At 72.7% G+C, this 57,671-nt stretch carries 45 protein-coding genes and 1 tRNA gene (1 of these 46 only partly in view); 26 read left to right on the top strand and 20 right to left on the bottom strand.

What is annotated here, in order from left to right; genetic code table 11:
* Positions 1-440, top strand: partial view of a S1 family peptidase gene (locus ACGFNF_RS11025; RefSeq protein ID WP_357577515.1) — the 3' portion only. 427 nt of this gene lie to the left of the window's left edge; only the last 440 of its 867 coding nucleotides appear in the window; its start codon lies off the left edge, out of view; the stop codon is at positions 438-440.
* Between the two features lie 106 nt (positions 441-546).
* Here ACGFNF_RS11025 and ACGFNF_RS11030 read toward each other — a convergent pair whose 3' ends face one another.
* Positions 547-1,629: a PIN domain-containing protein gene (locus ACGFNF_RS11030; protein WP_357577516.1), complete on the bottom strand. Its 1,083-nt coding sequence runs from the start codon at positions 1,627-1,629 to the stop codon at positions 547-549.
* Positions 1,630-1,791: 162 nt separating this feature from the next.
* On the opposite strand from ACGFNF_RS11030, the gene ACGFNF_RS11035 reads away from it, so the two are divergent.
* From ACGFNF_RS11035 to ACGFNF_RS11045, 3 genes are all read left to right on the top strand, one after another.
* A complete protein-coding gene (locus tag ACGFNF_RS11035) occupies positions 1,792-3,081 on the top strand; it encodes a histidine kinase (protein ID WP_393167256.1) in 1,290 nt (429 codons plus the stop codon).
* A complete protein-coding gene (locus ACGFNF_RS11040) occupies positions 3,069-3,737 on the top strand; it encodes a response regulator (protein WP_393167258.1) in 669 nt (222 codons plus the stop codon). The genes ACGFNF_RS11035 and ACGFNF_RS11040 overlap by 13 nt, the downstream gene beginning before the upstream one ends.
* Before the next feature lie 193 nt (positions 3,738-3,930).
* On the top strand, positions 3,931-5,079 hold the full coding sequence (locus ACGFNF_RS11045; RefSeq protein ID WP_393167260.1) for an endonuclease: 1,149 nt from the start codon (positions 3,931-3,933) through the stop codon (positions 5,077-5,079).
* Between the two features lie 203 nt (positions 5,080-5,282).
* On the opposite strand, the gene ACGFNF_RS11050 is transcribed toward ACGFNF_RS11045, so the two are convergent.
* Positions 5,283-6,446, bottom strand: coding sequence for an LLM class flavin-dependent oxidoreductase (locus ACGFNF_RS11050; protein ID WP_393167262.1), 1,164 nt, complete (start codon positions 6,444-6,446; stop codon positions 5,283-5,285).
* 192 nt (positions 6,447-6,638) lie between these two features.
* Between ACGFNF_RS11050 and ACGFNF_RS11055 the strand changes: the two genes are divergently transcribed.
* The 3 genes from ACGFNF_RS11055 to ACGFNF_RS11065 are packed head-to-tail and all read left to right on the top strand — an operon-like array spanning position 6,639 to position 9,144.
* The gene (locus tag ACGFNF_RS11055; RefSeq protein ID WP_393167264.1) at positions 6,639-7,619 is read left to right on the top strand and encodes an aliphatic sulfonate ABC transporter substrate-binding protein; all 981 of its coding nucleotides are present in this window, start codon (positions 6,639-6,641) and stop codon (positions 7,617-7,619) included.
* Positions 7,616-8,440 carry an ABC transporter permease subunit gene (locus ACGFNF_RS11060; RefSeq protein ID WP_393167266.1) on the top strand — a complete coding sequence of 275 codons (825 nt, stop codon included), beginning with the start codon at positions 7,616-7,618 and terminating at the stop codon, positions 8,438-8,440. Before ACGFNF_RS11055 ends, ACGFNF_RS11060 begins: the two co-directional genes overlap by 4 nt.
* Positions 8,413-9,144 carry an ABC transporter ATP-binding protein gene (locus ACGFNF_RS11065; protein WP_393167268.1) on the top strand — a complete coding sequence of 244 codons (732 nt, stop codon included), beginning with the start codon at positions 8,413-8,415 and terminating at the stop codon, positions 9,142-9,144. The genes ACGFNF_RS11060 and ACGFNF_RS11065 overlap by 28 nt, the downstream gene beginning before the upstream one ends.
* A gap of 129 nt (positions 9,145-9,273) precedes the next feature.
* On the opposite strand, the gene ACGFNF_RS11070 is transcribed toward ACGFNF_RS11065, so the two are convergent.
* The 5 genes from ACGFNF_RS11070 to ACGFNF_RS11090 all read right to left on the bottom strand — a co-directional run bounded on the left by ACGFNF_RS11070 (position 9,274) and on the right by ACGFNF_RS11090 (position 24,570).
* Positions 9,274-9,840: a flavin reductase family protein gene (locus ACGFNF_RS11070; protein ID WP_393167270.1), complete on the bottom strand. Its 567-nt coding sequence runs from the start codon at positions 9,838-9,840 to the stop codon at positions 9,274-9,276.
* Between the two features lie 454 nt (positions 9,841-10,294).
* Complete coding sequence (locus ACGFNF_RS11075; RefSeq protein WP_393167272.1) at positions 10,295-10,927, bottom strand: hypothetical protein; 633 nt, start codon at positions 10,925-10,927, stop codon at positions 10,295-10,297.
* An 82-nt stretch (positions 10,928-11,009) separates the two neighbouring features.
* Positions 11,010-12,041, bottom strand: coding sequence for an MBL fold metallo-hydrolase (locus ACGFNF_RS11080; protein ID WP_393167274.1), 1,032 nt, complete (start codon positions 12,039-12,041; stop codon positions 11,010-11,012).
* On the bottom strand, positions 12,038-23,323 hold the full coding sequence (locus tag ACGFNF_RS11085) for a MupA/Atu3671 family FMN-dependent luciferase-like monooxygenase (RefSeq protein ID WP_393167276.1): 11,286 nt from the start codon (positions 23,321-23,323) through the stop codon (positions 12,038-12,040). Before ACGFNF_RS11085 ends, ACGFNF_RS11080 begins: the two co-directional genes overlap by 4 nt.
* A complete protein-coding gene (locus ACGFNF_RS11090; protein WP_393167278.1) occupies positions 23,320-24,570 on the bottom strand; it encodes an MFS transporter in 1,251 nt (416 codons plus the stop codon). Before ACGFNF_RS11090 ends, ACGFNF_RS11085 begins: the two co-directional genes overlap by 4 nt.
* Positions 24,571-24,791: 221 nt before the next feature.
* On the opposite strand from ACGFNF_RS11090, the gene ACGFNF_RS11095 reads away from it, so the two are divergent.
* Positions 24,792-25,592: a crotonase/enoyl-CoA hydratase family protein gene (locus ACGFNF_RS11095; protein WP_393167280.1), complete on the top strand. Its 801-nt coding sequence runs from the start codon at positions 24,792-24,794 to the stop codon at positions 25,590-25,592.
* Positions 25,593-25,718: 126 nt separating this feature from the next.
* Here the strand turns inward: ACGFNF_RS11095 and ACGFNF_RS11100 are convergent, their stop codons facing one another.
* Both ACGFNF_RS11100 and eda read right to left on the bottom strand, forming a co-directional pair.
* Positions 25,719-26,813 carry a sugar kinase gene (locus ACGFNF_RS11100; RefSeq protein WP_393167282.1) on the bottom strand — a complete coding sequence of 365 codons (1,095 nt, stop codon included), beginning with the start codon at positions 26,811-26,813 and terminating at the stop codon, positions 25,719-25,721.
* A 3-nt stretch (positions 26,814-26,816) separates the two neighbouring features.
* A complete protein-coding gene (gene eda, locus ACGFNF_RS11105; protein ID WP_393167284.1) occupies positions 26,817-27,482 on the bottom strand; it encodes a bifunctional 4-hydroxy-2-oxoglutarate aldolase/2-dehydro-3-deoxy-phosphogluconate aldolase in 666 nt (221 codons plus the stop codon).
* Between the two features lie 54 nt (positions 27,483-27,536).
* Here eda and ACGFNF_RS11110 point away from each other — a divergent pair, with 54 nt between their 5' ends.
* The 3 genes from ACGFNF_RS11110 to ACGFNF_RS11120 all read left to right on the top strand — a co-directional run bounded on the left by ACGFNF_RS11110 (position 27,537) and on the right by ACGFNF_RS11120 (position 31,413).
* Positions 27,537-28,313: an IclR family transcriptional regulator gene (locus ACGFNF_RS11110; RefSeq protein ID WP_393167286.1), complete on the top strand. Its 777-nt coding sequence runs from the start codon at positions 27,537-27,539 to the stop codon at positions 28,311-28,313.
* Positions 28,314-28,498: 185 nt separating this feature from the next.
* On the top strand, positions 28,499-30,052 hold the full coding sequence (locus ACGFNF_RS11115; RefSeq protein ID WP_393167288.1) for a ricin-type beta-trefoil lectin domain protein: 1,554 nt from the start codon (positions 28,499-28,501) through the stop codon (positions 30,050-30,052).
* A gap of 98 nt (positions 30,053-30,150) precedes the next feature.
* Positions 30,151-31,413 carry a ricin-type beta-trefoil lectin domain protein gene (locus ACGFNF_RS11120; protein ID WP_393167290.1) on the top strand — a complete coding sequence of 421 codons (1,263 nt, stop codon included), beginning with the start codon at positions 30,151-30,153 and terminating at the stop codon, positions 31,411-31,413.
* Between the two features lie 128 nt (positions 31,414-31,541).
* Here ACGFNF_RS11120 and ACGFNF_RS11125 read toward each other — a convergent pair whose 3' ends face one another.
* Positions 31,542-32,483, bottom strand: a complete 942-nt coding sequence (locus ACGFNF_RS11125; RefSeq protein WP_393167292.1) for a phosphotransferase — start codon at positions 32,481-32,483, stop codon at positions 31,542-31,544.
* A gap of 244 nt (positions 32,484-32,727) precedes the next feature.
* Here ACGFNF_RS11125 and ACGFNF_RS11130 point away from each other — a divergent pair, with 244 nt between their 5' ends.
* From ACGFNF_RS11130 to ACGFNF_RS11150, 5 genes are all read left to right on the top strand, one after another.
* Positions 32,728-33,204, top strand: coding sequence for a hypothetical protein (locus tag ACGFNF_RS11130; RefSeq protein ID WP_393167294.1), 477 nt, complete (start codon positions 32,728-32,730; stop codon positions 33,202-33,204).
* Between the two features lie 34 nt (positions 33,205-33,238).
* Positions 33,239-33,321: transfer RNA gene (locus ACGFNF_RS11135), tRNA-Ser, on the top strand.
* Between the two features lie 553 nt (positions 33,322-33,874).
* A complete protein-coding gene (locus ACGFNF_RS11140; protein WP_393167296.1) occupies positions 33,875-35,401 on the top strand; it encodes a TROVE domain-containing protein in 1,527 nt (508 codons plus the stop codon).
* A gap of 165 nt (positions 35,402-35,566) precedes the next feature.
* Entirely contained in the window at positions 35,567-36,466 is a 900-nt protein-coding gene (locus ACGFNF_RS11145; protein ID WP_357577531.1) for a bile acid:sodium symporter family protein, read from the top strand.
* A 320-nt stretch (positions 36,467-36,786) separates the two neighbouring features.
* Positions 36,787-38,655 (top strand): ATP-binding cassette domain-containing protein, encoded by a 1,869-nt coding sequence (locus ACGFNF_RS11150; protein ID WP_357577576.1) that lies wholly within the window; start codon positions 36,787-36,789, stop codon positions 38,653-38,655.
* A gap of 51 nt (positions 38,656-38,706) precedes the next feature.
* Here the strand turns inward: ACGFNF_RS11150 and ACGFNF_RS11155 are convergent, their stop codons facing one another.
* From ACGFNF_RS11155 to ACGFNF_RS11190, 8 genes are all read right to left on the bottom strand, one after another.
* Positions 38,707-40,290, bottom strand: coding sequence for a DHA2 family efflux MFS transporter permease subunit (locus ACGFNF_RS11155; protein ID WP_393167298.1), 1,584 nt, complete (start codon positions 40,288-40,290; stop codon positions 38,707-38,709).
* 209 nt (positions 40,291-40,499) lie between these two features.
* The gene (locus ACGFNF_RS11160) at positions 40,500-42,128 is read right to left on the bottom strand and encodes an isovaleryl-CoA dehydrogenase (protein ID WP_357577533.1); all 1,629 of its coding nucleotides are present in this window, start codon (positions 42,126-42,128) and stop codon (positions 40,500-40,502) included.
* The gene (locus ACGFNF_RS11165) at positions 42,125-42,724 is read right to left on the bottom strand and encodes a TetR/AcrR family transcriptional regulator (RefSeq protein ID WP_393167300.1); all 600 of its coding nucleotides are present in this window, start codon (positions 42,722-42,724) and stop codon (positions 42,125-42,127) included. Before ACGFNF_RS11165 ends, ACGFNF_RS11160 begins: the two co-directional genes overlap by 4 nt.
* 137 nt (positions 42,725-42,861) lie before the next feature.
* Positions 42,862-43,302 carry a hypothetical protein gene (locus ACGFNF_RS11170; RefSeq protein ID WP_393167354.1) on the bottom strand — a complete coding sequence of 147 codons (441 nt, stop codon included), beginning with the start codon at positions 43,300-43,302 and terminating at the stop codon, positions 42,862-42,864.
* Positions 43,303-43,452: 150 nt separating this feature from the next.
* Entirely contained in the window at positions 43,453-44,379 is a 927-nt protein-coding gene (locus ACGFNF_RS11175) for a hypothetical protein (RefSeq protein WP_393167302.1), read from the bottom strand.
* Positions 44,380-44,510: 131 nt separating this feature from the next.
* Complete coding sequence (gene rox / locus ACGFNF_RS11180; RefSeq protein ID WP_393167304.1) at positions 44,511-45,959, bottom strand: rifampin monooxygenase; 1,449 nt, start codon at positions 45,957-45,959, stop codon at positions 44,511-44,513.
* A 213-nt stretch (positions 45,960-46,172) separates the two neighbouring features.
* Entirely contained in the window at positions 46,173-46,820 is a 648-nt protein-coding gene (locus tag ACGFNF_RS11185) for a DNA alkylation repair protein (RefSeq protein WP_357577577.1), read from the bottom strand.
* 179 nt (positions 46,821-46,999) lie between these two features.
* A complete protein-coding gene (locus tag ACGFNF_RS11190) occupies positions 47,000-48,280 on the bottom strand; it encodes an MFS transporter (protein ID WP_393167306.1) in 1,281 nt (426 codons plus the stop codon).
* A gap of 287 nt (positions 48,281-48,567) precedes the next feature.
* Here ACGFNF_RS11190 and ACGFNF_RS11195 point away from each other — a divergent pair, with 287 nt between their 5' ends.
* Positions 48,568-49,683 (top strand): MerR family transcriptional regulator, encoded by a 1,116-nt coding sequence (locus tag ACGFNF_RS11195; RefSeq protein WP_357577539.1) that lies wholly within the window; start codon positions 48,568-48,570, stop codon positions 49,681-49,683.
* Between the two features lie 205 nt (positions 49,684-49,888).
* On the opposite strand, the gene ACGFNF_RS11200 is transcribed toward ACGFNF_RS11195, so the two are convergent.
* Positions 49,889-50,632 carry an SDR family oxidoreductase gene (locus tag ACGFNF_RS11200; protein WP_357577540.1) on the bottom strand — a complete coding sequence of 248 codons (744 nt, stop codon included), beginning with the start codon at positions 50,630-50,632 and terminating at the stop codon, positions 49,889-49,891.
* Positions 50,633-50,718: 86 nt separating this feature from the next.
* Here ACGFNF_RS11200 and ACGFNF_RS11205 point away from each other — a divergent pair, with 86 nt between their 5' ends.
* The 5 genes from ACGFNF_RS11205 (at position 50,719) to ACGFNF_RS11225 (ending at position 53,336) form a co-directional block, all read left to right on the top strand.
* Positions 50,719-51,354 carry a HEAT repeat domain-containing protein gene (locus tag ACGFNF_RS11205; protein WP_393167309.1) on the top strand — a complete coding sequence of 212 codons (636 nt, stop codon included), beginning with the start codon at positions 50,719-50,721 and terminating at the stop codon, positions 51,352-51,354.
* A 403-nt stretch (positions 51,355-51,757) separates the two neighbouring features.
* On the top strand, positions 51,758-52,285 hold the full coding sequence (locus tag ACGFNF_RS11210; protein WP_393167311.1) for a hypothetical protein: 528 nt from the start codon (positions 51,758-51,760) through the stop codon (positions 52,283-52,285).
* An 82-nt stretch (positions 52,286-52,367) separates the two neighbouring features.
* A complete protein-coding gene (locus ACGFNF_RS11215) occupies positions 52,368-52,505 on the top strand; it encodes a hypothetical protein (RefSeq protein WP_393167313.1) in 138 nt (45 codons plus the stop codon).
* A complete protein-coding gene (locus tag ACGFNF_RS11220; RefSeq protein ID WP_393167315.1) occupies positions 52,502-53,017 on the top strand; it encodes an HAD domain-containing protein in 516 nt (171 codons plus the stop codon). The genes ACGFNF_RS11215 and ACGFNF_RS11220 overlap by 4 nt, the downstream gene beginning before the upstream one ends.
* Before the next feature lie 10 nt (positions 53,018-53,027).
* On the top strand, positions 53,028-53,336 hold the full coding sequence (locus ACGFNF_RS11225) for a hypothetical protein (RefSeq protein WP_393167317.1): 309 nt from the start codon (positions 53,028-53,030) through the stop codon (positions 53,334-53,336).
* A gap of 424 nt (positions 53,337-53,760) precedes the next feature.
* Here the strand turns inward: ACGFNF_RS11225 and ACGFNF_RS11230 are convergent, their stop codons facing one another.
* Positions 53,761-54,726: a hypothetical protein gene (locus ACGFNF_RS11230; protein ID WP_393167319.1), complete on the bottom strand. Its 966-nt coding sequence runs from the start codon at positions 54,724-54,726 to the stop codon at positions 53,761-53,763.
* 175 nt (positions 54,727-54,901) lie between these two features.
* On the opposite strand from ACGFNF_RS11230, the gene ACGFNF_RS11235 reads away from it, so the two are divergent.
* From ACGFNF_RS11235 to ACGFNF_RS11250, 4 genes are all read left to right on the top strand, one after another.
* Positions 54,902-55,450 carry an aspartyl/asparaginyl beta-hydroxylase domain-containing protein gene (locus ACGFNF_RS11235; RefSeq protein WP_393167321.1) on the top strand — a complete coding sequence of 183 codons (549 nt, stop codon included), beginning with the start codon at positions 54,902-54,904 and terminating at the stop codon, positions 55,448-55,450.
* A gap of 500 nt (positions 55,451-55,950) precedes the next feature.
* Entirely contained in the window at positions 55,951-56,505 is a 555-nt protein-coding gene (locus ACGFNF_RS11240) for a GrpB family protein (protein WP_393167323.1), read from the top strand.
* Positions 56,506-56,679: 174 nt separating this feature from the next.
* The gene (locus tag ACGFNF_RS11245; protein WP_357577543.1) at positions 56,680-57,015 is read left to right on the top strand and encodes a DUF6204 family protein; all 336 of its coding nucleotides are present in this window, start codon (positions 56,680-56,682) and stop codon (positions 57,013-57,015) included.
* Between the two features lie 156 nt (positions 57,016-57,171).
* Positions 57,172-57,516 carry a hypothetical protein gene (locus tag ACGFNF_RS11250; protein WP_357577544.1) on the top strand — a complete coding sequence of 115 codons (345 nt, stop codon included), beginning with the start codon at positions 57,172-57,174 and terminating at the stop codon, positions 57,514-57,516.
* The last annotated feature ends 155 nt before the right edge of the window (positions 57,517-57,671 follow it).

Genomic DNA, 57,671 nt, shown 5'->3' on the forward strand with positions numbered 1-57,671 from the left:
ACAGCGCGCAGACCACCGTCCTCGGCAGCCGGGCGGGCAGCAGCTTCCCCGGCAACGACTACGGGCTGGTCCGCTACACGAGCCTGGTCGCCCACCCCAGCGCCGTCTACACGTACCCCGGCCTGCTCACCATCAACGGCGCCGGCAACGCCTACATCGGGCAGGCGGTCTGTCGCAGCGGCTCCACGACGGGGGTGCGCTGCGGCACGGTCACCGGGCTCAACGCGACCGTCAACTACGCCGAGGGCAGCGTCGCCGGCCTGATCCGCACCAACATCTGCGCCGAGCCGGGCGACAGCGGCGGGCCGCTCTACGCCGCCGGCACCGGCACGATCCTCGGCATCCTCTCCGGTGGCAGCGGCAACTGCACCAGCGGCGGCACCACCTACTACCAGCCGATCATGGAGATCCTGGCCGCGTACGGCGTGACCGTCCCCTGACCCGTCGAGGCCCGGCCCGGCCCGCGCGACGGGCCGGGCCGGGCGCGGCGGTCAGCCCGCAGGTCGAAAGGGAGCGCCCGCCACGACGCCGCCGGGCGGCAGCAGCTCAGGCGGCCCGGGGGGTGAGCAGGTAGTCGTCGGCCTCGGGACTCCACCGCAGGTCGACGACGCCGCTGGTGGCGGCCGCCTTGCAGAACTGGAGGAAGCTGCGGTAACCCAGCTTCTTCTCGCTGAAGTCCGGCCGCGCCCGGCGCAGCTGGTTCTTCAACCCGGAGAGGGCCACCGCGCCCTCGTCTCCGGCGAGGTCCGACACCACCGAGCCGAGCAGCCCGAACGCCACCTCCCGGTCGCCGTGCTCGGGCAGGGAGACCTCGGGGTCGCCCTTGGCGGGTCCCTCCGCCAGCTCGACCACGTTGTGCTGGGCGAGGTGCCGCATGAGCTCGCCGAACGTGCGGAACCCGTAGTCGGACTCGCTGAACGTCGGGTCCTTGCGCAGCAGGGTGCGCTTCAACGTCGAGGCCGTCACCTCGCCGCTCGAACTGCCCTGGAGGCCGGCGACGGTCTGTGCCACGAACACGGCGAGCGTGTCGACGTCCCGGCCGGGCTCCTCGGCCGCCGGCTGCGGCTCGGGCTCGGGCTCCTGCTCCACCCGCGGCACGTCGGGGCTGGGCAGGCGGGCCGGGCGGCCCCGTCGGACCCGGGCGGGAGGGATGTCGACGCCCTCCAACCGGTCGTAGTAGAGGAACTCGTCGCACGCGGGCGGCAGCAGCGCCGAGGTCGAGTTCTCCACGCCCACCCCGATGACGCGCTTGTTCAGCTCGCGGAGCTTGTGGACCAACGGGGTGAAGTCGCTGTCGCCGGTGCAGATCACGAAGGTCGAGATGTACCCGCGCTCGAAGGCCAGCTCCACCGCGTCCACGGCCATCTTGATGTCGGCGGCGTTCTTGCGCGAGGCCCCCATCCGCTGGGGAATCTCGATCAGCTCGACGTGCGACCGCGTGAGCATCCGCCGGTCCTCGTCGAAGTACGACCAGTCCGCGTACGCCCGGCGCACCACCACCCGGCCGCGCTCGGCGAGGGCGTCGGCGATGGGACGGAAGTCGAAGGCCACGCCGCCGAGGTGGTCGCGGGCCCCCAGCGCGAGGTTCTCGTAGTCGAGGAAGAGGGCGATGCGGTCTTCGTGATCCACGCAGGTCAGCCTACCCCCGTCGGGGTGCCGCACCGTCGCGTCCGCCGCTGGCCCGGCGCGCTGCCCGCCGGGGTCGTCCGGCCACCGGGTAGTGCTGGCCCTACCCGGGAACTACCTCCAGACGGCTGGGTCGGCGCGTCACCCGCCGTTAGCGTCAGCGGCATGACGACAGCCCGTCCCCTGTGCCTGGCCGAGGCGCTGCGCCGGCCCGGATACCTGCTCTCCCCGTGGCCGTGGCGCGCGCTGGCCTACCTGCTCACCACCGTCCCGGTCGCCGGGGTGCTCGCCGTCGGGCTGCTCGTCGTCGGGGCGCCCCTGCTGGCGGCGGTCAACGCCGCCCGGCAGGGCCGCCCGGTCGAGCTGCCCCTCGTGCTGTTCCTGGCCGTCGGCGCGCTGACGGTGCTGGCGTCGGCCCCGGTCGTGAGCATCGCGGTGACCGCCGTGGAACGGCAGCGGCTCGGCCTCGTGGACGGGCGGCCGTTGCCGGCGTACCGGTGGCGGGGCCTGGCCGCGCGCTACACCGGCGCCGACGCGTGGCGGGAGGTCGCTCACACCTTCTGGCTGGGCGGCGTCGTGCCGCTCGGCTACACCGTGTCCACCCTGCTCGTGCTGCTCGACCTCACGCTGGTCGCCAGCCCCTGGCTGGTGGGCGACGCCGACGAGGTCATCGTGGTCTGGACCACCGTCGACACGGCCGGCGAGGCCGTCCCGTACGCCGTCCTCGGGGTCCTGCTCCTCCCGGTGCTCTGGTACGGGCTCGGCGCGCTCGCCGCGGCCCAGGGCGCGGTGACCCGGTGGCTGCTCGGCCGGCCCGCCGACGGGGCGGCCCTGCGGGAGGTCAGCCGCTCGCGGGCCCGGCTGGTCGACGCGTACGAGACCGAACGCCGCCGCATCGAGCGCGACATGCACGACGGCGCGCAGCCCCGGCTGACCAGCCTCACCCTCCACCTGGGCCTGGCCCGGCTGGACGTGCCCGAGGGCTCCCCCGCCGCCGCCCCGCTCGCCGTGGCGCACGACCAGGCCAAGAACCTGATGGTCGAGCTCCGGCAGATCGTGCAGGGCATCCGCCCGCAGAGCCTCACCGACCTCGGCCTGGCCGGCGCGGTACGGGAACTGGCCGGCGAGGCCACCATCCCGGTCACCGTCCACGCCGACCTCGGGCAGCCGCTGTCCGAACTCGTCGAGAGCACCGCGTACTTCGTGGTGTCGGAGGCGCTGGGCAACGTCGTCCGGCACGCCGGGGCGACCCGGGCCGAGGTCCGGCTCGTCCCGGCCGACGGCGAACTCGTCGTGGAGATCTCCGACGACGGCCAGGGCGGCGCCGACCCGGCGCGGGGCACCGGTCTGACCGGCCTCGCCGACCGGGTCGCCGCGGCCGACGGGCGGCTGCTGCTCGCCAGCCCGCCCGGCGGCCCCACACTCGTCCGGGTGGAGTTGCCGTGCCGCCGGTGACGCGCGTCGTGCTCGCCGAGGACGAGGTCCTCCTGCGCGAGGGCCTCGCCGGCCTGCTGGCCCGGTTCGACTTCGAGGTGGTCGCCGCCGTCGGCACGGCACCGCAGTTGCGGGACGCGGTCCGGGCGCACGAGCCGGACCTGGTGGTGACCGACATCCGGATGCCGCCCGGCCCGCACGACGACGGGCTGCGGGCCGCCGTCGACCTGCGCGCCGAACGGCCGCGGCTCGCCGTCATGGTGCTGAGCCAGCACGTGCAGGCCGAGTACGCCGCCGCCCTGCTCGCCAGCGGCGACGGCCGGGGCGTCGGCTACCTGCTCAAGGACCGGATCGCCGAGGTCGCCGAGTTCGCCGGACAGTTGCGTACGGTCGCCGGCGGCGGCACGGTCGTCGACCCCGACGTGGTGCGCCGGCTGCTGCACCGCCCGCGCGACCCGCTCGCGGCCCTGTCCGCCCGGGAGCGCGAGGTGCTGACGCTGCTCGCCGAGGGGCACTCCAACGCGGCGATCGCCGCGCGGCTGCACGTCACCGAGGCGGCCATCGGCAAGCACATCGGCAACGTCCTGGCGAAGCTCGGCCTGCCGCCCAGCGACGACACCAACCGCCGGGTGCTGGCGGCCCTCACCTACCTGCGCGCGGGCCCGTCGCCCCGGTAGCCGGCTCCGGCGCGGCCGGTGGCCGCCTCCGGCGCGACCGTGCGGCCGGGCAGGCGCGGCCGTGTGGCGGTCAAGCGCGGCCGCCGCGCCGAAAAGTTGCGGTCCCGATCTCCCGCCGTTCACCCGCGCCCCGCTAGCATCGCTGCTCATGAATACGAGGAGCAGTACCCGCTCGGGGCCCAGAAGGCTGGCGATGGCGTTCGCGCTGGCCGTCGTCCTGGTGGCGCCCGTGGCGGTGACGGCGGCGGCGTCGGCCGCCGGCCCCCTTACCGTGGCCCAGGCGCTCGCCGCGCAGGACGGCCGGACGGCCGCCGTGACCGGCTACGTCATCGGCCAGCCGACCAGCGCCACGACGGTGCTCAGGTCCGGCTTCACCGCGGACACCGCGATCGCGATCGCCGACACGGCCGCCGAGACCGGCGCGAGCAGGATGCTCTACGTCCAGGTCACCGCCGCCTACCGGAGCACGTTCGGGCTGCTCACCAACCCGGGCCTGCGGGGCCAGCGGATCACGGCCACCGGCACGCTCACCGCCTACTTCAGCCACGGCGGCCTGAAGAACCCGACGGCGATGACCCTCGGCGGCACCACGCCCTCGCCGAGCCAGTCGCCGACTCCGGTCCCGACGGGCACCCCGGTGCCCGGCGGCGACTACGACTCCACCTACTACGCCAACGCGATCGGCAAGTCCGGCACGGCGCTGCGCAGCTCGCTGCACTCGATCATCAAGGTGCAGACGAAGCTCTCCTACGACCAGGTCTGGGAGGCGCTGAAGGACACCGACCAGGACCCGGCCAACACCAACAACGTCATCCTGCTCAACACCGGCCGGTCCCAGAGCAAGAGCAGCAACGGCGGCGGCGTCAACGACTGGAACCGCGAGCACGTCTGGGCCAAGTCGCACGGCGACTTCGGCACCGCGACCGGCCCGGGCACGGACGTCCACCACCTCCGGCCGGAGGACGTCTCGGTCAACTCGACGCGTGGCAACAAGGACTTCGACACCGGCGGCAGCCCCGTCGCCGAGGCGCCGGGCTGCTACACCGACGCCGACTCGTGGGAGCCGCGCAACGCGGTCAAGGGCGACGTGGCACGCATGCTGATGTACATGGCGATCCGGTACGAGGGCACCGACGGCTGGCCCAACCTGGAGCTGAACCAGTCGGTCAACAACGGCAGTGCGCCGTACCACGGCAAGATGTCGGTGCTGCTCCAGTGGAACCTGGCCGACCCGCCGGACACCTTCGAGAAGCGCCGCAACCAGCGGATCTACGAGCGTTGGCAGGGCAACCGGAACCCGTTCGTCGACCACCCGGAGTGGGCGACCGCCATCTGGGGCTGACCTCGCCACAGCGGCGCGTCCCGGCCGGTCCTCCGTCGGGGGGGACCGGCCGACCGGCGGGCGGCCGGTCGGCCCGCGCCCGTGGGACCCGCCGCGCCACGCGCCGCGCCCGCGCCTGATCCGTCCGCCCGCGCCCCGGACGGACCCGGCAGGCCGGCGGGCCCGGACGGATCCACCGGCCCGGCCCGCCGGGGCGAGGATCGTCACCGCGCGCCGGCGGGTTCCGGGACGAACGGCAGGCTCCTCGGCTGCACCGGCTGGGCCTCGCCGGCCGGGTGCCGCCACAGCCCCCGCGCGCGCAGGATCGGCAGCACGCCCTCGCCGAACCAGTACGCCTCCTCCAGGTGCGGGTGGCCGGAGAGGATGAACTCGTCCAGGCCGAGCGCGTGGTACTCGGCGATCCGGTCGGCCACCTCCGTGTGGCTGCCCACGAGGGCCGTGCCGGCGCCGCCCCGGACCAGGCCGAAGCCGGCCCAGAGGTTGGGGGCGACCTCCAGCCCGTCGCGGGAGCCCCCGTGCAGGTCGAGCATCCGGCGCTGCCCCTCGGACTCGCTGCCGCGCAGCCCCGCCTGGGCCGCCCGCAGGTCGGACTCGGCGATGCCGTCGAGCAGGCGGCGGGCCTGCGCCCAGGCCTCCTCGGCGGTGTCCCGGGTGATGACATGCAGCCGGATGCCGAAGCGCAGTTCGCGGCCGGCCTCGGCGGCCAGCGCGCGGACCCGGTCGAGCTTGCCGGTCACCTGGGCCGGCGGCTCGCCCCAGGTGAGGTAGACGTCGCTGTGCCGCACCGCCACCGGCAGCGCGGCGGCGGAGGAGCCGCCGAAGTAGATCGGCGGGACCGGGTCCGGTAGCCGGTTGAGCCGGCCCTGCGCGACCCGCAGGTGCTCGCCGGCGTGGTCCACGGTCTCGCCGCGCCACAGCGCCCGCACGACGTGCAGGAACTCGTCGGTGCGCGCGTAACGGGCGTCCTTGTCCAGGAAGTCGCCGTAGGCGCGCTGCTCGTACGACTCGCCGCCGGTGACGACGTTGACCATCAGCCGGCCGCCGGAGAGCCGCTGGAACGTCGAGGCCATCTGCGCCGCCAGCGCGGGCGTGAGCAGACCGGGGCGGAAGGCGACCAGGAACTTCAGCCGCTCGGTCACCTCGGTGAGCATGGCGGTGCTCAGCCAGGCGTCCTCGCACCAGGCGCCGGTCGGGGTGAGCGCGCCGACGAAGCCGAGCTGCTCGGCGGTACGCGCGATCTGGCCCAGGTAGGCGACGGTCGCCGGGCGGGCGCCGCCGGCCGTGCCGACCGGCACGCCGTGGCCCCCGCCGACGATGTCCCGGCTGTCGCCGTAGGTGGGCAGGAACCAGTGGAAGGTGAGGGCCATCCGGATCTTTCCTCCAGTGCGGTGGCTGAGAAGAGGTGCGGCGGGGCAGGCGGCCGGCGGCCGGGTGCTCCTGAGGGGTGGGACGATCCCGGCGACAGTCTACCCATAAAACCTATCGGGTTAGTAGGCTTAGTCGGGTCGGCGGCTGTCGGAGCCGTCGCGCCCCCCGGGTCCATCTCCGTAGGAGCTGTCATGCGAACCCCCAGAACGGCCCTCCCCCGTCGGCACCGCCTGGTGACGGCACTGCTCACCGCCGTGGCACTGGTCGCGGTCGGCGGCGTCAGCGCCTGCGGTGACGGGTCCGCGGCGGCCGGCGGCGACAAGGGCCCACTTCGGATCGGCTACCAGCGCTTCGGAGGACTGAGCCTGGTCAAGGCCCGCAACGCCGCCCCCGACGTCCAGTGGTCGTTGTTCGAGAGCGGCCCGGCGCTCACCGAGGCGCTCAAGGCCGGCTCGATCGACATCGGGCAGGTCGGCGAGGCACCACCCGTCTTCGCCGCGGCGGCCAGGATCCCGTTCTCCGTCATCGGCACCTCCGCGCCCGTCCCGCAGGGCGAGGCGGTGCTGGTCAAGGACGACAGCGGCTACCGCACCTTCGCCGACCTGCGGGGCAGGACGGTGGCCCTGAACAAGGGCTCCAACGTGCACTGGCTGCTCGTGCGTCTGTTGGCGGCGCACCAGATGACGTTGGACGACATCAACGTCAAGTACCTCAAGCCCGCCGAGGGACGGCCCGCGTTCGACAACGGGCAGGTCGACGCCTGGATCATCTGGGACCCGTACTTCGCCCTGGCCGAGCGGCCCGGGGTCCGGGTGCTCGCCGACGCCACCGGCCTCGCCAGCAACCGGGAGTACGTCCTGGCCTCCCCCGACGCCGTACAGAACCGGTCGGACGACGTCCAGGCGCTCCTGCGGACGTACCGGACGGTGACGGACTGGGGCATCGCCAACCCCGACGAGCGCGCCCGCACCCTCGCGCCCGAGCTGAAGATCGCGCAGGACGTCACCGAACGCGCCCTGCTCCGCAGCGCCAAGCCCCTGTCCCCGGTCACCCCGGCCATCGGCGACGAACTCCAGGCGATCGCGGACGGCTTCGTCGCGCTGAAGCTCGTCCCGGGGCCGGTCGACATCCGGGGCCGCGTCGACGGCCGGTTCAACGAGGTCTTCCAGTGAGCCGTACGACGCTGGCCGACGCCCCGGCGACCGTACCGACGCGGACTGAGCCGCCCGCGCGGCCGGCCCGGCGGTGGCGCCGGCTCGCCAGCCCGGTGCTGCTGGTGCTCTCCTGGGAGCTGGCCGGCCGGATCGGGCTGCTGGCGCCCGAGAAGCTGCCGGCGCCGAGCAACGTGCTGGCCACCGGATGGCGGCTGTCCCGCGACGGCACCCTGGCCGTCCACCTGGTCGACTCGCTCACCCGCGCCGGCGTCGGCCTGCTGATCGGCGGGGGTCTCGCCCTGCTGCTCGGCACCGTGGCGGGGCTGCTCCGGCTCGGCGACGACCTCGTCGACCCCCCGGTGCAGATGGCCCGGATGCTGCCCCACCTGGGACTGGTGCCGCTGCTGATCATCTGGGTCGGCATCGGCGAGTCGCTCAAGATCAGCCTGGTGGCCCTGGGTGCGTTCTTCCCGATCTACTTCAACACCTACGCCGGCATCCGCGACATCGACGAACGCCTCGTCGAGGCGGCCCGGACGTGCGGGCTGGGGCAGGCCGCCCGGCTGCGCCACGTGGTGCTGCCCGGCGCGCTGCCCGCCCTCTTCCTCGGCCTGCGCCTGGCGATCGGGGCGGCCTGGCTCAGCCTGGTCGTCGGCGAGCAGGTCAACGCCCAGACCGGGATCGGCTTCCTGATGATGGAGGCGCGCGAGTTCAGCCAGACCGACGTGGTCGTGCTCGGCCTGCTGATCTACGCGCTGCTCGGCCTGGCGTCCGACCTGGCGCTGCGTGTCGCGGAGAGGAGGACGCTGACGTGGCGTCGCGGACTGCGGGCGACCTGACGGGCGCGGGGCCGGTGCTGACCGCCCACGCCGTACGCCGGGCGTTCGGCCCGACGGTCGTGCTGGCCGGCGTCGACCTGACCATCGCCCCCGGCGAGGTGGTGGCCCTGCTGGGCGGCAGCGGCTCCGGCAAGAGCACCCTGCTGCGCATCCTCGCCGGCCTCGACGGCGAGGCCACCGGCGAAACCACCGTGCACGGCACGGCCGCCGTGGTGTTCCAGGAGCACCGGCTGCTGCCCTGGAAACGGGTGGCCGAGAACGTCGGGCTCGGCCTGGCCGGCGCCGACACCGACCGGCGGATCGACCGGGCCCTGACCGAGGTCGGGCTCGCCGACCGGCGCCGCGCCTGGCCGGCCGAACTCTCCGGCGGCCAGGCGCAGCGGGTGGCCGTCGCCCGGGCGCTGGTCCGCGAGCCCGACCTGCTGCTGCTCGACGAGCCGTTCGGCGCCCTCGACGCGCTCACCCGGCTGCGGATGCAGGGGCTGCTACGCCGGCTGCGCGCCGAGCACGGCTTCGCCGCCCTGCTGGTCACCCACGACGTGGACGAGGCCCTGCTGCTCGCCGACCGGATCCTGCTGCTGGAAGGGGGCGTCATCGCCGAGGAACTCCCGGTCGACCTGGGGTCGGTGCGTACGCCGGACGAGCCGGCCTTCGGCGCGCTGCGCCGCCACCTGCTCGACCGCCTCGGCGTGCCGGCCGCCTGACCGCGCCGCCGGCCCCGCACCGGCCGGTCCTCGCCACGGAGATCCGTCCACGGCCCCGGCCCCACCCGGCCGATCCGGGTGGGGCCGGGGCCGCTCTCGCCTATCCGGGTCGACCGGCGGGAAGCCGGGTCACGCGGCCTCTCGGGCCGCCCCGTCGACCCCGGTGTAGCGGCCCTGGTGGTGCAGCAGCGGCAAGCCGCCGTCGGCGTGCCGGATCAGTTCCGGCTCGGCCAGCACGACGGCGTGGTCGCCGACGGGCACCCGGTCGACCACCCGGCAGAGCAGCCAGGCCAGGACGCCCCCGAGGATCGGCGCCCCCTCCGGTCCGGTACGCCACCGGGTGGGGGTGGCGAACCGGTCGATGCCGCTGGTGGCGAAGGTGCGGGCCAGTTCCCGCTGGTCTTCGGCGAGCAGGTGCACCGCCACGTGACGGGCGCCGGCCAGGGTCGGCCAGCTGGACGATCCGAGGTTCACGCAGAACGACACGACCGGCGGCGCCAGCGACACCGAGGTGAACGACGTGGCGGTGAAGCCGACCGGCGGCGCGCCGGGCGCGGTGACCACGGTGACGGTGCTGGCCTGGTGGCGCAGCACCGTGCGCAGCGCGCGGGCGTCGGCGTCGGTTGCCCACCCGCCCTCCGGGCCGTCCTGCCACTGTTCGACGAGGGGGTCGGTGTCGTGCCGCGCGATGACCATCGGAACCTTCCGGAGGGGAGTCAGGCAAAGAGTCGTGGCGGAGCGGCGACGCCGGCCCCGGCCGCCCGCAGCGATGCCACACCGACCTCGGTCCACGGCGGCATCCTGGAGTCGGAGAGCGCCGGGGCCGGCGCTGACGCCGGCACCGGGAACCGGACCCGCGGGTGGTCGACTACCGCGACGGCCGGTTCGAGGTGGCAGGTGGCGATCACCGAGGCGGCGACGAAGCCGGGGAGCCGACCGGTGCGCCGTCGGGCGCGGCGCGATCGGCGGTCAGGCCGCCGGGCGCGGACCGGGACAGAGCTGCGAGGCGACCCGCATCAGGTCGACGACCCGGCGGGAGGTGAACAGCGGTACGCGCGGCATGACCCCCATTTTCCTACCGGATCAGTAGGAATACAAGTCCCTTCGCCGCCAGTGGGCCGAAGGAGGTCGGCGCCGGCGGTGCGTCCCGTCAGCGCCGGCGGGCGTACGCCAGCGGCAGGGGGCTCGGCTGGCCGCTCCACGTGCCGGTCAGCACGGCGCCCTCCGACGCGGTGCCGCCGTCGGGGCGGCGCACGACGGCCAACTCCACGGAGTCGGTGACGATGACGGTGAGGTCGTCCTCCACGACGCGGCGCACGGCGCCGACGGGCGGGACCTCGGCGCCCCGGGGGCCGCTGCCGGCGATGGTCATCGACAGCTCGCGGTACTCCCGCTGGCCGTCGGCCTCGAAGTACTCCTGCGCCTGCCCGGCGTCGGCAAGGACGGCCGCCGCCAGCGTCGCGGCGTAGACGGGGTCGGCGCACGCGTCGTACACCCAGCGGCGGCCGAGCACGGAGTGCTCGGTGGTGCCGACGAGCCAGTCGTCGCCGCCGTCGAGGGGCGCGTCGCGGTAGGTCAGCGGGACCTGGTGGATCGGCCCGTCGCCGGCCCTGACGAGCAGCGTCTCGACGCCGACGGCGCCGGCCGGATCGTCGAACCGGTAGGCCGCCACGCGCTCGACCTCGGCGCCGGCCGGTCCCTGGAACCAGGGTCGGCCGGGCAGCCACGCCGCCAGGAGTGCGAACTTCGTGGGGCGCATCTCCGCCCGGTACAACAGCGCCATACGCCGCATCGTAGGGGCACCCCCGTGCCCCGCGCTGACCCGGCCGCACGCGACGCGCCCGGCGCGGGCGGGGCCCGGCGGGTCAGGCGGTGGCGTAGCGGTGCAGCCCGTCGACGTCGGACCGGGTCAGGCGGCCCTGGGCGACCAGGAGTTCCAGGTGCGCCGCGGTCTCGGTGACGGCGAGCATGGCGTTGAACACGTCGAGGTCGGCCAGCCGGCGCTCCCGTCGGGTCCAGCGCAGCCGCGCGGCGACCTCGTACGCCGAACTCGCCCCCCGGGCCACGGCGGCCTCCGTCTCGTCGAGCCGCGCGCCGTGGTGCGCGACGAGTTCGTCGACCCGCGCGTGCACGCTCGGGGTCACCGGCCCGTGCGCCGGGAGCAGCCGCGCGTCCGGTCGCCGCCGCACCAGCGCGAGCGATGCCAGGAAGTCGCCGAGCGGGTCCGCCGACAGTGCGGCCTCGAAGCCGATCGAGGGCGTGATGGTGGGCAGCACGTGGTCACCGGCGAACAACAGGTGCGAGCCGGTGTCGTGGAAGACGACGTGCCCGCGCGTGTGGCCCGGTGTCTCGACGACGTGCAGGGTGCGCTCGCCGTGCCTGATCTGCTGACCGTCGTGGAACCAGTCGTCCGGCAGTTCCCAGTCCTCGGTGCTCAGCCGCGCCCCGGTCAGCCCCGCCAGGGTGTCGGCCAGCTCGCCGGCGCCCAGCAGCCGCAGGCGGCCGAGCTGCTCGGCGAGCGGGTTCCGGTGCGGCGTCATGGACACCGCCAGGCTCTCGCGTTCGCCGGCGCCGAGGCTCACCCGCATGCCGTACTCGCGGCGCAGGTGCACGGCCTGCGTGTAGTGGTCCCGGTGCACGTGCGTGACGAGGAACCGGCGCACGTCCCCCAGCGAGCAGTCCAGCTCCTTCAGCGCCGCGTCGAGCGCGGAGCGCGCCTCGGCGATCGCCCACCCGGAGTCGACGAGCACGAGACCGTCGTCGTCGCGCAGGACGTACACGTTCACCGCGCGCAGGCCGTCGTTCGGCAGCGGCAGCGGCACGCGATGGACGCCCGGGGCGACCTCGAACGTCCCGGGAGTGGTCCAGTCGTCGGAGTTGCCCGTGCCCGAGGTCATGATCCGACCATAGTGCGCGCCGCGACCTGCCCCGGCCCCTCGTCGGCGGCCGCGACGAGAATGGCGACGAAGCGGTCGCACCACGCCGCCACCGTCGCCCGGTCGAACAGGTCCGTGGAGTACTCCACGACGCCCCGCAGGCCGCCCTCGTGCGGATTGACGACCGTGGCGTAGTCCCGGCGGGCGCAGCCGAGCCCCTGGTCGGTGGCGTGCGCCACGAGCCCCGGCAGCCGCACCTCCGGCATCCCCGGATTCCAGCCGAACAGCGTCGTGGCGACCGGTGGTGGCATGCCGACCCGCCACTGCGGGTCGAGGGCCGCGTACACCTCGACCAGGGGCGCCGGCTGGTGCCGGATCGCGTCGAGGAACACCTCGTCCGTGCCGGCCACCAGCTCCGCGAAGGACGCCGCGCCCGCCAGCGGGGGCCGCAGCAGCAGCGGGCTGGTGAACAGGCCCACGACCGACTCGTCCTCGCGGTGGTCGCGGTGGGCGTACGGGCAGGCGAGGACCACGTCACGGGCGCCGGTGAGTTCGCGCACGAGCAGCGCGTACCCGCTGGCCAGGACCGGGAACAGGGTCGTGCCGCAGCGCTCGGCGAGGCCGGTCAGGCGGTCGGTCAGCTCGACCGGGACGTCGAAGGCGTACTCGCTGCCCCGGCCGGACGGTCGCGCCGGCCGTGGGCGGTCGGCCGGGAACGACACGGCGCGGGGCGCTCCGGCGAGCTGGTCCCGCCAGTACCGCAGGACGTCCGGCGGGACGGCGGTCGCCCGTTGCCGGCGCGCGTGGTCGACGTAGCGGGCCGTGGGCGCGGTGGGGGCCGCACCCTGGCCGGTCTCTGCGGCGTAGCCCCTGCCCAGCTCGTCGAGCAGTTGGAGCATCGACCAGCCGTCACCGCAGAGATGGTGCACGACCAGCATCAGCACCCACGCGTCGTCGTCGAGTCGCGCCAGCCGGGCCCGCAGCCATGGTCCCGTGTCCTCCGGGAAAGCCTCGCGGCCAGTCCGCACGCACCACTGCTCGACCTCGTCGGCGGCGAGTTCGCGCACCGGCAGGGTCCCCGGCCGGGCCGGGAGCACCTCCTGGACCAGCTCACCGGCGCGTTCCACCAGGCGGGTGCGCAGCGCCTCGTGCCGGGCGACCAGGCCGTCGACCGCCCGTTGCAGGGCCGGCACATCGAGCCGACCGGCGAGGGTCACCCGTACCGCCATGTGCACGGCCGGCGGGTCGGGGGCCTGCCGCTGGCGGTGCCACATCAGTTCCTGCGGGTAGGTCGCCGGCGCCCGGTCCACGACCTCGGACCCGCCGTCCGCGGTCGTCAGGTCCCGCGCCATCGCCCGGATGCCCGGGCTGCGCAGCACCTGGTGCGTGCCGACCTTCAGGTCCAGCAGTTCCGTCAGCCGGTTCGCCAACCGTACGGCCGCCAGGGAGTGACCGCCTGCGGCGAAGAAGGGGACGTCCACCGGCAGCCTGGCCACCCCGAGCTCGGCGCACCAGGCGTCGTGGACGAGCTGCTCCATGGCGGTGCGGGGCTGGTCGGCGGCACCGGTCACGGCGGGTGCCGGCAGCCGCGAGCGGTCCACCTTGCCGTTGTCCGTGGTGGGCAGGGTGTCCAGCAGCACCCAGGCCCGGGGCACGAGGTGTGCGGGCAGGCGCTCGGCCAGCACGGCGGCGAGTCGCTCCGCGCGGGTCGCGGCCGGTTCCCCGTCGTCGTCCGCCACGACGTACGCGGCGAGGTACGGCTCGTCGCCCCGGTCGTGCCGCGCGATGACGGTGGCCTGGCGTACCCCGGGCAGCGTGGCCAGCTCCGCAGCGGCCTCGCCGGGCTCCGTCCGCTGTCCGGCGATCTTGACCTGGTCGTCCACCCGGCCGACGAACTCGAGGGTCCCGTCGCCCCGTTCCCGGACCAGGTCCCCGGTCCGGTAGACCCGTGCCCCGGGCAGGCCGGGATCGGGCGGGAAGGCGGCGGCGGTCGCCGCGGGTCGGCCGAGGTAGCCCCGGGCCACGCCGCTTCCGCCGACGTACAGCTCCCCCACCGCCCCCCGTGGCACCGGCACACCGCGCTCGTCCAGCAGGTACAGCCGATGGTTGTCGACCGGGGTGCCGATGTCGACCGGGCCCGGGACGTCCGCCCGCACGGGACCCGCCGTGGCGACGATGCTGCACTCGGTCGGACCGTAGGCGTTGATCACCTCGGCCGGGAAGCCGGCGGGCGGTCGGCGCCGGAGCTGGCTGCCGCCCACGACGAGCGTGCGCGGGGCGTGCGCGGGCATCGGAAGGGCGAAGACCAGCTCGGCGAGCGGCGCCGGCAGGAAGGCCACCGTGACGCCGCCGCGGGCCCACTCCTCGGCGAGGGCCGCGGGGTCGGTCCGCGCCTCCTCCGGTACGAGATACACGGTGGCGCCGGCGGCGAGCGCCGGATGGATCTCGGCGAGGTTCGCGTCGAAGCCGAGCCCGAGCGCGTGGCCGACGGTGTCGGCTCCGGTGAGGGCAAGGGCCCGCACGTGCCAGTCGACGGCGTCCACGGCGGCCCGGTGCGGCACCAGGACGCCCTTCGGCCGGCCGGTCGAGCCGGACGTGTGGACGCACCAGGCCACCTGCTCCGCCGTCGGCACCCGGCTCGGGGCCGGCAGGTCCGGGTCACCGGGATCCTCGACCCGCAGGCAGACCGCGTCCGTCGGCGCGTCCACGTCCCTCGTGGTGACCAGCAGCCGGGCGCCACTGTCGGCGAACAGGGTGGCCACCCGGGCGGCGGGCAGCCCCGGATCGAGGGGGATGAAGCCCGCGCCGGCGATCAGCACGGCGAGCTGGGCGGCGATCAGCTCCGGTCGGCGCGGCAGGAGCACCGCGACGAGGTCGTCGGGCCCGACGCCGGCGGCGGCGATCCGGCGGGCGAGCAGGTCGGCCCGCTCGCGCAGTTCGCGGTACGTCCACCGGGTCGGCCCGCACACGACCGCCACGGCGTCCGGGGTGCGGGCCGCCTGCCGCAGGAACAACTCGTGCAGCCGGGCGTCGCCGACGGGTGTCCGCGGCCCGTGCAGGCGGTCGGCGGAGTCGTCCAGGTACGCCGCCAGGCCCGACAGCGGCTCGTCGGGCTCCCGGGTCGCCCGGTCGAGCAGCCGCTCGACGTAGTCCAGCAGGCGACGCACCGTCGCCCGGTCGAGCACGTCGGTCCGGTACTCGACGTGGCAGCGCACGGTGTCGCCGTGGGACAGGTAGACGACCAGGTCGACCGGGGCCTTGTCCAGGCCCACCGGGATCGGCTCGGCGGTGACCCCCGGCAGGTCGAACTGGAACGCGGGGGCGCCGCGCTCGTACTCCACGACCACGTCGAAGAGCGGGTGGCGGCCGGCCTCCCGGTTCGGGGCGAGCGCGCCGACGAGGTCGTCGAAGGGCACGCCCGCGTGTTCGTACCCGTCCGCCGAGCGGTACTGGACCCGGGCGAGCAACTCCCGGAAGGTGGGGTCACCGGTGAGGTCCAGCCGCAGCGGCACGGTGTCGACGAAGAACCCGATCAGGGCCTCGGAATCCTCGTCGCGGCCGCTCATGCCGGTGCCGATCACCAGGTCCGGTTGGCCACTGAACCGGAACAGCGCCACCCCGATCGCGCTGAGCAGCGTGGTGAACGGGGTGACCCGCTCGACGCGGCTGAGCTGCCGGACCCGTTCGGTCAGCTCCACCGGGATCTCCGCGAGGAGACTCCCACCGGCGGCCGAGACCGTGGCCGGTCGCTGCCGGTCCGAGGGCAGCACGAGGGTGGGCGGCAGCGGATCGAGCAGGTCGAGCCAGTACGCCAGGCTCTTGTCCACGCCGTCCCGGGCCGACCGGGCCCGCGCCCGGGCCAGCTCCGGGTAGGTGACCGGCAGCGGGGGCAGCGCGGCCGTCGTACCGGTCGACCGGGCCCGGTAGCACGCGCCGACCTCGCGGGTCAGGACCGCGTACGAGCCGCCGTCGGTGGCCAGGTGGTGGAACGACATCACCAGCACGTGGTGTGTCGGGGAGAAGCGCAACAGCTCGAACGCGAAGACCGGCCCCTCGACGAGGTCGAACACCCGCGCGCTCTCCCGGGCCATCGCGGCCCGCACCACGGCGTCCTCGTCGGCACCGGAATGCTCCCGCACCGGGAGGTCGACCGTCGCCATCGGCCGGATCACCTGGCAGGGTTGCCCGTCGACCTCGCGGTAGGTCGTCCGCAGTGGCGCGTGCCGGTCCACGATGTCCTGCAACGCCCCGCGCAGCGCCGCCGTGTCGAGCGCGCCGCACAGCCGCACGGCCGCGCCCTCCGTGTAGGCCGGGGTGCCCGGGTACGCCTGCTCGACCAGCCACAGCCGCCGCTGGCCGGGCGTCAACGGCGCGATCTCGACGGTCGGTGGCGCGGAGATCCCGACGGCCTCCGGCTCCGCCGTCCCGACGACCACCGCGGCCGTTGCCGGGACCGCTGCCGCAGCCGGGACCGGGGCCGCAGCCGGGGACGGTCGACGGGGCGTGGCCCGCCGCAGCGCGTCGATGGCCGGCAGGCCGTCCCGCACGGCCCCCGCCGGCAGGCCGAAGTCGACGAAGCAGGCGATCTCGTCGGCGCCGGCGTCGAGGACCGCGTCGAGCACCGGCCGGCAACTCTCCGGCGAGCCGATCAGGGCCCGCTGCTCGCAGTACCGCTGGTACGCACGGGACAGCACGAACCGGACGTCCTCGTCGGGGGTGTCGGCGAGGTCGACGTTCATGCCCAGGCTGTTGACCACCTGGCCGAGCAGGCTGAACGAGGAGCGCAGGTAGGCACAGAACGGCTCGAACGCCATGGCCCGCGCCTGCTCGGCGTCGTCGCCGAGGAAGGTGTGCAGCAGCACCACCACCCGCCCCGCAGCGGGATCGAGACCGTGTTCGGCCCGGGTGCGCCGGTACAGCGCGACGTTCTCGGCCAGCCGCGCGACGTCCTGTGTCATCAGGTTGGTGACCACGCCCAGGCCGCGACGGGCCGCCTCCCGGTAGCTGTCCGGGTTGCCGACGATCGCCGTGAAGATCGGCGGTTCCGCCTGCACCGGGCGGGGGAACAGTCGGATGTCGACGTCTTCCCCGCTGCCCGACCGCGCGGTGATCGCCTCACCGCGCCAGAGCCGCCGTACGGTGTCGAGATTGTCGTACATCACCTGCTTGTGGCGACGGTAGTTGTCCGGGTAGAAGACGAAGTCGTTGGCGTGCCATCCGGGCGCGCACCCCAGCCCGACCCGCCCTCCGGAGAGGTTGTCCACCATGGACCATTCCTCGGCGACCCGGACGGGATGGTGCAGGGGCAGCACCACCGAGCCGGCGTTGAGGCGCAGCCGGCGGGTCCGGGTCGCGAGGGCCGCGGCGAGCACCGACGGGTTGGGAAAGAGCCCGCCGAAGGAGTGGAAGTGCCGTTCGGGCAACCACACCGCGTGGAAGTCGTGGGTGTCGGCGAACTCGGCGGCCTCGATGATGGTTCCGTAGGCGTCGTCCCGGGCCGAGTCGGGGTAGTCGCCGAAGAAGTACAGGCTGAAGTCGACGGTGTCCGGCGCGTCGACGACCGACGCGGCCGGCGCCGGCCGCGTCGACGGCTCGGGGGCGACGGCCGCGCCGCCGCCGTTGCCGCCCGTGGCGCCGGTGGCGGTGGCGCCCGTGGCGTCGGTGACGGTGGCGCCCGTGGCGGTGGCGCCGGTGGCGGTGGCGGTGGCGGTGGCGGTGGCGCCCGTGGCGGTGGCGGTGGCGGTGGCGGTGGCGCCCGTGGCGGTGGCGGTGGCGCCCGTGGCGGTGGCGCCCGTGGCGGTGGCGCCCGTGGCGGTGGCGCCGGTGGCGCCCGTGGCGGCGCCGAGAAGAGCGAGCTGGTCGCGCATCAGGTCCAGCTGGCGGTGCACGATCGTGACGAGGTCGGCCGGCACGTCCCGGGGAGCGTCGCCCGGATCGGCCGGTGCCGCCGACGCGACGGGCACGGGCACCGGCCCGGCGGGAACCAGCGTTACCGGCGCGACAGGCACGGGCGCCGACGGGTCGTGCACGGGAACTGACGCGGCGGACACGGGGACCGACGCGGCGGACACGGGGACCAGCGCGACAGGGACGGAGGGCGACGTGGTCGGCGGGGTCGCCGGAGGGAGCACGCCGGCCGAGGCGCCGCGCGTCACCGCCTCGGCGAGCCGGCGGGGGGTGTCCACGGCGGCGAACAGGTCCCGGACGGGAACCCGCACCCCGAACGCGTGGTCGATCTCCCGGGACATGGTGATCAGGAGCAGCGAGTCGGCACCGAGGTCGAGGAAGGTCTCGTCCGGATCGACCTCTCCCACGTCCAGTCCGAGCCGCTCGGCCGTGAGGGCCCGGATGCGCGCCATCACCTGCTCGGCCCCGACGTCGTGTCCGGTCGACGGCCGGGGCGGCCCCGGCTCGGCGGTCGCCGACGATCCGGCCGCGCCGCCCGCGGCGGACCCGCCGGCCGCGACCCGCACGTCGCTCACGACAGAGGTGCCGGCCGCGACCCGGACGTCAGGCGCGGCGGAGGTGCCGGCCGCGACCCGCACGTCCGTCGCGGCAGAGGTGCCGGTCGCGGCGGAGATGTCGGCCGTCCCGGGCGCGGAGGCCCAGAACCGCCGGCGCTGGAACGGATAGGCCGGCAGTGGCACCGCCCGGCCACCGCAGTCGGCGGTCAGCGCGGCCCAGTCGACCGGGGACCCCGCCACGTGCAACTCCGCGACGGCCCGCCACAGCCCGTCGACCGGTGGGGCGCCACGGCGTTGCGACGGCACCCACCACAGGTCGGATCCCGCGCCGCGGGCGATGCCGGTCAGCGCCCCGTCCGCGCCCGCCTCGACGACCGACCGCACGCCCTGCTCGGCGAGGGTGGCCACGGCGGCGCTCCAGGCGACCGGCTCGCGCGCCTGCCGGCACAGGTGGTCGGCGTCCGGCAGCCAGCCGGGCGGGCGTACCCGGCCGTCCAGGCTGCTGATCAGGGGCAGGCGGGTCGGTGCGAACTGCACCTCCCCGATCACCCGGCGGAGCCGGTCGAGGACCGCGTCCACGCCGGTCGAGTGGAACGCCCGGTCGACCGGGAGCGGACGGGTCGCCACGCCCCGCTGTTCGGCTTCCCGGACGACCGCCGCCAGGGCCTCGGGGGAACCCGCGAGCACGTGGTGCTCCGCGCCGTTGCGGGCGGCGATCTCCGCCGCCGACCCACGCAGCAGCTCACCGACCGTCGCTTCGTCGGCCAGCACCGCGCACATCGCGCCGGGTGGCAGCGCGTCGCGCATCAGGGCGCCCCGGTGCGCGGCCAGCCCGACCGCGTCGCGCAGGGACAGCGCACCGGCCACGACCAGTGCGGCGTACTCGCCCACGCTGTGGCCGAGGACGACGTCCGGCGTGAGCCCCCACGACCGCCACAGCTCGGCGAACGCCACCGCGGTGACCACCAGCGCCGGCTGCGCCACGTCCGTCGGGCGGCCCGTTCCGACGGGGTGTTCCCGCAGCCGGGCGACGAGGTCGCCACCCGTCGCCCGGCGGTACGCGTCGGCCCCCTCGGCCAACACGTCCCGCGCGACCGGGAACCGCTCGGCGAGATCGAGGACGACGCAGCGACGGTCGCCCTGCCCGGGAAAGGCCAGCGCGACCGGAGTGACGCTCTCCGGCTCCGCCCGGCCGGTCAGCACGTTTCCCGCCACGCCCGCCTGGACGTACCGGTCGAGGCCGTCGGCCAGCTCGGCGGCCGAGGTGCCGAGCGCGACCAGGCGGTGCCGGAGGTGGCGTCTGCGCCGCCCGGCGCTGGTGACCACGTCTGCCAACGCCAGCCCGGGGTCCTCGCGGAGCAGGTCGCGGTGGCGGGCGGCCAACTCCACCAGCGCCGACGGGTCGGCTGCCGACAGGGGCAGCAGTCCCGGCGCGGGGTGGGCCGGCGGCTCGTCCGGCCGACGTCGGTCCGCCGGGGGCGGCTCCTCGACGATCACGTGGGCGTTGGTGCCGCCCACCCCCAACGCGCTGACGGCCGCCCGGCGCGGCCGCAGGTCCGCCGGCCACCTCGTGCCACGGGTGGTAACCGTGAAGGGGCCGGCGGCCAGGTCGATCGCCGGATTCGGCCGGCGGAAGTTGATCTGTGGGGCGACCCGGCCGGAACGCACGGTCAGGATCGTCTTGATCAGGCCGGCCATGCCCGCGCAGCTGTCCAGGTGACCGATGTTCGCCTTGACCGAGCCGAGGAACGGTCGACCGTCCGCGTACACCTCGGCGAGGGCGTGGTGCTCCACCGGGTCGCCCAGGGCCGTGCCCGTACCGTGCGCCTCGACGTACCCGATCGACTCCGCCGGGACCCGCGCGGCGGCCAGCGCCCGCCGGGCGACGTCTACCTGCCCGGCCACCCCGGGTGCCGTGAAGCCCACCTTGCCGGCGCCGTCGTTGTTCACGGCCGAGCCGATGATCACTGCGTGCACGGTGTCGCCGTCGGCGAGGGCCCGGTCGAGCGGCTTCAGCACCACGGCGGCGACGCCGTTGCCGCCGACCGTTCCGTCCGCGTCGGCGTCGAAGGGCCGGCACCGACCGCTCGCCGACAGGATCGATCCCGGGGTGTGCCGGTGACCCGTCACCTGCGGCACGTGCACGGCCACGGCGCCCGCGACCGCCTGGTCGACCTCGCCGTCGAGCAGCGCCCGCACCGCCAGGTGCACCGCCACGAGCGAGGTCGAGCAGGCGTTCTGCACGTTGATCGCCGGCCCGGTCAGCCCCAGCCGGTACGCCACCCGGGTGGCCAGGAAGTCCGGCTGGTTGCCGAGGGCGACGCCGATCGAGTCGGCCGGATCGGCGGAGACCGTCCGGTGGCCGAGCTGGCGGAGGTAGGTGTGGTGCGGATGGAGGTTCATTCCGCTGCCGGCGTAGAGGCCGGTCCGCAGCCCCCGCGCGTCGCCCGGGTGCCCGGCGTCCTCCAAGGCGTGGTGACAGGTCTCCAGGAACAGCCGGTGCTGCGGGTCGAGCAGCTCCGCCTCCCGGGCGCTGATCGAGAAGAAGCCCGCGTCGAAGCCGGCGACGTCGTCGTCGAGGACCCCGCTGGCCGCCACGAAGTCGGGGGCGTCGACGGTGTCGCGTGGGATTCCCGCCGCGACGAGTTCGTCCGGTGTGAAGGCACGCACGCTCTCCACCCCGGCGGTCAGGTTCGCCCAGTACTCGTCGACCGTGCGCGCTCCGGGGAACCGGACCGCCATGCCGATCACCGCGATCCGCCGGTCCCGTACCGGCCCGCCGACGGGCTCCGCCGTGGGCGTGGCCGCCGGGGCGGCGAGGTGCGCGCTGAGCGCGTCGACCGTCGGGTGGGCGAAGAGCACCGGCTGCGGGACCGGGCGCTCCAGTGCCCGCTCCAGGCGGGCCCGGAGACGGACGATCTCGACCGAGCCGATGCCGAGCTCGTAGAACGGACGCGCCGGGTCGACCTGGCCACCCGTCAGGTCGCCGAGGATGCCGGTCAGCAGGGCGCGCACCTCCGCCCTGCCCGGTCCGGCCGCGCGCGCCGCCGGGACCCCGGTGGGGTCGGTGGTCGCCCGCCGCCCGTCGTGCGGCCGCTGCGGCGACCGGTCGGCCAGGCAGCGCCGGACCAGCTCCGCGCGCCGGATCTTCCCCCCGGTCGTACGCGGGAACTGCTCCGCGGGGAGCGACAGCACCCGCTCGGGTACGACCTGCCAGCGTCGGGCCACCGCCGCCCGCACCGCCTCGGCCACCCCCGTCGCGGGCGCGTCGTCGTCGGGCACGTAGAAGATCACCAGCGACTCGGTGCCGGTGCGGGGCTCCGGTACGCCGACAGCGGCCACCAGGCCGCGCCGTACCCCGTCCACCTCCCCCGCCACCTGCTCGACCTCGTGGCAGGGCAGGTTGTGCCCGTTGAGGATGATCATGTCCTTCGCCCGGCCGGTGATGGTGATCCGACCGTCCCGCATGAAGGCGAGGTCGCCGGTCTCCAGCCAGCCGTCGCCGTCGGGGAAGGCCAGGCGGTTCGCCTCCGGGTCGGCGAGGTACCCGGGCGTGACCCGCGCCGACGAGACCTGGAGCCGCCCGATGCGGCCCTCGGGAAGCACCGCGCCGGCGGCGTCGACGATCCGCAGGGTGGCACCGGGCGCGGGCGGCCCGACGGAGAGGAACTCGGTGACGTCGGCCGGGTCGTCGTCCTCGGCGTACTCCAGGTCGCCGCCCAGGCTCGCCGTACGGATCCGGAGGCGGGTGCCGGGCTCGGTGAAGGAGGCGAAGGTGATTCCCGTGCTGGTCTCCGACATGCCCCAGGCCGGCGTCATCGCCTCCGCCGGTACCCCGGTCGCGGCGACGAACGCCTCGAAGGTCTCCGGCAGGCACTGCTCCCCGCCGCAGACCATACGGCGTACGCCGCCGAGGTCCCACGGTTCACCGGGGGCCCGGGCGACCGCGTCGGCCACCAGCCGCAGGCCGAAGTTCGGCGCCCAGCTGTGCGTCACCCGGTGCCGCCGCATCAGCTCCAACCACCGCAGCGGGTCGTCGAGCACCCACTCGGTGGCGACGTGGACGGACGTGGCACCGAGGAAGACGCCGCCGAGGTGGTAGAGCAGCAGGCCGGCGACGTGGTCCAGGGGAAGCCAGTTGAGCAGGACGTCGCGCGGGCCGATGTCGAGCATCGTCCGGGCGCCGACGGCGTACTCCGAGAGCCCCCGGTGCGTCAACGGGATCACCTTCGGCCGGCCGGTGCTGCCCGAGGAGAGCTGTAGCAGCGCCACCGACCCGGGGTCGGTGTCCGTCGCCGCCTCCGGATCCGGTCCGGAAGGGGCGGGGCCGTCGGGAGCGGTCGTCGCGGTCAGCTCCGCCACCGCGACCACCCGGTCCCGCAGCGGCAGCCGGGCCAGCACGTCCAGGTCCTCCGGCCCGGCCAGCACCACGGGCTCCCCCAGCACCCGCCAGGCGTGCACGAGGGCGGCGGCGGTGGGGTTGTCCGCGTCGTACCCGGTGGGCGCGCCGACGGTGAGCGGCACGATCCCGCCGAGGACGCAGCCGAAGAAGGTCGGCCAGTACTGCACGCCCGAGGTGATCCGCAGGACGACCTGGGACCCCCGACCCAGGCCGTGGGCCCGCAGACCGGGCAGCGCCGCGCGCGCCCCGGCGAGCAGCCGCCCGTGGTCGAGGAACTCCTCGCGCCCGTCGGGACCCACGATCCGGATGCCCGAGTCCGGGTGGTTCCGGGCCGCCCGCAGCAGCGCCTCGTCCAAGGTCAGGGGATGGTCGACGGGGCCGGGGAGGTCCCCGCCGTGGCTGACGGCGGCGGGGCGGTCGGCGGACGTCGACTTCACGGTGCTACCTCGACTTCTTGCGTTCGGTACGGACGGTGCGCCGGCGTACGGGCGTGGGAGATGAGGAAGGCACCGGCGGCGGCGAGCGCCAGGCCGTGCGCCAGCGCGACCACCGGCAGGGGCGTCAGGCGGTCGAGCGCGAAGGCGCTGACGATCATGCCGATGCCGAACCCCGCGTTCTGCGCCGTGCTGGCCAGGCCCATGAGTTGCGGCAGACGGGAGGGCTCGACGGTCTGCAACCGGGTGGTGTAGCTGATCTCGGCGTAGCCGTCCGCCATGCCGGCGGCCAGCGCCAGGACGGCCACCAGCCAGATCGGGGGCCCCGCGAAGGCGAGCACGAACAGCAGCGACATCGCGCAGGTGGCGACGCCGAAGGCCCTCGGCGATCCCGGGCGGGAGGTGCCGGCGGCCCGTCGGGCGTACCAGCGGCCGGCGACGAGACTGCCGACCGCCCAGGGCGTGGTGAACAGGGCGGCGAACGCGGCGGGGGCGTCGGGCCAGGCCAGGTTCGCGTACACCGGCAGGCCCACGTTGTGGGAGGCGGACCCGAACGCGTCCACGGACCGCACCGCGATCATGGCCAGGATCACGGGGGCGACCGAAGGCAGGAGGCGCCGGAGCCCCGCCCGGCGGCGGGAGCCCTTGACGGGCGGCCCGGCGGGGCGGCCCACCACGCGCCAGGCGCGGACCGCGGAGAGCAGCAGTGCGGACAGCACGAACGAGGTGGCATCGAGCAGGAACGCGGCGTGGTAGCCGAACAGGGTCACGAGGATCCCCGCGCTGCCGAAGCCCAGCAGCATGGCCACCGAGCGGGCCGCCACCAGGTTCGCGTTGGCCCGGGCCAGGTCGTCCGGGCCGACCAGCGCGGGCAACCCGCTGCGCAGCGCGACCACCCACAGCGTCTGGCTCCCGCCGAGGAGCACGGCCAGCGCGTGCAGCATGGTCGGTTGCGCGGCGGACGGCATCGCGACCAGCAGCACCAGCGCGCCGGCCGACAGCAGGTCGCCGCCGATCATGAGCCTGGCCCGCGCGTACCGGCTGACCAGCGTGCCGGCGACCAGCCCCATCAGGACGCCGGCACACAGGCGGACCGCCATGAAGATCCCGGTGGACACGGCGGAGCCCGTGATCTCCAGGGTGAACAGCCCCAGCGCCACCATGTTCAGGAAGCTGCCGTACGTGGACACGGCGTGCGCGGCGATGACGAGACGAAGCGGGCGTGCGGGAGGTTCCTCCGTTGATCGCACCTGTCGAGATCCGCCCCGCTCATGATCGTGCATGAAGCGAGGATCATGCCATCGCGGGTACAGGTATCTCAATACGTCGAAGGATCGGCGCCCGCCCCACCGACGGCGGCTGTCCGTCCGCCGTGACGCAGAGCCGTCCGGGGCACCCCGCCTTGCCGGCCGGGCGGGCGTGTGGTTGGTTTCGAGGCAGACCAGATCAGCGGCACACCGAGGAGACACGCGTGGACGACCCGGTTCTCGTCGAGCGGGACGGTCCCGTGGAGACGTGGACGATCAACCTGCCGGAGGCCCGTAACCCCATCTCCGGCGCCGACGTGATCGACGCGTTGGTGGCCCGGGTCGACGCGGTCAACGCCGACCGGGCGGTCCGGGCGGTCATCCTCACCGGCGCCGGCAGCGCCTTCTCCGCGGGCGGCAACGTCAAGGACATGGCGGACCGGGTCGGCCTCTTCGGCGGCGCCCCGCACGAGCTGCGCGACGGCTACCGCCGCGGCATCCAGCGGATCCCCCGGGCGATGTACGCGTGCGACGTGCCGCTGATCGCGGCGGTGAACGGAGCGGCCGTCGGCGCCGGCTGCGACCTGGCGCTCATGTGCGACCTGCGGATCGCCTCCGAGCGGGCGTTCTTCGCGGAGAGCTTCGTCAAGCTCGGCATCATCCCCGGCGACGGCGGCGCCTGGCTGCTGCCCCGGGCCGTCGGCGCCGCCCGGGCCGCCGAGATGACGCTGACCGGGGACCGGGTCGACGCCGCCACCGCCCTGGAGTGGGGGCTGGTCTCCCGGGTCGTGCCGCACGAGGCACTGCTCACCGAGGCGCGCCGGCTGGCCGACCGGGTGGCCGCGAACCCTCCGCACGCCGTACGGATGGCCAAGAAGCTGCTGCGCGAGGCCCAGCACCAGAGCCTCGACAGCGTGCTGGAGCTCTCCGCCGCGATGCAGGCGCTGGCGCACCAGACCCGGGACCACGACGAGGCGGTCCGGGCCTTCCTCGACCGGCGCGAACCGCACTTCACCGGGGAGTGAGCGGGACGGGCAGCAGGTGACGGCCCCGCCGTGGGTGCTGGCCGCCGGCCTGCCGCGTCGTGCACTGCGGACCGCCGCCGGGGCCCGGGAGCCGCGTCGCTCCCGGGCCGGTCGGCCGTCGGCGGGTCAGCGCTGGACGCGCGCGCCGGCACCCCGGACGAGCGCCTCGACCTCCCGGAGGGACGCCATCGAGGTGTCGCCGGGCGTGGTCATCGCCAGCGCGCCGTGCGCCGCGCCGTACTCGACGGCGGTGGCCAGGTCGCCCTTCTCCAGCAGCCCGTAGATCAGGCCGGAGGCGAAGCTGTCGCCCCCGCCGACCCGGTCCATGATCTCCAGGCCGGGACGGTGGGTCGCCTCGACGAACCGCCCGTCGGCCCAGGCGATCGCGCCCCAGTCGTTGACGGTGGCCGTGCGGACCGTACGCAGGGTGGTGGCGACGACCTTGAAGTTGTCGTACTCCCTGGTGGCCGCCTCGATCATCCGCTGGAAGTTGGCCACCTCCAGCTCCGACAGCGAGGCGTCGGTGCCGGGCACCTCGAAGCCCAGCGAGGCGGTGAAGTCCTCCTCGTTGCCGATCATCACGTCGACGTACCGGGCCAGCCGCCGGTTCACCTCCTGGGCGCGGGCCTGCCCGCCGACCGCCTTCCAGAGGCTGGGCCGGTAGTTGAGGTCGTACGAGACGACGGTGCCGTGCCGGGCGGCGGCGGCCATCGCGGCCTCCATCGTCTCCGGGGTGGTCTCGGACAGGGCGGCGTAGATGCCGCCGGTGTGCAGCCACCGCACCCCCAGGGTGCCGAACAGGTGGTCCCAGTCCACCTGGTCGGGGCGGAGCTGGCTGGCGGCGCTGTGGCCACGGTCGGAGGTGCCGACGGCGCCCCGGACGCCGAAGCCGCGCTCGGTGAAGTTCAGCCCGTTGCGCACGGCGCGGCCGACCCCGTCGTAGGGCAGCCAGGTCACCAGCGACGTGTCCACCCCGCCCTGGAGCACGAGGTCCTCCAGCAGCCGGCCCACCTCGTTGTCGGCGAACGCGGTGACGACGGCGGTCCGCAGCCCGAAGCAGCGGCGCAGGCCACGCGCCACGTTGTACTCGCCGCCGCCCTCCCAGGCCCGGAAGGTGCGGGCGGTGCGGACCCGGCCCTCGCCCGGGTCGAGTCGCAGCATGATCTCGCCGAGGGAGACCAGGTCGTACCGGCACTCGCCGGCCGGACGGATGGACAGCACGGCTCAGACCTCCACGGCGGGTCGGGCGGCCTCGACGGCCGCGGCGGTGCGGGCGGCGACCTCGTCCCAACGCCCGGCGGCGATCAGGTCGGGGGCGACCATCCAGGTGCCACCGACGGCCAGGACGGCGGGCAGGGCGAGGTAGTCGGAGAGGTTGGCGGTGTTGACCCCACCGGTCGGGATGAACCGCACCGAGCGGTACGGCGCGGCGAGCGCCTTGATCATCGCAACGCCGCCGAGCTGCTCGGCGGGGAAGAACTTGACCGTGTCGAGCCCGGCGTCGAGGGCCATCTGGATCTCGGTGCCGGTGGCGACGCCGGGAAAGACGGGCACGCCCGCCTCCTGGCAGCGCCGGACGACGGCCGGGGAGAACCCGGGGGTGACGACGAACCGGGCACCCGCCTCGACGGCCCGGTCGACCTGGGCCGGGGTCAGCACGGTGCCCGCGCCGACGAGCAGGTCGCCCCGCTCGGACATGACGCGGATCGACTCGGCTGCGGCGTCGGTGCGGAAGGTCACCTCGGCGCAGGGCAGCCCACCGCGCGCCAGCGCCTCGGCCAACGGGGCGGCGTCGCGGGCGTCGTCGAGCACGACGACCGGCAGGATCCGGGCCGCGCCGACGGCCGCCACGACCGCGGGTCTCTGTTCATCATTCTGTACGCCAGTCACATATGTGACCCTAGCGCTGCCGCCTGGCCTGTCAACCCCGCTAGAGTGGCGCCCATGACGCTGCCCGGCGGGTTCCAACCCGTGAAGTCCTCCACCCGGACGCTGGAGGTGCTGGAGGCGCTGGCCGCCTCGCCGCAGCGGCGCTCGCTGGTCGACCTGGCCCGCGCGCTGGACATCCCGAAGAGCAGCCTGCACGGCATCCTGCGCACCATGGCCCAGCGCGGCTGGGTCGAGAGCGACCCGACCGGCACCCGCTTCGGGCTCGGGGTGCGCGCGCTCCAGGTCGGTGCCGCGTACCTCACCAGCGACGACACCGTGGGCCTGCTCGGCGGGGTGCTCGACGACCTGTCCCGGCAGTTCGGCGAGACCGTCCACCTCGGGCGCCTCGACGGCGCGCACATCGTCTACCTCGCCAAGCGCGAGTCGGTGCACCCGCTGCGGCTCTACAGCGCGATCGGCCGGCAACTGCCGGCCCACGCCACCGCCCTGGGCAAGGCGCTGCTCGCCGAGCGCCCCGACGAGGCGCTCGACGGGCTGCTGACCTGGCCGTTGTCCGCGCTCACCCCGCACACCGTCACCGACCCCGACGCGCTGCGCGCCGAGCTGGCCGCCGTCCGGGAGCGGGGGTACGCGGTGGACCGCGAGGAGAACACCGAGGGCATCGTCTGCTTCGCGACGGCCGTACCCCTGGCTGCGCCGGCCACCGACGCGATCAGCCTGTCGGTGCCGGTGGCCCGGCTGGGCGCCGCCGGCGAGGACCGGATCGTGGCCGCGCTCCGCCGGGCCGTCGACCAGGTCCAGGCGGCGCGCGGCCTGCTCTCCACCGCCTGACCCGGCGCCGCTTCGACGCCCCCGCCGCCGGACCCGGCGCGGGCGCGCACCGGCCGTCGCCGAGGGCGACGCGCGGGCCACAACTGGCAACCTTCTTGACAGATGTGTCGAGATATCGACAGACTTCTTTCAGAGAGCGCTCTCTTGTATCGTCTGCCGCCCTCGCCGCACCGGGAGGAACCCCCTTGTCTCGAAGACTGCGCATGCTCGTCCCCGCCGCCGCCGGCCTCCTGCTCCTCGGCCTGACCCCGGCGGCGGGCCACGCCAGCGACACGTCCCCCGCCGCCCCGGACCGCGCTGCGGCGGCCCCGGCCGGCCCCAGCCCCGCCCTCGTCGAGGCGATGCGCCGCGACCTCGACCTCACCCCCACCCAGGTCGACGAACGCCTGCGCACCGAGGCGGCGGCGCCGGTGGTCGAGCGGCGCCTGCGGGCGAAGCTCGGCTCGGCGTTCGCCGGCGCGTGGATCCCGCCCGGCGGGCAGCGCCTCACCGTCGCCGTCACGGATGCGGCCCTCGCCACGGCCGTCCGCGCCGAGGGCGCCGACGTCACTGTCGTCGCCCGCAGCGAGCGCACCCTCGACGTGGTCAAGCGCGCCCTCGACCGGCGGGCCGCCGACGCCGCTCCCCGCGACGTCCACGCCTGGCGCGTCGACGTCGCCCGCAACAGCGTGGTCGTGACGGCCCGTCCGGGCGCCACCGCCAAGGCGATCGCGTACGCCAAGGCCGCCGGCGTGCCCGCGGACGCGATCCAGGTGGTCACCTCCGCCGACGCGCCCCGCCCGCTCTACGACATCCGCGGCGGCGACCAGTACGTGATCAACGGCAACACCCTCTGCTCGGTAGGCTTCGCGGTCGTCGGCGGCTTCGTCACCGCGGGCCACTGCGGGGGCGTCGGCAGCCCCACCCTCGGCTACAACAACGTCTCCCAGGGCACGTTCGCGGGATCGTCGTTCCCCGGCAACGACTACGGATGGGTACGCACCAACGGCTCCTGGACGCCGCAGCCCTGGGTGAACAACTACGCCGGGGGCAACGTGACGGTCGCCGGCTCGCAGGACGCGGCGATCGGCAGCTCGGTCTGCCGCTCCGGGCGGACCACCGGCTGGCGCTGCGGGACCATCCTGGGTCGCAACGAGACCGTCAACTACCCGCAGGGCGCGGTGTCGGGCCTCACCCGCAGCAACGCCTGCGCCGAGGGCGGCGACTCCGGCGGGGCCTGGGTCTCCGGCAACCAGGCCCAGGGCGTCACCTCCGGCGGCTCCGGCAACTGCTCCACCGGCGGCACGACCTGGTTCCAGCCGGTCAACGAGATCCTCGGCGTCTACGGGCTGACCCTGGTGACCACCGGTGGCGGTGGCGGGAGCCGGCTGATCAGCAACTGGAACAACCGCTGCATCGACGTGCCGAACTCCAACTTCTCCGACGGCGTGCCCCTGCAGACCTGGACCTGCAACGGCACCGCCGCGCAGTCCTGGACCTTCACCGGCGGCACGCTGCGTACGCAGAACAACAAGTGCATGGACGTGGCGTGGGGGTCCACCGCCAACGGCGCGGTCATCCAGATCGCCAACTGCAGCGGCAACCCGGCCCAGCAGTTCGTCCTCTCGGCGGCCGGCGACCTGGTCAACCCGCAGGCCAACAAGTGCGTTGACATCAAGGAGTGGAACAACTCCGACGGCGCCCGCCTGCACCTGTGGGACTGCCTCGGCGCCGCCAACCAGAAGTGGCGTCGCGGCTGACCCGGTGCCCGCCCGTCGTCGCGCCCGCACCGACCGGCCGACCGACCGACCGCCGCGAGAGACGTCGCGCCGGCGCAGTTTCGCCAAGGAGGTCCTACATGTTCAGAGTCCGTACCCGCCGCCGGCCGTGGGCGCTCGCCCTCGCCGCGACCGCCATCATCGCCGCCACGACAGCCCTCTCCGTGCCGGTCCACCCCGAACCGGCGCAGGCCGCCATCGGGGGGATCACCTGGCAGGACGAGTTCAACGCCTCCGCCGGCACGCCCGTCAACCAGAGCAAGTGGCGCTTCGACATCGGCGGCGGCGGCTGGGGCAACAACGAACGGCAGTACTACACCAACAGCACGAGCAACGCCGTACACGACGGCCAGGGCAACCTGGTGATCACCGCCCGCCGGGAGAACCCCGCCAACTACCAGTGCCACTACGGCCGGTGCGAGTACACCTCGGCCCGGCTGCTCACGGCGGCCACGTTCACCCAGGCGTACGGCCGCTTCGAGGCCCGCATCAAGATCCCGCGCGGGCAGGGCATCTGGCCGGCGTTCTGGATGCTCGGCAACGACATGGGCAGCGTGGGCTGGCCGAACGCGGGCGAGATCGACATCATGGAGAACATCGGCCGGGAGCCGAACACCGTCTACGGCACGATCCACGGCCCGGGCTACTCGGGCGGCGGCGGCATCACCGGCAGCCGCACCATCGGCCAGCCGCTGGCCGACGCCTTCCACACCTACCGGGTGGACTGGGAGCCGAACTCGATCATCTGGTACCTCGACGGCGTCGAGTTCCACCGGGTCGACCCGGGTCGGCTCGGTGGCAACCGCTGGGTGTTCGACCACCCCTTCTTCATGATCCTCAACGTGGCGGTGGGCGGCAACTGGCCGGGCTACCCCGACGGCTCCACGCAGTTCCCGCAGCAGATGCTCGTGGACTACGTCCGCGTCTCGGGCTACACCTCGGGCGGCAACCCGCCGACGGGCACCAACGCCATCCGGGGCGCGCTCAGCGGTCGCTGCATCGACATCCCGAGCGCCAACCCGGTCGACGGGGCCAAGCTCCAGATCTGGGACTGCAACGGCACCGCCGCGCAGGCCTGGACGTTCGCCTCCGACGGCACGATCCGGGCGATGGGCAAGTGCATGGACCCGGCCTGGGCCGGCACGGCGAACGGCACCGAGGTCAACCTCGTCACCTGCAACGGCAACCCGGCCCAGCGCTTCACCCTGAACGCCGCCGGTGACCTGGTCAACCTCAGCGCCAACCGGTGCGTCGACGTACGGGACCGCAACCCCAACAACGGGGGCAAGCTCCAACTGTGGGACTGCACGGGCGACGCCAACCAGAAGTGGTCCCGCGTCTGATCCCTCGGGCAGCACGCGGACGTTGGCAGGGTCAGCCGGGGCACACCGCCTCGGCCGGCCCTGCCGGCTCGCGCCCCCTCAGCGCTCGTCCTGCCGGTCCCGCACCACGACCGTCTCGTCGGCACCCGTCACACCCTGTCCGGCACGCCACGCCCAACCCAACGCCGGACCTGCTCGGCCACCTGGTCAGCAACGGCGTGCCCCACGGGGCGAGTCACCAGGTCACTCAACGCGAACATGTCCAGGACCCGCCCCACGTAGGCCCAGTCCTCGACCAGGGCCAGGTCCGCAGGCTGCTGCTCAGCGAAGCCCGCGCGGAAGCCGTCCAGGAAGCCGGCGGGATAGTCGTCGCCGAACCGGGCCATGTTCGCGGCGTCGCCATACGGGCAACCGGAATAGCTGAACTCCCAGTCGAGCAGCGCAGCCACCCGCCAACCGCCGCCCACGCGAGAGACCAGGATGTTCTTCGGGTTGATGTCGGCATGCACCAGCCGGGTGTGACCGTCGACGCCTTCCAGCGCCGACGAGTGAGCCGCGCACAACTCCACCCAGGCGCGACGCGTCCCGCCGTCGAGCCGGCCCTCGGGAACCGCGGCCATACACGCTTCGGCGACCTCAACCAGTTGCTGCGACCACGGGTCTTCCTCCTTGACGGTGAGGTCCCCGTCAAGGAAGAAGCCTCGTCGGTCGAACGCCACGACAGCGACCTCCGCGACGACCCTTCCGACCTCAGCCCCCAGCTCACATGCTTCCACCCGGCTGAGACCACCCTTGGCGAGCACCCCGCTCAGCGCATCGCCGTCCACATACTCGATGACCATCGCCGGCCGCACGCTCTCGTCCTCACCGGGCGTGACCAACAGGACGTCCGGAACTGGCACGTGCCGACGGGCGGCGGCCATGACCCCGGCCTCGATCGCCGGGTCCGTTCCTCCGAACCGGGCAACGACCTGGCCGTCAGCAAGCGTGAGCAGACACGTCTCGTGGGAGAAGCCGCCCGCCAACACCGACGTCGTCACCACCCTGCTGCCCAGCGCCGCCGCGATGCCCTCGAGTTCTCCGATCCGCATCCGCCCAGTCCATCAGGACGGTAGGACATCCCACCGACCGAAGTTGCCTGCCGACGTACGCCGCGACCGCTGCTCCACGGCGTGGCGGCACCCGGCCCCGCCGTTCCCGTCGGACAGGCCCGGCCCGGTCGCGGCCTGCTGCCGTTTGTCACCCCGTCGGGCCGGGCAAGTGGCCACAGTGACCCGCACCGATGAGCCTCGCACCGTCGAGTTCAGACGGTCGGCCCTCCGGCTGGTCGGGAGGGTGGCCCTGGGGCTGCTCGCCGCCGCAGCGATCGGGGTCGTCGTCAACCTGGCGCGGGGCCGGCCGTGGTGGGACGGGCTGTGGACGTACCTGCCGATCGTCGTGCTCTTCCACTTCTGGCGGCTACCGACCCCACCGGGAGGCAGCCAGCGGACACGCCTGCCGGTGCGGCTCGACGACCAGCGACTGGAGGTGTCGGGACCCGGCGACACGACCCTGGCGATCGACTGGTCGAACGTCGAGCGCGCCGAGGTCCGCGGGCGCCTGACGCCGTCGCTGCACGTCGAGCCGGCCGATCCGGAACGGACCCGACCACCGATGAGGCGATGGCAGTGGGCCGGGTACGGGCAGAGCCGCCCGTACGAGATCGTGGTGCCGCTCACCGGCATGACGCCCGGCCCGGGTGTGCTGCGCCGCGAGCTGGCCCGGCGGTTGCCGGGAGCCACCCGGGAGGACACGCTGGGGCTGCGGCAGTGAACTGGCTTGCCCACTTCCGCACGGGTCGCCTACCGTCGGCGGGCACCTCCCGGTGCGCAGGCAACGGCTACTTCCGCTTCCAACGGGGAGACGCGGGTGCGAATCCCGCCGCCGCCGGAAGGCGGTGTCGACCAGCAGCCCAGGTCACCTTGGCCCGCGAGGGCCGGTCTCCGTTGCCGCTCTGATCTCGGGAGGTGCCCGCGCCGCGTACCCGGTGCGACAGACACAGCTACTTCCTGGCTGGGAGCCTGGGCCCCGCGGTGGTGATACGCGGCGCTGTGTCGGACCTCGATCTCGGGTGCGCGGCATCGCCCGTTTCGGCCTCCGCGTCCACGGGCCGGCAAACTCCGTTGTCCGCTGTATGCCGCCGCCGCTACGGTCGTGCCCGCACCTCCCGGTGCGAAGGCGACGGTTACATCTTGGAGGGGTGCCCGCACCCCGTTGAAGAGGCCGTCCGTCGCCGGCTCCGATCTCGGGAGGCGCGACCACGCCGCACGCCCGGTGCGCAGGTGACGGTTACTTCAGGGATCCGCGGGTTGGAGGTTCGAGTCCTCCGCCGCCTTCGGGTGGCTAGCTCAAGCGGCAGAGCAGCGGACAGGTCCGTCGCCGACTTCTGGTCTCGGGTGTGCGGTGCGGTCGCGCCTTCCGCTCCACCCACACGGGGTACGCGATGGCCAAGTTCAACCTCAAGCTGCGGCGCGACAAGCCGCCCGTCACCGCCGAGGGCGCGCCCGGCTTCGTCCGCGAGCCACGGGCCGAGCTGTTCCTGCTGGGCGTGTCGAACATGGTCGGCGAGGACACCTTCTACGAGGGCGCCGCCGACCGGGACTCCCGGTTCCGCGAGCTGGTCGCCGCCGTGGCCGTCGCAGACCCGGACTGGTTCGCGCGCTTCGTGCGGTGGCTGCGTACCGGCGCGATGCTGCGTTCCGCATCCGTCGTGGCCGCCCTGGAGGGTGCCCGCGCGCAGGTCGCCGCCGGCATCCCCGGTTCCCGGGCGGTGGTGGACTCGGCGTTGCAGCGGGCCGACGAGCCGGGCGAGGCCCTCGCGTACTGGCTGGGGCGCCACGGCCGGACGATGCCCAAGCCGGTCAAGCGGGGCGTCGCCGACGCGGTGACGCGGCTGTACCACGAGCGGAGCCTGCTCAAGTACGACGCCGACGGCAGCCCGGTGCGGTTCGGCGACGTCATCGACCTGACCCACCCGACGGCGCGGGACGCGCGGCAGGGCGACCTCTTCCGGCACGCGCTGGACCGCCGGCACAAGCGCGACAACCCGCTGCCCGGGTCCCTCACGATGCTGGCGGCGCGGGCCGAGCTGATGGCGTTGCCGGTCGAGCGGCGCGTGGAGATCACCGACCCGGCGGTGCTGGGCGCGGCCGGCATGACCTGGGAGGCCCTCGCGGGCTGGCGGCAGACCGCGATGGACGCCGCGGCGTGGGAGGCAATCATCCCGACAATGGGCTACCTGGCGCTGCTGCGCAACCTGCGCAACTTCGACCGGGCCGGTGTCAGCGACGCCGTCGCCGGGGCCGTGGCGGCCAGGTTGGCCGACCCGGCCGAGGTCGCCCGGTCGCGCGTGCTGCCGATGCGGTACCTGTCGGCGTACAACGCGGCACCGAGCCTGCGGTGGGCGTACCCGTTGGAGCGGGCGTTGCAGCAGGCGCTGGCGCACGTGCCCGCCCTGGACGGGCGGACCCTGGTTCTGATCGACACGTCGGGGTCGATGAACACCGCGTTCAGCAAGGACGGCACGTTGCGCTGCTGGGACGCGGCCACGGTGTTCGGCCTCGCGCTGGCTGCCCGCGCGCAGGACGCCACCGTGGTGTCGTTCTCCAACGCCAGCACGGTGTTCCCGGCCGTCGCCGGCGAGTCGGTGCTGGCGGCGGTGCGCCGGTTCAAGGAGGGTGGCTACTTCCACGGCGCCGGGACCCAGACCGAGAAGGCGGTGCGCGACCACTACGACGGGCACGACCGGGTGGTCATCCTCACGGACGAGCAGGCGCACTGGCACGGCGCGGCGGACGTCACGGCCGCCGTGCCCGCGCGGATACCGGTGTACACCTGGAACCTGGCCGGGTACCGGGTCGGGCACGCACCGGCGGCCGGCAACCGGCACACGTTCGGCGGCCTATCCGACGCCGCGTTCGCGATGATTCCGCTCATCGAGGCGGGGTCACGCGACCAGTGGCCCTTCTGACCCGCGTCGCGGCGTCGGCCCCGTCGCCCGGGGCCGGCGCCGGGGCACGGCCGGTGGACGACACCCATTGACGGTCGTCTGCGCACGTTGCAAGATGCGGGCGCACCCGTCGTGGTGTGAAGCTCCGGTGATCCCTGGCGTACCGCGATCAGGAGGCCCAGCACTGTGAATACCGGTCTGTCGCTCGTGCTCTTCCCCATCGCGCTGGGCATCGTCATGCTCGGCCTCGGCCTCACCCTGACCATCGCCGACTTCCGTCGCGTCGTCGCCTATCCCCGGGCCGTGATCATCTCCCTGGTCTGCCAGATGCTGGTCCTGCCGGCCGTCTGCCTGGGCCTGGTGCTCGCCGCCGACCTGCGCCCCGAGTTGGCCGTCGGCATGATGCTGCTCGCCGCCTCCCCCGGCGGCAGCACCGCCAGCCTCTTCAGCCACCTGTTCCAGGGCAACGTCGCGCTGAACGTCACCCTGACCGCCATCAACTCGGTGCTCGCCCTGTTCACGCTGCCGGTGATCGTCAACCTCTCCGTCGCCGCGTTCATGGGCTCGGACAGCTCGCTCGGCCTCCAGTTCGACAAGGTGCTCCAGGTGTTCGCCCTGGTGCTCATCCCGATCGCGATCGGCATGGTCGTCCGGCAGCGGCGTCCCGCGTTCGCCGAGCGTATGCAGCGACCGGTGAAGATCCTCTCCATCGTGGTCCTCATGGTCGTGATCGTCGGCGCGGTCCTCGGCGTCAAGGACGAACTCGCCGCCACCATCGGCGCGGTCGGCCTCATCGCCCTGCTGTTCAACCTGCTCAGCCTGGCCATCGGGTACGCGGCGCCGCGCCTGCTGCGCGTCGGGCACCGGGATTCCGTCGCGTCGTCGTTCGAGATCGGCGTCCACAACGCCACCCTGGCCATCACGATCGCACTCAGCCCGGCCCTGCTCAACAACACGGACATCGGTATGCCGCCGGCGATCTACGGCATCCTGATGTTCTTCACCGCCACCGCCTTCGGCTTCGTCGCCGCGCGGCGTGGCAGGGCCGCCGCCGATCCCACGAGGCAGCCGACCGCGGCGGCGTGAGCGGCCCGGCGCCGGAGGGCGGAGGACGCCCTCCGGCCGGGCGCCACCGGCAAGTACGCGCCATCTTCCCGGCCCAGGGGGATGGACCGGCGCGTCGCTGGCAGTGACCATTGGTAGTTGGTCGAATGCCCTGAGTGGAGACGGTGGGGGGCGACCCCCGCCGCCCGCCGTGCCACCACCCGGGCGCGACCGACGACCACGTCACCGCGCAGCGAGGAGACACGCCCGTGACCGGAGCCGCCACCCGCACCGAGCGGGACACCACGTCGGAACAGTCGGCTCCGGCAGGGGCGCAGTCGGTCCTGCCGGAGCTGCGGACGATGTACTGGGAGACCGGGATGCAGGCGCGGTCGGAAGCCGGCCTGTTCACCGTGTTCGCCGAACTGCCCCGGCTGGTCTGGACGGCGGTCCGGACCAGCTGGCGGGCCGACCGCCTCCGGACCTCGGTGGTGGCCGCCGCGACACTCGGCGGCGGGGCGATGGCCGCCTTCGGGCTGCTGGCCACCCAGCGGGTGCTCGTCGAGCTGTTCGCCGGGGGCCCGACCACGGAGAAGGTGGTCGCCGCGACGCCCGCGCTCGCCGTGCTGGCGGGGGCGACCGCGCTGCGCGCCGGCATGGGCATCGCCACCGGGTACGCGCAGAACGGGCTCACCCCGCGGGTGAGCCGGGAGGTGGAACGCGGCCTGTTCGAGATGTCCACGGCGGTACGGCTGGAGGCGTTCGACGCCGACGCGTTCGCCGACGACATGGAGCGCGCCTCCCGGGGGACCGAGTCGACTGTCGACCTGGTGGAGTCGTCGATGAACCTGCTCGCCGGGCTGGCCGGCCTGCTCGCCGTGGCGGTCGCCGTCGTCGTCATCCACCCGCTGCTGCTGCTGGCGCTGCTGGTCGCGACGCTGCCCAAGGCCTGGGCGTCGCTGCGGGCCGGGCACCTGCGCTACCGGACCTACACGGCCGGCTCGGTGCGGCGACGGCGACTGTGGCTGCTGCACCGGCTGATGGCCGAGCGGGACTCGGCGCCGGAGCTGCGCTCCTACGGGCTGCGCCGCTTCCTGCTGGACCAGTACGACCGGGTGATGGAGGTCGAGACCGACATCGAGCTGGCCCTCGCCCGCCGGGTCACCACGACCACCACGGTCGGGGCGGTGATCGGTGGAATCGCCACCGCCGTGGTCTACCTCCTGCTCGGGCTGCTGCTCGTCGACGGTCAGATCCCGCTCGCGGCGGCGGCGACCTGCGTGGTCGCGGTGCAGGCCGCGCAGCGTTCGCTGGCCGTCACCACCTTCCAGGTCGACCGCGTCTACACCGAGGGCCAGCACTTCGGCGACTACACCGGGTTCATGACCCGCGCCGCCGACTACCTGCCCGACCCGGCGGCGGGCGCCGGCCCCGGCCCGCTGCGCGAACTGGCCGTGCGGGAGGTCAGCCTGCGCTACCCCGACCGGGACGTCCCCGCCGTGGACCGCGTGACGCTGACGATCACGGCGGGGCAGACGGTGGCGTTCGTGGGCGAGAACGGCTCGGGCAAGACCACCCTTGCCGCGATGATCGCCACCCTCCGCGCGCCCACCGAGGGCGTCATCTGCTGGAACGGGCGGCCCCTGCCCGAGTGGGACCTCGACGGGCTGCGGGCCCGCATCGCGGTGGTCACGCAGGAATACCACAAGTGGCCGTTCACGGCCGCGACGAACATCGCCGTCGGCGACGTCGAGAGCGAGGCCCGGCAGGACCGGATCGAGGCCGCCGCCGCCCGTGCCGTCGCGCACGACATGATCCAGGAGCTCCCCGACGGGTACGAGACGCTGCTCGACCGGACGTTCGCCAGGGGCCAGGACCTCTCCGGCGGCCAGTGGCAGCGCATCACCGCCGCGCGCGGCTTCCTCCGCGACGCCGAGCTGCTGGTCATGGACGAGCCGTCCTCCGCCCTCGACCCGCGCGCCGAGGACGCCCTGTTCCAGGCCATCCGGGACCGGCAGGGTCGGGCGACCACCATCCTCATCACCCACCGGCTGGCCAACGTCCGGCACGCCGACCGGATCTTCGTCATGCACGACGGCGCGCTGGTCGAGGCCGGCAGTCACGCCGAACTCGTCGCCGCCGGTGGCCGGTACGCCGAACTGTTCGCCCTCCAGGCCGCCGGCTACCACGGCGCCCACGACGAGCACGCCCCCGCGCCACGGCAGCGTTGACCCGACGGGCGCTGCGGCCCCCAGGGGCGTCCCGGGGGCCGCAGCGTCGCGTCAGTGGACGATGACGGGAGCCTTCGGCTGCCCCTCCTGCTGGCCGTCGAGCAGGTGCGACGGCTCGCGCCGACGCGGCAGGAACGCCACCGGGACGAACGTGAGGAGCACCAGCGCGAACGCGACCCAGAACGTGGTGGCGAAGGAGCTGGCGGCGAAGTCGAGGCCACGCTGGATCAGCGACGGGTCGACCGGGAACTGCTCGGCCAGCTCCGGCTGCTGCTGGAGGGCGATGGCGAGACCGGCCTCCGTCACCGGCTCCCCGCTCGGGTCGGTCACCCCGGGGATCGGCCGGGAGTCGTTGAGCTCGCTGGTGAGGATCACCGACATCATGGCGGCGCCCACGGACCCGCCGATCTGCTGGAGGATGTTGACCAGGGTGGAGCCGCGGGCCACCTCGTGCGCCTTGAGCGTCTTCAGCGCCGAGGTCATGATCGGCATCATGGTGCCGCCCATTCCCAGGCCCATGACGAACAGCGACCCGCAGAGCAGGACGTAGGAGGTCTGCGGGTCGACCTGGGTGAAGGTGAAGAACCCGACGGCGATGAGTGCCAGCGCGAACGGCACGGTACGGCCGACGGGGACCCGGTCGGCAAGCATCCCGGCCACCGGCATGGTCACCATCGCGCCGATGCCCTGCGGCGCCATCAGCAGGCCTGCGGTCAGCGTCGACTCGCCGCGGATCTGCAGGAAGTAGCTCGGGAACAGCAGGCCGGCGCCCATGAACGCGATGATGAACACGAACATGGTCACGGACGCGATGGTCAGGTTGCGGTTGGCGAACAGCCGCAGGTCCAGCAGGGGGTGCCGGGGCCGGAAGGAGTAGATGACGAAGGCGACAAGGAGCGCGCCGCCGACCAGCATGGGTGCCCACACCCCGGTGTCGGCGAACGTGCCGGTCTCGGGCAGCGACGAGACGCCGTAGAGGAAGAGGGCGAGCCCCGGCGAGAGCATCAGCATGCCGAGGAAGTCGAACGACTCGGACGGCTCGGGGTTGTCCTTCGGCAGCGCGAGTGCGGCGTAGACGAGCCCGACGGCGCCGATCGGCAGGTTGATCAGGAAGATCCAGTGCCAGCTCGCGATGTCGATCAGCCAGCCACCGAGGATCGGGCCGCCGATGGGCCCGAGCAGCATCGGGATGCCCAGGACGGCCATCAGCCGACCGATCCGGTGCGGACCGGCCGCCCGGGTCATGATGGTCATGCCCAGCGGCATGAGCATGCCGCCACCGAGGCCCTGGAGCACGCGGTAGCCGACCAGTTCCCCGAGGGTGTCGGCGGTGGCACACAGCCCCGACCCGATCGTGAAGAGGGCCAACGCGATCATGTAGAGGCGTTTGGTGCCGAACCGGTCGGCAGCCCAGCCGCTGAGTGGGATCACCGTGGCCAGGGCCAGCGTGTAGGCGGTCATGGTCCAGGCGACCTCGGCGTAGGACGCCTGGAACTCGCGCTGGAAGGTGGGCAGGGCGACGCCGACGACCGTCACGTCGAGGATCGACATGATCGCGCCGAGGACGACGACCCCGGCGATCTTGAGCACCGAGGCGTCGAGCTTGTCCGAGGTCGCGATGGATTGTTGTGTCACTAATTCTCCTGGGTCCCCGTGGTGGCCGGCGCGAGCCGTGCCTCGACCTGTCACGTGCTGACACTGTCCGCAGGCAGACTAACGAGCGGCACCGACGATCGGCGTAGGATTTCCGACCGCCGGAGAGTGGGCGACGCCACGTCGGCGGGCGGGTCGACCGCCGGAAGGGGCGCTCCTTCGCGCGAAGGTCGGGGCCCGGTCGGTGGCGGTCAGCCCACCTTGGGCACGGCGCGGGAGATGATCGCGGCGAAGTCGACGCCGCGGGGCAGCGTGCCGTACGCCTGGCCGTGGTCGCCGCCGAGCCGGGAGGCGCAGAAGGCGTCGGCGACGGCGGGGTGGCCGTGCCGCACCAGCAGCGAGCCCTGCAGGACCAGGGCGAGCCGCTCGACGACCCGGCGGGCCCGCAGCTCGACGTCGTCGCGGTCGGACAGCTCGGCCTGCACCTCGCGTACGGCGGCGTCGAGCCGGGCGTCGGCGCCGGCCGCAGCGGCGACCTCGGCCTGGAACGCCGCCATGACCTCGGGTTCCCTGCTGAGGGCGCGCAGCACGTCCAGCGCGGCGACGTTGCCCGAGCCCTCCCAGATCGAGTTCAGCGGGGACTCGCGGAACAGCCTCGGCATGCCCGACTCCTCGACGTAGCCGTTGCCGCCCAGGCATTCGAGGGCCTCGGCGGCATGCGCCGGCCAGCGCTTGCAGACCCAGTACTTGCCGACGGCGAGGGCGAGCCGCTTGAACGCGGTCTCGCCGGCGTCGCCGCGCGCGGACCGGTCGGTGGCCCCGGCGAGGCGCATCATCAGGACGGTGGCGGCCTCGGACTCGACCGCGAGGTCGGCGAGCACGTTGCGCATCAGGGGCGCCTCGACGAGGTACCGGCCGAAGGCCTGCCGGTGGGTGGCGTGGTGGGCGGCGGTGGTCACGCCCTGGCGCATGCCGGCCGCCGCGCCGATGACGCAGTCGAGGCGGGTCAGGTTGACCATGTCGATGATGGTGCGCACGCCACGGCCCTCGTCGCCGACCCGCCAGGCGACCGCGTGCTCGTACTCGATCTCGGCCGAGGCGTTGGAGCGGTTGCCCAGCTTGTCCTTGAGGCGCATCAGCCGCATCGGGTTGCGCGTGCCGTCCGGCAGGACGCGCGGGACGAGGAAACAGGTGAGCCCGCCCGGCGCCTGGGCGAGGGTGAGGAAGACGTCGCACATCGGCGCCGACGTGAACCACTTGTGCCCGAGCAGGCGGTAGGTGCCGTCCGGCTCGGGGCGGGCGGTGGTGGTGTTGGCGCGTACGTCCGAGCCGCCCTGCTTCTCCGTCATCGACATGCCGGCCAGCAGTCCCCGCTTGGCCAGCGGCGGACGCAGCCCGAAGTCGTACGACGTGGCGGTGAGCAGCGGCTCGTAGCGCGCGGCCAGCTCCGGGGCGTGCCGCAGCGCCGGCACGGCGGCGTAGGTCATCGAGATCGGGCAGCCGTGGCCGGCGTCGGGACGCCAGGTGTAGAACTTGGCCGCGCGGGCCACGTGCGCGCCCGGCCGGTCGTCCGCCCACGGCGCGGCGTGCAGGCCGTGCGTGACCGCGGTACGCATCAGCTCGTGCCAGGCCGGGTGGAACTCCACCTCGTCGACGCGGTGGCCGTGCCGGTCGTGGGTGCGCAGGACCGGCGGGTGCTCGTTCGCCAGCCGCCCGTGCTCGATCGCCTGCTCGCCGCCGCCGAGGCGGCCCAGCTCGTGCAGCTCGGCGGCGGCCCAGCCGGCGCCCTCGCGGTCGAGCCCGTCGAGCAGCGCCGCGTCGTCGGCCGTGTCGTGACCGACCAGCGGCGGAACCTGGTTGAGGACCTCGTGCGTCGTCACGGCGACACTCCCAGCGCGCGGTGGAGGAAGGTGATCAGGTGTTCGATGGTGCGCGGCCCGGCGACCCCGGCAGCGAGGGGGCCGACCATCGCCTCGGCCAGGGCGCCGACCAGCGCGGTGGCGGTCAGCTCGGGATCCTGCGGGGGAAGTTCGCCGCTCGCCACCCCCTGGGCGACGTGACCGGCGATCAGCGCGGCGTACGCGCGGCGGAAGACGAGCCGCTCGGCGTCGACCGCCGGGTCGGCCGGCTCGGCGAGCAGCGCGTACGCCAACCGGGGCGAGCGCAGCGCCCGGCCGGAGAACGTCTCGATGACGGCGGTGACCCGCTCGGCGACGGTGCCCTCCAGCGCCGCCGCGCGCGCCACCGCGTCCACCTCCCGCTGCGAGGCGGTGCGGAACACCTCGGCGACCAGGTCGGCCTTGGTGGGAAAGTGCCGGTAGACGCTGCCGGTCGCCATCCCGGCCCGCTCGGCGACGGCGGCGACCGAGCAGCCGGCGTACCCGTGCTCGGCCATGATCTCCAGCGCGGCGGCGATGATCCGCTCCCGGGACGCGCTGAGCCGGGCCTTCACGCGTTCGGTGCTCCGGTAGACCACGCAAGGATTGAACCACCATTCAATCTTTGCCGGCAAGGTCGCCGCCGCGAGCGGCAGAGGGGCGCCTCCCGTCCCCGGGGAGGCGCCCCTCTGCGATGGCCGACACCTGACCCGCTGGCCGAGCGGGGCGGGTGCGGTCAGCAGCCCTGCCGGCGGCTGTAGATCTGGTGGCGCTCGCCCGCCCACCCGATGTAGCCGACCGCCTCGACGCAGTAGGACGCCGTGCCGGTGACGCCGACCGGGCCGGCGTGGTAGCTGAAGTCACCGGAGTCGGTGTCCGCGCTACCCGAGCGGGTGCAGTGCGCGCCCTCACCGGAACGCTCGGCGCAGCGGTAGATCTGCACGAAGGTGGGTGCCGACTTCCCGTAGGCCGCGCCGCGGTGGTAGAAGCACGCGCTGTTGGTGCCCCCGTTGCTGCTGTTGTAGTAGATCACCAGTTCGCCGTAGCCCGAGGACTGCACCTGGCTGTAGATGATCGTGCCCGAGCAGGAGCCGGCCGCCTGGGCGGCGGGTGCGCCGATCGTCATGACCGACGCGACGGTCACCAGTGCCATCAGGGTCGAGAACACTCTCTTCATGGTCACCAAGGCCCAATCCACAGTCGACTGTCTTCCGATGTGGATCATGATCGCACGACGCGCGCCCCGGCACCGCCCCGTGGACGGCACGTCGCCGGGCGTCAGAGCTGCCGCAGGACGCGCGGACACCCGCCCACGCCGCCGCCGGCGTCACGGGGCGTGGCGCCACCAGGGGTTCTCGAGAACGAGTTCCTCGAGGTCACGGACGTTCTCGGCAACCGTCTGCGCGGGAATGTCCGGGCGTTGGAGCGAGACGCGGAGGTCCGCGGCGAGGTAGCTCGCCTCGCGCACCTCGCACTCCCGGCGCAGGGTGGCCGGGGACGTCCCCGTCTCGTCGGCGACGACGTCGAGGACGGCCTCCATGTGCGGGCCGCTGAACCGGACCAGGAAGAACCAGTCATCCATCGGTTCACCGAAGCGCGCCCACTCGAAGTCCAGCAGCGCCGTCACACTGCGGTCACGAGCGAGCCAGTTCCCCCAGTGGCAGTCCGCGTGGACCGGGACGGCCACGCTCGCCTGCGCCGGCGCGCCCTCCGCTATCGCCGCCAGACCGTCGAGCACCCGGCGAGGGATGGTCCCGTCCCGGTTCAGGGCGGCGAGGCTCTCCACCTCGGCGAAGAGCGCTGCCTGGCTGACGAATCCGCCATGGTCGAGCGTCTCTGCCAGCGTCTGCCGGGCGGGGGCCGCAGGCGTCCAGCGGTGCAGTGCGTGCAGCCGCTGCACCGCCTCCGCCGCCAGCAGGCGCGCGGTCACCTCGTCCACGCCGGGCATGTCCATGCCGGGCGTCGCCCCGGGCGCGCGGGCGTAGCAGGCGTAGCGGACCTCGCGGGTCTCCAGCTCGTAGCGCCCGCTGTCGAGCAGCGGCGCCGTGATGCCGGCGGGCAGGTGGGGCGCGAGGGCGATCTCCCGGTCCAGTCGCGAGTGGCGGTCGGCGTCGATCACCTTCACGACGACGTCCGCCCCCAGGTAGACGTGGTGCGAGAGGCTGTCGGCGACGGTCATGGGGCCGGGGTCCCGGCCCAGGGCCGCCGTGGCGATCGCGTGGGCCACGTCGTGGGCCTGTCGCGGGTCGATCATCGGCGGTCGCACTGCGGCGTGGCCGTCGTCCTGGAGAGCGTCATCCGGGTGTCCGATCGTGAGGGCCGGTCGCGAGCACACTATCCCCGTACGGCGATCGTCGCTGTCCACCTTCGACGCGCCTGCGTCCCTCACCCGGCCGTAGGGGTTCCCGCGGTGCCGAACCACCTGGCGAGCGCGACGTCGAGCGTCTGCTGGTCCTCGCCGACCCACGCGACGTGCCCGTCCGGCCGGAGCAGTACCGCCGGCACGCCCCACTCGTCGCTGCCGTCGGCGACGTGGTCGACCCGGTCGGCCCAGCCGTCCACCGCGAGCCGCCCCGTCTGGTCGAGCAGCAGCCCGTTGCCGGTGCGCAACAGCTCGAACAGACGCCCGTGCTTCAGCCCGACGTCGCGCAGCCGCCGCCCGAGCAGGTCGTGGCCCGCACCGAAGTCGTACCGGATGTCGATCGCCGTGATCTTCTCCATCAGGAACCGGTTGACGTCGTTGAAGTCCATGAGCTGCGCCAACAACCGCCGAACCGCCTGTGGTCCGGGTTCGTTGGTCGTCAGCTGCATCTGTGCGCGGGTGTTGTCCAGCACGTCGGCGGCCACCGGATGCCGCTCGGACTCGTAGCTGTCCAGCAGGTCGTCCGGCGCCCAGCCGTTGACGGCCGCCGCCAGCTTCCAGCCCAGGTTGAACGAGTCCTGGATGCCGAGGTTGAGTCCCTGCCCACCCATGGGCGGGTGGACGTGCGCGGCGTCCCCGGCCAGGAACACCCGGCCGACCCGGTAGCGCTCGGCCTGGCGGGTCGCGTCGCCGAAGCGCGACAGCCAGCGCGGGGAGTGCGCGCCGAAGTCGGTGCCGGCGTACCTGCGTAGCTGTCGCGTGAACTCCTCGAACGTCGGCGGCACCGAACGGTCCTCGGCCACACCCTCCGCCGGTACGACCGCCCGGAACACCCCCGGCTTGCCCGACGGCCCGATCCCGAACCGCTTCTCCGTCCTGCGCACCTCGGTCATCACCTCGGTGAGGTGTTCCGGGGACGCCGTCACCTCCATCTCGCCCAGCAGGGTGTCGATCTTCGACGGCTCGCCGGGGAATCCGACCCCGAGCAGTTTCCGAACCGTGCTGCGCCCACCGTCGCAGCCGACGACGAACCGCGCCCGCAACGCGGTCGCGGAGCCACTGCCAAGGTGTACGGTCACACCGTCGTCGTCCTCCGCCAACCCGACCACCGCACCACCACGCCGGATCTCGGCCCCGACTTCGGCCGCGTGTTCCGCGAGCAGCCGGTCGGTGAGCGTCTGCGGAATGCCGAGCACGTATCCGTGGGCGGTGTCCAGCCCGATCGGGGCGGGCTTTTCGATGCCCGCGAAGAATCCCCTGAGCGGATACTGCCTGCCGTTTTCGAGGAACCGCTCCAACAGCCCCCGCTGATCCATCACCTCGATACTGCGCACGTGCAGTCCGAGCGACCGCACGAACGGCGGCGGCTCGGCGTCCTTCTCGATCACGAGCACGTGGACGCCCCGAAGACGCAATTCACTCGCCAGCATCATGCCGGTCGGGCCGCCGCCAACAATGATCACATCGAACATGAATCCCCCATGGTGTGCCGATTTCTGCGCTCGGCCGACGATTCTGCGCCACGACGGGGGTCTTGCCGCAAGCCCTGAGGTGCGGTATATGTTAATGGTGGCAAGGAGTTCCCCTCCTTGCCTTTGGTGTTCTCCGGCCCCGCACGCGCGGCCTTTGTCGTTCCCAGGCCGACAGGATCTGCCCGTCAGTACGCTGCGCTCGTCACCGGTTCCTCACGAACGGCCCTGCTGCCGGCGCACCATCTCGGTGATCCAGACGGGCGCGAACGGAGACGTGCAGCCCGGGGAGGTCGGGTAATCCTTCAGCACCCCCAGGCGCTCACCGATCTCGATCGCACGGGCGCGGTGCCCGGCGTGCTCGATCCCGATCCGAGCCAGGCACTCGTTCATCGCCCACTGCAGGCGATCCGGCGCGTCTCCCATCTCCGCCTCGATGACGTCGAGCAGTCCTTCGAGGTCGAGGCCTTCGGGCTTCTTCGTCACGCGTTCGGCGGTCAGGGCCCAGCCGGCACTCGCCACCACGGGATCGGGATCGGCGGACCACGCCAGGCGAAGCTCTTCGGAGTGCGGGTTCTTCTTCACCACGTAGTTCACGAGCCAGTCGTGCACCTTGGGTGTGCGCGCCTCGCGCAACATGACGTCCAACTCGTCACGCCCGTACGCCTTCGGGCGGCAGATCAGGATCGCCAGCAGCCTCGCCGCGGTGTCGTCCGTCGCCCAGAGCCGGCACGCGAGTTCCTGCTGCGTCCTGAGCCGCTTCGCGAGGGCGCGCAGCTTGCCGAGGTTCACACCGTGGTCGTCACCGTGTCTCCTGTTCACCTCGCGCGCCTGCGGGTCCTCGAGCGCGGCCAACTCGGCCATCACCTCGGCCACGGTCGTCTCCGTCACCCCAGCCTCCTCCCCCGTCTGTGCGGCTCAGCCTACGAGGGAAGCGCGGGTGAACCAGCTGATCAGCGAGGGCATGGTCGAGACAACCCATGGCGTTGTGGCGTCGTGGGCGCTTCGCCTGCGTGCCGGGGCTCCGCCGGTCGCCGGTGGGCCTAAGGTGCCGGAGAGCCCTGTGCCCGCGCCGGGTCGGCGGATCCGCCCGTCGCGCTGGCTGGCTGTGGGTTCTCCGTGCCGGCCGACCGCGCCCGCAGTCGGCGTACCTCCGGCACCGCGAGCGTCGCTGCCGTGCCGACCGCGACGGCGCCGGCCCCGGCGACCAGCGTCGCGCCGGCCCCGATCAGGGCGCTCGCCGGGCCGGCCAGGGCGTACCCGATCGGTTCGAAGGTGTAGGCGCCCAGCCAGTCGTACGAGCTGATCCGCGACAGGGTCTCCGGCGGGACGTTCTCGTGCATGGCCGTCTGCCAGTACGTCCAGAAGACGGACTGGGCGATCCCGCCGAGGAACGCGACCGCGGCGATGGCGACCGGGGAAGCCGCGACGGAGAGCAGCAGGAGCATGGGTACGAAGAGGAACGCGCCGGCCACCGCCGGGATCAACGGCCGCCGGGGGTGGGCCGACATGGCGACGAGTCCACCGACGAACGCCCCGAGACTGATCGCGCCCAGGATGAGGCCCCAGCTGGCCGGCCCGCCGAGCTCGTCCTTCGCGATCAGCGGGCCGAGCACCATGAACGGCGCCAGGCCGAGCATCCGCACGAGCGCGCTCTGGAGCGTCACCGGCCAGAGCCACCTGCGCGACCGGAAGTCCTGCCAGCCGTCCCGAACGTCGCGCAGCACGCTCTTGCCCGAATTGACGACGGGCGCGGCGCCGACCCGGATCGCGCTGATGAGCACGGCGCTGAGCAGGAAGGAGAGCGAATCCAACGCCAGCGCGTAACCGGCACCGACCGCCACCACCAACAGCCCGCCCAGAGCCGGCCCCACCACCCCCGCAGCCGCGATCATCAGCCCTCGCAGCGCGTTGGCCTCCCGGTGGCGCTCCGCCGGCACCGTCTCCGGTTGCAGGGCGCTGACGGCCGGGATGAAGAACGCCGAGGCGATTCCGGACACCACCTGCAACAGCAGGAGATGCCAGATCCTGGCGTGGCCGGAGATCAGCAGCGCCGCCATCACGCCCTGCGACACGAACCGCACCAGGTCGGCGGTGATCATGAGCCGACGCCGGGACATCCGGTCCGCGACCGCGCCGCCGACCACGAGGAACAGCGCCAGGGAGAACGCCTCCACGGCGAGCACGAGCCCCAGGTCGGAGGCGGAACCGGTCAGTTCGAGCACCCCGAAGGCCAGGGCCACGACGGTGATCTGGTTGCCGAGCTGCGAGGTGATGCGCCCGCCGAGCAGCAGCCGGAAGTCGCGCTCCCGCAACACGCGCATCGATGGAAGTGCGAACAAGAGGGGGGCCTCCTCAGACCGGACGGACCGCCGCCGTGCCGCGCCACGGCGGCGGTCACGAGCCCTCCATCTTCGCCCAACAGTCGGGCAAGGACGCCGCGAATTTCGCGATCCCGTCGGGACTGACCACCGAGGCAGAACGGCACGTTGCGGGGCGAGGTCGTCGAGGTGGTGGCGGTCGTTGCGGATGCGGCGGTGGCCGCGACGTACGAGTCGCCTGCGGCGGAGCGCTTGCTCCTCACGCGACGTCATGCCACATAGTCGGGGGCGTGGCGGAGCACCTGACGGTGGGGCGTGTGGCGGAATTGGCCGGGGTCAGCGTCCGCACCCTGCATCACTACGACGAGATCGGCCTCCTGGAGCCGTCCACGCGGACCGCGGCCGGGCACCGGGCCTACTCCGCGGGCGATGTGGAACGGCTGCGGGAGGTGCTCGCCTACCGGCGGCTCGGCTTCGGACTGCGGGAGATCGCAGATCTGGTCGACGACCCGGCCACCGACGCGGTCGCGCACCTGTGCCGGCTGCGCGGCCTGCTGATGGACCAGCGCGACCGCGCTGCCGCCATGGTGACGGCCATAGACAGGGAACTGGAGGCACGGGCGATGGGGATCAGGACGACGCCGGAGGAGCAGCTGAAGGTGTTCGGCGCACAGTTGTACGACGCCATCGGCTCTGCCTACCCGGCGACGCGGCGCACCGAGCCACGGATCGCCGCCCGCATCTGGGACGCGCTGGGGGATGCACGGACGGTGCTGAACGTCGGGGCTGGCACCGGCTCCTACGAACCACCCGACCGGGACGTCACGGCCGTGGAACCGTCGGCGGTCATGCGGGCGCAGCGTCCCGCGGGCGCGGCGCCGTGCGTGGCCGCCCATGCGGAGAATCTGCCGTTCGAGGACCAGTCCTTCGACGCCGCGATGGCCGTCAGCACCCTTCACCACTGGCCGGACCCCGTCGCCGGGCTGCGTGAGATGCGGCGGGTGGCCCGCCGCGTGGTGGTCTTCACGTACGACGCGGATGACACCGGCTGGCGTGAACGGTTCTGGCTCACCCGCGACTACCTGCCCGAGTTCGCGAACCTTCTCGTCGGTTGGCCCTCACTGGCCGACCTGACCAGCGCGATCGGAGGACGCGCGGAGCCGTTGCTCGTCCCGTGGGACTGCGCCGACGGCTTCTTCGAGGCACACTGGCGCCGGCCCGAGGCGTACCTGGACGAACGTGTCCGCCGCGCGGTCTCGGTGTGGACCAGAGTCGGACCGCAGGCTGAGCAGCGGGCGGTCCGCAATCTCCGCGAAGACCTCGCCTCAGGCCGGTGGGCCGAACGCAACCGCGACATCCTCGCCCTCGACACGGCAGAGCTCGGCCTCCGCCTGCTCGTGGCCTGAACCGCCGTGCGGCATGCGGGTGCTCCGGCGCACGCTCGTGCCGCGAAGCGCTCTACGCAAGCTGGTCGGCTCACTGGTGTACGGGCCGAATCGAGGTGGTCCGGCTCGGGTGCCGAGTGACTGGCAAGGGCTACGGCCCGTTCCCGACGGAGGAACGGGCCGTAGCTGTGATGCAAGGGTGGACAGGGCGGCGGTGAGCCGGTGATCAGATGGTGAAGCCGCCGTCCACGTTGATCGTCGCCCCGGTGACGTAGCGCCCGTCGGCGCTGGCGAGGAACGCCACCGCAGCGGCCACATCGGCCGGGTCCGCGTAGTGACCGAGGGCGGTGAACCCGTTGATCGTGTCGGCGTTGGGGCCGTCGGCCGGGTTCAGCTCCGTGTCCGTGGCCCCTGGATTCACCAGGTTCACGGTGATCGCTCTGCCGCCGAGTTCGCGGCCGAGTGCTTTGGTCAGGCCGATCAGGGCGGTCTTGCTCATCGCGTACAGCGCGAAGCCCGGGAAGACGGCCCGCTCTGCCACGTTGCTGCCGATGTTGATGATCCGCCCACCGGCCGACATGTGTCGCACCGCAGCCTGGGAGGCGACGAACGGTGCCCGGACGTTGACCGCGACAGTCTGTTCGAACTCTTCCAGAGTCAGTTGCTCCAACGGTCCGAGCAGGAACGCGCCAGCGTTGTTGACCAGGATGTCCAACCGACCCAGCTCGCCGGCGACCCGGTCGACCGCGCCGACCACGGCCGCCGGGTCGGCGCTGTCCGCCTGCACGGCGATGGCCCGCCGTCCCGCGGCCTTGATCTGGTCCACCACGTCATCGGCGCGCTGCTGATTCTGCTGGAACGTCAACGCCACATCGGCGCCGTCCTCCGCCAGGCGCAACGCCACCGCAGCGCCGATGCCACGACCACCACCAGTAACCAGAGCTACCTTGCCGTCAAGTGCGTTGTTCATGACAGCAGCCTGGCCGACAGGAGACCCGCCGTCTGGCGGCGATCGGACGGCGCGTTCTCGGTTTCCACGTGCTGGATGATCGTGGCGTGGAATACCTCGTCGACCGGTCGCCGTACGACTACCTCGGCTTTCCCCTGCCGATGCGGACCGTCGGGTGGCTGGGGCGCCGCCACGGAGTGCAGGGCGCCAGCGCGACGCCGATGACCGGTGCCCAGTTGAAGCGGCTCAGAGCCGCCTCCCAGCGGCTCGGCAGCATCACGCTCGGCTGGCACGACTGCGACTTCTGCGGGGACTTCAAGGGCAACGGCGAGTACCGCTACTACCTGCCCGACAGGGACATCTACGCCGCGCCGATGATGATCCTGCATTACGTTGAGGAGCACGGATACCGGCCACCCAGGGAGTTGCGCGACGGCTTACCGGAAGCCGAGCAACCGCCGTGGGACTGGCGCGCGGAGCGCTTGCACGCGGTGCTGCTGGACCAGTCGGGAGACCCAGATTTCCGGTGCCAGGCCGCGGTCGACCTCGCGAACTGGAACGACCCGCGCGCGCTGGACGCCCTGCGACGCGCCGCCCACGATGAGGAACTGGCCGACGTGGCAGGAGACGAGATCGGCCGCTCGTTGGCAGCGTTCCTGGATCGTGGCCTCGCGAGGGACCTACTCACCGAGGACCTGCACGTCATGGTGCGGTACGGCATCGACGAAGCGTCAGGCCGGTGACGTCCCCGGGCATCCGGATCTGCCGCGCAGCGGCCGTCCAGGGGCAATAGCGGAGAAGCCGGTCACCGAGTGAACCAGTGACGGGCTTCTGATCCGTTGCACTGCGGTGGGCGATACCGATCGCACCGGCGACCTCTTCGGTGTCTGTCGGCACCAACGGCTTCTGACCTGGTGTTCATCGACGCCGGACCGGGGCGGGCACGGCCAGTTTGGCGGATAGCTGGCATCGACTTCGCCGAGCGATGCTCCAATCGCTGACCAGTCTTGCCGCATGTCGCAAGCGGTGGAGTCATTCGGTTGAAGTCGCGCCGCGTGCTGCCGTCTGCCTGTCTTAACTGCGGCATCGGGCACGCGCCGGGCATGTCTGTGCCGCTCGGCGGTGGAAGGTCCTAGGGTGGTCGGCGTGTGGATCAGAGCCGTTGCCGTGACGGCCGCGCTGACGCTCCTCCTGACCCCTGCGGTTGGCTGTGCGCCCTCAGCCCCGCCACCGCAACCCACGAACGTTGACCTGACGGGAACCTGGTGCGGATCCTCCGGCGACCGGCTCGACCTCCGCCAGGACGGGTCGTCACAGCTGGATCCGATCTCGGACGCCTACCTTTCGCACCTCCTTCAGGACCTGCGGGACACGTGGAGCGACGAGTACATCTGGCGCACTTACTTCGATGGCCGTCGGCCCGCATCCGCTCAGGGCACATGGCTGCTGAGTGACAACAGAAACGGCCAAGCCTACGACGGCGACGACCGATGGGTGCAACTTGACTTCGGGGAACGCAAGGCCGCACCGACGCGTGACCATGAATCCCCACAGCGCTACAGGCTCGGTGACGCGCTGCTCGTCAACCACGACGGCAACGGGTTCGAGCTGTTGGCCCTCCAGGGGATGCCTGACGAGGAATGGTCGAGCCGATTCACCCCCTGCGCTGGCTAGCGGACGAGATCGGACGTTGATGCGGAAATGGACGGGCAGTCGCGTGAACTGCGGTGACATGATCGGAGCAGGCGCCCTTGCGGTGACGTTCAAGCTCATCGAATCCGCCCAGAAACGCCGGCGCACGGTCAACGCTCCTCACCTGGTCGCTCCCGTACGCGCCGGGGCCCGATCCGACAAGGGCGTGCTCGTCGAGCGCGAACAGTTCGCCGCGGCATGACCGACCCTGCGGAGAGTCCACTGCTGTTCCTCGATGTCGATGGGCCACTCCTTCCGTTCGGGGACGGCCCGCAGCGTGAACTGTCAGGCGACATGTCGACCTCGCATCTGGCGCGGCTCGACCCACAAGTCGGGCATCGTCTGGCGGCGCTGCCATGTGCGTTGGTCTGGGCCACGACCTGGGAAGAGGAGGCGAACACCGAGATCGCGCCCCGGATCGGGTTGCCACGCCTACCAGTCGTGCGCTGGCCGGAGGCCTCCGACGAGCACGAACGTGAGGACCAGTGGTTCGGACTTCACTGGAAGACCCGGACCGTGGTCGCGTGGGCGGATGGACGCCCGTTCGCCTGGGTCGACGACGAGATCAGCGACGCCGATCGGGACTGGGTGTCCGCGCACCATCCCGGCCACGCCCTCCTCCATCACGTCGTGGCATCGCGAGGCCTCACCGACGACGACTTTGCAGCCCTCGATCAATGGCTGAACGCAGCCTGGGCCAACCACAGGATGTGACAATTGCTTAATGGAGACCTGGCGTGTCCTGGCGGCTGTCATCATCGGCCCGGCTGTGAGCCTCCTAGGCGTCGCCCTGGCCACCAACTTTCGCGGGGTGACGGAGTGGCATGTTCGGCGATCGATGTCCACGGCGAGCGTGCTACGGCGAGTCCCACCGTGGCGCTCGCTACCCGACGTGCCGCACGAGGAGCGTCTAGCGCGCTTCATCCTGCTGGAACGGGTGATGGGCGTAGCGTTCGCAGTGGCCGGCGTGATGATCTTGGTTGCTGTCGGCTACAGCGCCTTGACCGGGCAGCCGATAAAGACGGTGAAGTAGGCAGCTTCATCTCGACCACCGACCCGCCCTTCGAGGGAGCGGGCCGGCTGCTCATCCCGCCACGTCAAACCGGGCCTGGGCTGCTCGTACGGCCGCTGTCGGAACAGACTGAGTCGGCTCCCGGGTCACGGACCGCACCCCTCGGCGGACACCGCCCCCATGCTGGGGCGTTGCCGCGCGGTCCCGGCGCGCCCCTTCCCTGCGCCGCGCTGGTCTGGCGCGGCGCGGCCGACGCGCGCCCAAGCGGCGGCGCGCGCGGCCCGTTGCGGGCCGCCTCGATAGACGTACAGAGAGTTCCAAGTCCGCCGGCAGCCGGCTGTGTCCTCCGTCGCCTGATTGTGGGACAGTCGTCCGCCGACTGATCTGCGACGCCTGAGCAAGCTGATCACGGCATGAGAGGGTGCTGGACCGGATGGGCGGCCCGTTACACACCGGTGCCGGCCGCTGCGGTGCTCAGACTGTCGAGGTCGGTGTGATACCAGGTGGATCGGATGAAGGCGTGCATCTCTCCGCCTCGGGCGATGTACTGCAATCCGCGGGTTTCCATGCCGTCGGGGAGCACGACTCGGCATTGCGCACCCAACTGAGGTTGGTCGTCTCGGCTGATCCGCAGCATCGTCGCGACGTCGTACTCCGGACCCCATCCCCTGATCAGTGCGAGATCCGGGCCGCGTCGCAAGAGGTGGTGAGCAGACCTGTACGGGGATGGTCCCCAGTCGGTCACCTGGCTGCCGGTCGCGGAGAGGATGTGGAAGTGGGTGTAGGGACAGAAGTATGCGGTTTCGCTGGCGACGTTGAGCGAGTAGCAGTCCGAGATGTAGGGCAGCCCGGAGTTCAGCGGGTACAGCCAATCGACGGTCAGGTCGCTGTTGAAGCGCGCCAGGCCGTGGCCTTCGGGGCCGCATCCGCCCATCGCCTCGTCGAAATAGCTGGCCCACACCTTGCCGGAGGGGGTGGTCAGCAGATCCTCGATGGCGTCGCCGAGGTGGCCCCGGTGCTGTAGATCGCCGCTGCTGCTCCATACCTCGGCGTTGGCTTCGCTAGTCCGGGCCCGAGCAGCCGCCAGGAGCACGCGCCCCTCGGGCAGCGGCTGCACGAAGCTCACCTGCAGGTCGGTTTCGACATCGACAGCACCGAGGACACGTCGCCTGCCGGGTACGTGCCACGTCACCTGCTTGCGATTGACGCCCTCGCGAAACCGCCATACGGCCAACGCGGTGCCGTCGGGACCTACGGCGACCGCTTCAGGCTCCCGCATCGTGTCCGCTGGCTGCGCTGGCATCACGAATCCGTGGCGTTGCAACGGCGCGACCGGCAGCTTCAAAACCTCCAGTCGCCGCAGGAGATTCGCCCGATCACGCTCCACGTCAGTTCTCATCGCGAGCGTCATCTTGACATGACGGTCTGCCGATGCGGACGCACCGCCGCGACCGGCCCGTCAACTGAAAGCCGAGCCGCGTGGCACACATACGTACGATGGCCCCGTCCAATCCAGGCGGCCAGCGGCAGGTGCTTGATGTGTGGGCACTGCCGTCTCCGCCGTCGTTGGTGCATGATGGTGTCTCATGTTCGTGGACCAGCGGCAGTTTCCCTTCCTGGCCGATCTTCGGGCACGGTGGGAGGCGATCCGGAATGAGTGTCTTGCTCTACCGCGGGAGACCTATCAGCCGTGGGTGCAACGCGAGATGTACGGCCAGGGCTGGAGCGTGTACGGACTTGTCGCCTTCGGGGAACGGATCGAGGGCGCGCTCGAAGCGTGCCCGGATACTGCCTCCGCGTTGACGAAGGTTCCTCACCTGACGACCGCTGGGTTTTCTCGAATGGCTCCTGGTACCCACATCAAGCCACATCAGGGATGGGTGACGACCGTTTACCGCGCGCATCTCGGGCTGGTCGTGCCGAGGGACTGCGCGCTGCGAGTGGGCGACGACACCCGGCAGTGGCGCGAAGGTAAGACCTTCGTCTTCGACGACACTGTCACGCATGAGGCGTGGAACTACGGCTCCAGCGACCGCGTCGTGCTCTTGCTTGACTTCGCCCGTCCCGGCTACGAGGACATGCCGCAAGACGAACTGCCGGTCTCAGTGGCAGGCTTCGTACGACGCGGTGGATGAGCGAGACATCCCCACGCATCTCCACGACCCTGTCTGACCCGCTCCCGAAAACCCGGCCAAACGCCGGGTGCGCACCGTAGTGCCCGAGAGCGGTCACGACTCCGCGCAGCGCCATACGCGGCATGAGCGTGCAGCCGACCTAGCTTTCAAGCTGTCCGCGGAAATGCTCCTGGCCGCGGTAGGTGCGTCACCACCGGCAATGAACACCAGTCCGCCCGGAGCGGCAGATCCGGATGCCCGTTGACGTCACCGGCCCGACGCTTCCTCGATGCCGTACCGCACCGTGGCGTGCAGGTCCGCAGTGGGTATTTCCCTCGCGAGGCCCCGATCCACGAGCGCTGCTAACGAGGCAGAAGAGGGGGCGATTCGGGAAGGGTCGTTCAGACGGCCCGACCCGGTCGTAGCAGGATGGCTGACAGCCGTCGAGAAGGGGATCTATGAAGAGAAGGGGCCGATGAGAGGCATCGCCCGACCCATACTCATCCTGGAAGGCAGTTCTCGTGGACGGCGCACCGGTTACCCTCAGCCCGTACGATCCGCAATGGGCTGTGCTGTTCGAGCAGGAGCGGGTCATTCTCGAAACCGCTCTGGCGCAATGGCTGGTCGGGCCAGTCGAGCACATCGGCTCCACATCGGTTCCCGGCCTGGCAGCAAAGCCGATCATCGACATGATGGCGCCGGTGCGCAGTCTGTCAGAGGCAGTAGCCGCCATCGAGGTGGTGACCGCTCTCGGCTACCGCAACGGTGTGCACCGTCCGGAGGAAGCGCACTACTTCTTCAAGCCGGAGACCGACAACTGGTGGGAGCGCACCTACCAGCTTCATCTCACCGAGCCGACCTCCCTGCTGTGGCGGCGACGAGTCGCGTTCCGCGATGCGCTGCGGTGCCGGGCGGATTACCGGTCCCGGTACGAGCGCCTCAAGCGCGATCTCGCGCACGCTCACGGCGCTGACCTCACGGCCTACGCACGCAACAAGGACGACTTCGTCAACGAGGTCCTCGGCGCGCGCGACAGGACGCAAGCTCCGACCGTCAGCTACACCCAAAGACCCTGACGGTCTCTCACCCGCTGTGAAATGCCCATGCGTTCCTGTGTTCCTCCGGGTAGGGTCGCCACCGCCGTACGGGTCGGCCAGGGCATGGCGGCGGCGATCTGCCCGCAGCCCTTCCGGCCTCACCAGCCGCCGACCGATGTCGTGATGCCCAGCCGAAACCGGAGGCCTCCAGCAATGGCCCGCAAGACATACCAGGTCATCGTGCGTGGCAAGTTCGCGCCACTCGATGACGAGCAGCGGGCCGCACTGCTCGCCAAGGCTGACGAACACGACGTGTTTCGGGCGAAGTTCACCGAGGAAGGCACCGTGACCTACGAGCGGTCCCTGCTCGCCTTCACCTTCCGTTGCCTGGTCTCGGCCACCGCGGAGGACGAGGAAGCGATCGTGATTAGCAAGGCGGAAGCGCTCGCGGCAGCCGCCGTCTCGGGAATCGGTGCCGACTACCGCGACCTCAAGTCGGTGTCGACCGACCTCGACGACATCAAGATCCGCCGCCGACGGGAACACTGACACTCGCAGCCGCCGGGCCGATCCTGACGCGTGGATGGTGTCACGTAACTCCGTCCCCCGTCCACGCACCGGAGCCGTCCCGGTCAGCACCGATCAACGTCTGATCGGCCCTCGCTCTCCTTCGGAGGGCCGGAGATCCGCTTCATACTGTAGTTGATGTACGTCAATTTCTCTGGCAGGCTCGGCATCCGGATCGAACAGAGTGGAGCTCGCATGTCTGCACTTCGTCGGGTCGTCGCAGCCACAGCGCTGGTCGGGGCGGTGTCCGCGTCCGTCCTGCTCTCCGGACCTGCGGTCGCCGCCGAAACCAAGGCCTTTTACGGCAACGGAATGAGTAACAACTACTTCACGGCGCTGACCAACGCCAACAACGCTGCACGTTCCCTTGCCAGCGCCGACGGCTTCGACCCGGACACGCAGTGCAGCCACGCTGGAAGCTTCACGACGCAGCCGTGGCCGGGCCTCTACTCGGTGCTGGCGCAGATCAACTGCACCCGCTGAGCATCCACCTCAGAGGCCTTCGGGGGTAGTCTCGCCCGGCTCCGGGGACGCTGTGGCTTTCATCCTGTTGGCCCACCGACCCAACGGCCCTGCTCACCTCGGATGGGCGGGGCCACTTCCTGCTGCCTGGACCACCTCACCGCCCAGCGCGGCGT

Source organism: Micromonospora sp. NPDC048868 (genome assembly GCF_043198195.1).
GTDB classification, from domain to species: domain Bacteria; phylum Actinomycetota; class Actinomycetes; order Mycobacteriales; family Micromonosporaceae; genus Micromonospora; species Micromonospora reichwaldensis.

Bases quoted from the DNA above. Each gene is read 5' to 3' on its own strand.
- ACGFNF_RS11250 (WP_357577544.1), top strand. From the start codon at position 57,172: ATGTACGTCAATTTCTCTGGCAGGCTCGGCATCCGGATCGAACAGAGT.
- ACGFNF_RS11050 (WP_393167262.1), bottom strand. From the start codon at position 6,446: ATGGCCCTCACCTTCCACTGGTTCCTGCCCACCTACGGCGACAGCCGG.
- ACGFNF_RS11075 (WP_393167272.1), bottom strand. From the start codon at position 10,927: ATGGCGCTGTTGTACCGGGCGGAGATGCGCCCCACGAAGTTCGCACTC.
- ACGFNF_RS11110 (WP_393167286.1), top strand. From the start codon at position 27,537: ATGACGCTGCCCGGCGGGTTCCAACCCGTGAAGTCCTCCACCCGGACG.
- ACGFNF_RS11190 (WP_393167306.1), bottom strand. From the start codon at position 48,280: ATGCGCGTGTTGCGGGAGCGCGACTTCCGGCTGCTGCTCGGCGGGCGC.
- ACGFNF_RS11220 (WP_393167315.1), top strand. From the start codon at position 52,502: ATGACCGACCCTGCGGAGAGTCCACTGCTGTTCCTCGATGTCGATGGG.
- ACGFNF_RS11045 (WP_393167260.1), top strand. From the start codon at position 3,931: ATGGCGTTCGCGCTGGCCGTCGTCCTGGTGGCGCCCGTGGCGGTGACG.
- ACGFNF_RS11225 (WP_393167317.1), top strand. From the start codon at position 53,028: ATGGAGACCTGGCGTGTCCTGGCGGCTGTCATCATCGGCCCGGCTGTG.
- ACGFNF_RS11140 (WP_393167296.1), top strand. From the start codon at position 33,875: ATGGCCAAGTTCAACCTCAAGCTGCGGCGCGACAAGCCGCCCGTCACC.
- ACGFNF_RS11235 (WP_393167321.1), top strand. From the start codon at position 54,902: ATGTTCGTGGACCAGCGGCAGTTTCCCTTCCTGGCCGATCTTCGGGCA.
- ACGFNF_RS11170 (WP_393167354.1), bottom strand. From the start codon at position 43,302: ATGAAGAGAGTGTTCTCGACCCTGATGGCACTGGTGACCGTCGCGTCG.
- ACGFNF_RS11125 (WP_393167292.1), bottom strand. From the start codon at position 32,483: ATGCGGATCGGAGAACTCGAGGGCATCGCGGCGGCGCTGGGCAGCAGG.
- ACGFNF_RS11230 (WP_393167319.1), bottom strand. From the start codon at position 54,726: ATGACGCTCGCGATGAGAACTGACGTGGAGCGTGATCGGGCGAATCTC.
- ACGFNF_RS11185 (WP_357577577.1), bottom strand. From the start codon at position 46,820: ATGGCCGAGTTGGCCGCGCTCGAGGACCCGCAGGCGCGCGAGGTGAAC.
- ACGFNF_RS11035 (WP_393167256.1), top strand. From the start codon at position 1,792: ATGACGACAGCCCGTCCCCTGTGCCTGGCCGAGGCGCTGCGCCGGCCC.
- ACGFNF_RS11175 (WP_393167302.1), bottom strand. From the start codon at position 44,379: ATGATCGACCCGCGACAGGCCCACGACGTGGCCCACGCGATCGCCACG.
- ACGFNF_RS11055 (WP_393167264.1), top strand. From the start codon at position 6,639: ATGCGAACCCCCAGAACGGCCCTCCCCCGTCGGCACCGCCTGGTGACG.
- ACGFNF_RS11150 (WP_357577576.1), top strand. From the start codon at position 36,787: ATGTACTGGGAGACCGGGATGCAGGCGCGGTCGGAAGCCGGCCTGTTC.
- ACGFNF_RS11200 (WP_357577540.1), bottom strand. From the start codon at position 50,632: ATGAACAACGCACTTGACGGCAAGGTAGCTCTGGTTACTGGTGGTGGT.
- rox (WP_393167304.1), bottom strand. From the start codon at position 45,959: ATGTTCGATGTGATCATTGTTGGCGGCGGCCCGACCGGCATGATGCTG.
- ACGFNF_RS11070 (WP_393167270.1), bottom strand. From the start codon at position 9,840: ATGGTCATCGCGCGGCACGACACCGACCCCCTCGTCGAACAGTGGCAG.
- ACGFNF_RS11080 (WP_393167274.1), bottom strand. From the start codon at position 12,041: ATGACCTCGGGCACGGGCAACTCCGACGACTGGACCACTCCCGGGACG.
- ACGFNF_RS11245 (WP_357577543.1), top strand. From the start codon at position 56,680: ATGGCCCGCAAGACATACCAGGTCATCGTGCGTGGCAAGTTCGCGCCA.
- ACGFNF_RS11120 (WP_393167290.1), top strand. From the start codon at position 30,151: ATGTTCAGAGTCCGTACCCGCCGCCGGCCGTGGGCGCTCGCCCTCGCC.